Origin of the sequence: Pseudomonas sp. P4795 (assembly GCF_048822895.1) — a bacterium.
GTDB lineage: Bacteria > Pseudomonadota > Gammaproteobacteria > Pseudomonadales > Pseudomonadaceae > Aquipseudomonas.
The window spans coordinates 622,708-676,623 of record NZ_JBMFBT010000004.1; the positions used below are offsets into that span (position 1 = coordinate 622,708).

Sequence of the window (53,916 nt, forward strand, 5' to 3'; positions counted from 1 at the left end):
TGCCGTCAATCAGCCATTCCTTTTCCGCTAGCGCCTTGAGCAGGCGTCCTTGATCGGTACCGTGCCAGCGTGCCATCAGCTGAATTGAGTTTAGCTTAGGATTTTTCTGTAACGCCTCGATCAGCGCCACCAGCAACTGCGCGTAGGTGTTGGCCTCGTTCGCAAAGTGATTGGCGCTGTCCACCCTGGCCGCCATGTGTGGGTGGTGAATCAGAGTGCGAATCGCCGTGAACATTGGGGCTTCAACGCCGATCTTGGTGCGAGGAGGATGTTGCTGGTCGCCCCCGCGCTTACCGTTTTTGTCCCAGGGCTTCTTGTCCCATTTCTTGCCGCCGGCGCCGGGTTTCTTTGGCGTCCATTCCTGCTGCGGCGCGTACATGTCTTGCGCCTGCGGCTGATGGTAGTCGCTGTAATCCGGCATTGCGTCGTAATCGATGCCCGGATCGTAAGCGGGCGGCGCATGCTGTGGCGCGCTCTGGGCCAGCTGACTGACGGTTTCACTGCTCAATCCAGTGATCTCGGTCAGGCGCTGGCGCATCAGAATACGCAGGTTGGCGCCGGGCACCTTGTCGATCAGCGGTGCTGCCAGCGTCGCCATGTGCGCCTTGCCTTCGAGCGAGCGCGGGTCGGCTTCTTCGGTCAATTGCTGGAAGAAATAATCTGCCAGCGGCTGCGCATGCTGGTTGATCCGCGCACGGAATGCGTCGGTGCCCTCGGAGCGCACCAGTGTGTCCGGATCTTCGCCTTCGGGCAGAAACAGAAAGCGCGCACGGCGCCCGTCCTGCAGGCTCGGCAGTGTTGCCTCCAGCGCGCGCCAGGCGGCGTTGCGGCCCGCTTGGTCGCCGTCGAAGCAAAACAATACGTTCGGCACTACGCGGAACAGGCGTTTCAGGTGTTCTTCGCTGGTAGCGGTACCCAGTGTTGCGACGGCATTGCGCAAACCTTGCTGCGCGAGGGCGATAACGTCCATATAACCTTCGACGACAATGATTTCGTCGAGGTTGCGATTGTTTTTGCGTGCTTCATAGAGGCCATAGAGTTCCTGGCCTTTATGGAATACCGGAGTTTCCGGCGAGTTCAGGTACTTCGGCTTGTCGTCGCCGAGGACGCGTCCACCGAAGGCAATGATCCGGCCCCGGGAATCGCGGATCGGGAACATCACGCGATCGCGAAAGCGGTCATAGCGTTTGCCGGTTTCGGCGTTTTCGATCAGCAGGCCGGCGTCGATCATGGCTTTCTGCTGCAAGGTGTCGCTGCTCAGGTGCTTGAACAGATTGTCCCAGCCCGGCGGAGCGAAACCGAGACCGAAATCCCGCGCGATCTCGCCGGTCAGGCCGCGACCTTTCAAATAATCCACAGCAGCTTTGCGTGACGGATGGCTCTTGAGCGCCTGTCGGTAAAAATCAGCGGCCGCGGTCAGTAACGGGTACAGCGGCGAATCAGTCGGCTGTCGCGGTTTGTGCGCGCGACCACTTTCTTCGCGCGGAATCTCCATGCCGGCAGCTTTCGCCAGATCTTCGATTGCCTGAGGGAAATCCAGGTTGTCGTGATCCATGAGAAAGCCGAGGGCGTTGCCGCCCGCGCCGCAGCCGAAGCAGTAATAGAACTGCTTGTCGGGGCTGACGCTGAACGATGGAGTTTTCTCTTTGTGAAACGGGCAGCAGGCGGTGTAGTTCTTGCCGGCTTTTTTCAGCTGCACACGCGAGCTGACCACGTCGACGATGTCGGTGCGGTTCAGAAGGTCGTCAATGAAGCTCTGGGGAATTAGCCCGGCCATGGCGTTCTCGTCGTCTGCGCTGCAATAAGTCCGATGCGAAAGGCGAGCGGACACGGTAGCTTGCGTGAAGCGCGCAAAAGCTGCGGCTCGACCGGTGTCGGTTGCGTAATCGCTGTCGGGAAGTGTATCTGCCGAAAATCCACTGACGTTAATGCCGATCAGTTTTCGACTGTTTGAAAGTATTGCGCTGAATCCGCTGTTGGCCAGTGTGTGGCCCCGGATAGCTCATAAAGCGGGCACGCAAAAAGGTGCCTTGGGCTGATCGTCGTAAGAGGAATCAGTGGGTGTGCTCGTCAGTAGCCTTGAAAGACTCGTCAGAAAAGACGTGCACCGCTGGCAAAAAAGCCAGGTCTGACGTGGTGAAGCAGATTTGTCTCGGTCGCGTGTGCGGCGTCGACGATGAAGCATCAAGCGATATCCGCAAATGCCAATAGCCCGGCTGAGGGCCGGGCTTGGCAGAAGCTTGCTACGATCGTCTGTGTATTAGTACAGACGAACGGCGCGGCGCTGTTCGCGCTGAACTTTCTTGGCGTGACGCTTAACAGCGGCTGCTGCTTTACGCTTACGCTCAGAAGTTGGCTTCTCGTAAAATTCGCGGCTACGAACTTCAGCCAGTACACCGGCTTTTTCGCAGGAGCGCTTGAAACGACGCAGAGCTACGTCGAAGGGTTCGTTCTCTTTAACTTTGACGGCTGGCATCCAGAGCTACCTTCTTTCATTACCGGGATCAACGTTCTCGTCGCAAAAAATTCGCGGCTGAGGTCGTCGGTTTTTAAGGGTTGCGGATGTTAACCCCTCATTGGCCGGAATGCAAAGCCTCTGATCGAAAACCGCTGGTCGGGGCACCACTCGAGGACTATTATGCGCGCCTTCGAAGTCAGCCTAAACAAGGCGCAAACCCATGCTAGTACTGGGATTAGAAACCTCCTGCGACGAAACCGGTGTCGCTTTATACGATAGTGAGCGCGGTCTGCTGGCCGATGCACTATTCAGCCAGATCGACCTGCATCGCGCCTATGGTGGCGTGGTGCCGGAGCTGGCCTCGCGAGATCACGTCAAGCGCATGTTGCCCTTGATCCGGCAGGTGCTGGCCGAGGCCGACTGCGTGCCGACCGAGATCGACGCCATCGCCTACACCGCGGGTCCTGGCCTGGTTGGCGCGCTGCTGGTGGGTGCTTCCTGCGCTCAAGCGCTGGCGTTTGCCTGGGGCATTCCAGCGCTCGGCGTGCATCACATGGAAGGCCATTTGCTCGCGCCCATGCTCGAGCCAAAACCGCCGGAATTTCCGTTCGTCGCTTTGTTGGTCTCCGGCGGTCATACACAGCTGGTGCAGGTCGATGGCATCGGCCAATACACCTTGCTTGGCGAGACGCTGGATGACGCGGCGGGCGAAGCATTCGACAAGACCGCGAAGATGATGGGCCTCAATTATCCGGGCGGGCCGGAAATCGCCAAGCTGGCGGAGCAGGGCGTTGCAGGACGATTTACCTTCCCGCGTCCGATGTGCGACCGCCCGGGTCTGGAATTCAGCTTCAGTGGCCTGAAAACCTCTGCGCTCAATACCTGGCAGCAATGCGTCAGCGCCGGGGACGACGGCGAGCAAGCCCGTTGCGACATCGCTCTGGCGTTCCAGCAGGCCGTGGTGGAGACTTTGACCATCAAGTGCAAGCGTGCCCTCAAGCAGGCTGGCATGAAGCGTCTGGTGATCGCTGGCGGCGTCAGCGCCAACAAGGCACTGCGGGTTTCGCTGGAAAAAATGCTCGGCGGCATGCACGGCGAGGTGTTTTACGCCCGTCCGGAGTTCTGCACCGACAATGGCGCGATGATCGCGTTTGCCGGTTGCCAGCGCTTGCAGGCCGGTCAGCAGGAGAGTCTGGCGATCAGCGTGCAGGCGCGCTGGCCGATGGAGCAGTTATCGCCGTTGTGATCGGCGGGTTTTTAAAAATGCCGTTCGCGCCCGGCAAACAGGTCGCGTAGATTGCCGCGGTGGCGCCAGACGATCAGCAGCGTGAGCGCGCTCATCGGCAACAGCGCCGCAGGCTCCTGCCACGCAAATAGCGGCAGGGTCAGTGGCGTAGCGATGAGTGCTGCCAGCGAGCTGGTGCGGGTCAGGTAAAACGTCAGCAGCCAGACGCACACGGCGAGCAGCGCGGCGGGTGGATACAGGCCCAGCAGCATGCCGGCCGCCGTGGCGACGCCTTTGCCACCGCGAAAGCGGAAGTACAACGGGAACAGGTGACCGATCACGGCGCACACGCCGATCCACGCCTGATCCTGCAGCGACAGGCCGATTGCCGAAGCGAGCAGCACCGGCAGCAGGCCTTTGCACAGATCACCGAGCAGGGTCAGGATGGCGAGTTTGCGGCCGACCAGGCGCAGCATGTTGGTAGCGCCGGCATTGCCCGAGCCACTCATTCGCGGATCCGGGTTTCCGGTCAGGCGGCTGAGCAAAATGGCGAAGGACAGCGAGCCGAGCAGGTAGGCGAGAATCGCCAGTAACCAAAACATGCTAACTATTCCGGGCGAGGACGCCCTGATTCTAACGGCGCATCGCGCCCTTGTCGTGCAACGGAGAAAAAGGCTTGGACAGAGTGTTTATCGAGGGCCTGGAAGTCGACACCGTGATCGGTGCCTACGACTGGGAACGCGGCATCCGACAGTGCCTGCGTCTTGATCTGAGCTTCGCCTGGGATAATCGCCCGGCCGCAGCCGGTGACGACCTGACCCTGGCGCTCGACTACGCCAGTGTATCCGCACGGATTCAGGCCTTTGCCGAGCAGGCGCAGTTTCAACTGGTCGAGACGTTCGCCGAGCGCCTGGTTGAAGCGCTGATGAGCGAATTCAAGATCACTTGGGTGCGGCTCAAGCTGACCAAGCCTGGTGCAGTACCTGCCGCCAAGGGTGGTGTGGGCGTGGAGATCGAGCGCGGATGTCGCTGACTCAGGTCTATCTCGGGCTCGGTAGCAATATCGAGCGCGAAACTCATTTGCGGGCAGGTCTTGATGCATTGGCGACGTTTCTGGTGGATATCCGCTGTTCGGCGGTATTCGAGAGTCAGCCAGTGGGGATCAAGAGCGGTCCGTTCTTCAACTTCGTGGTGTCGGCGTTTACCGACCTGCCGTTGATGGAACTGGATCGCCGCTTGAAATTCATTGAGGCGGATAACGGGCGTTATGCGCCGGATCGCAAGGGTTTGCCGCTGGATATCGATGTACTGCTGTATGGCGATCTGGCGGGCAACTTCGACGGATTGCTCCTGCCGCGTGCAGAAATTCTGAAGAACGCCTTTGTGCTGTGGCCGTTGTCGCTGATTGCGCCGGATCGAGTACACCCGGGCGTGGGAAAAAGCTTCGCAACGTTGTGGGCCGAAGCGCAGATCGATCAGGTGCTGGCGCCGGTAGCGTTCGAGTGGCGCGGCGAGCAATTGACCCCGGCAAACATTTAAAACAACAGCTCGCAGCCTGCGAGCTTTTGATCTTGCCTCATGCGCGCTCTTTGTAAGCCTTCAAAGCCTTGAGCCGTTCACGCTTGAGCGCTTCGCCCAACTCCGGGCCTTTAAAACCCTTCTCCAGCAACGGCTGCACCGCCACGCCACGTGCAGCATTCGCCGCGCCACGCAGATAATCCGCCTGTGGATAACTGCGCTGCTCCAGCCCTTTACGCCCCCGAGCATCCATCTCGCAAGCAACGATAAACTCCTCGAAGCGCTGCGGTCGGCGATAAACGTCAAAACTCTGCAATAACTCCAGCAAAGTCGAAGCTTTCAGCTCCAGGGCGCGATGGCCATGGGTGTGATACTGACCGACCAGTAGTGCCAATTCCTGACAGTCTTTCGGCGCCTTGAAGCGCTCATTGACTGCTTTGATCAGCTTCAGGCCTGTGTGCTCATGCGCGATATGCCGTGGCCAGTGTTCTTCCGGCGTCAGACCTTTACCGAGGTCGTGCAGTAAGCAGGCCCAGCGCACTGTCAGCGGTTGTTTATGCAGCGCCGATTGCTCGAGCACGCTCAACGTGTGAATCCCGCTATCGATTTCCGGATGATGGAGTTCCGGTTGCGGTACGCCGAACAACGCGTCGACCTCTGGCATCAGCACTTTCAGCGCGCCGCAGTCGCGCAACACCTGAATGAATACCTGCGGCTGATCTTCCATCAATGCTCGGGAAATTTCCTTCCAGCTACGCTCAGCGGTCAGCGCCTCAAGCTCACCGGATTCGCTCAGCTCGCGCATCAGCTCAAGCGTCTCGGGCGCGACGGTAAATCCCAGTCCTGCATAACGAGCGGCGAAGCGCGCAACACGCAACACTCGCAGGGGATCTTCGGCGAACGCCGGAGAAACGTGACGCAATACCCGATCATCCAGATCGCGTCGGCCATGATAGGGGTCGGTCAGATTCTGCTGATCATCCTCGGCCATGGCGTTGATGGTCAGGTCGCGGCGGATCAGGTCTTCTTCGAGGGTGACTTCGGGGCTGGCGTGAAAAGTGAACCCGCCATAACCGCGACCGCTTTTGCGCTCGGTGCGGGCGAGGGCATATTCCTCGCCGGTTTTCGGATGAAGGAACACCGGAAAATCCGCTCCCACCGGACGAAAGCCTTTAGCGAGCATCTCGTCCGCCGTGGCGCCGACCACAACCCAGTCGATATCGGTGACCGGTTTGCCCAGCAGGCGATCGCGGACCGCGCCGCCGACTTTATAAATCTGCATGAAAAACCTCCGTAAGCCCGACAGGATAACCCTTGCATCGGATTTGCGGAGGCCGGAACCGGATCAAAGATGAATCACGGCCAGGTCGAGTCGACCGTAATCGCCTTCGCCGTGTTCACTGCGCGGTGGAACGTGGTGGGTTTTCATGATCTGGTCGCCTTGCAGGGTTTCCAGATGAATATCGAAGCCCCACAACCGGTGCAGGTGTTTGAGTACTTCCTCGGTGGATTCGCCCAGCGGCTTGCGGTCATGTTGCTGGTGGCGCAGGGTCAGCGAACGATCACCGCGGCGGTCGATGCTGTAGATCTGCACGTTGGGTTCGCGATTGCCGAGGTTGTATTGCGCTGCCAGGGTTTCACGAATGATCCGGTAACCGGGCTCGTCATGAATCGCTGGGACCAACAGGTCATCCTTCTGGTCGTCATCGAGAATGCTGAACAGCTTCAGGTCACGGATCACCTTGGGTGACAGGTACTGCAGGATGAAACTCTCATCCTTGAAGCTGCTCATGGCGAACTTGATGCTCGACAACCAGTCGGAACCGGCCAGATCCGGGAACCAGTGGCGATCCTCATCGGTAGGTTCTTCGCACATGCGCCGAATGTCGCGGTACATGGCAAAACCCAGTGCGTACGGGTTGATGCCGTTGTAGTACGGGCTGTCGAAGCCAGGCTGAAACACCACGCTGGTGTGCGAGGTGAGGAACTCCATCATGAAGCCGTCGGTGACCAGGCCTTCGTCGTACAGGTCGTTCATCAACGTGTAATGCCAGAACGTTGCCCAGCCTTCGTTCATCACCTGAGTCTGGCGTTGCGGGTAGAAATACTGAGCGATCTTGCGCACGATGCGCACGATCTCGCGCTGCCACGGCTCAAGTAGCGGCGCATGCTTCTCGATGAAATACAGGATGTTTTCCTGTGGCTCGGCCGGGAAGCGGGCGTTGTCCTTGTCGCTGTATTTGTCCGCGCCTTTGGGGATCGTGCGCCACAGGTCGTTGATCTGTTTCTGCAGGTGTTCTTCGCGATCTTTTTGCCGGCGCCGTTCTTCTTCGGCGGAAATCGGATACGGACGTTTGTAGCGGTCGACCCCGTAGTTCATCAAGGCATGGCAGGAGTCGAGCAAGTCCTCCACCGCATCGATGCCGTGGCGTTCCTCGCACTGCATGATGTACTGCTTGGCGAACACCAGGTAATCGATGATCGAACTGGCGTCAGTCCAAGTGCGAAACAGGTAGTTGCCCTTGAAGAAGCTGTTATGGCCATAGCACGCGTGAGCCACCACCAGTGCCTGCATGCAAATGGTGTTCTCTTCCATCAGATAGGCGATGCACGGGTCCGAGTTGATCACAATCTCGTAGGCCAGCCCCATCTGTCCGCGACTGTAGGATTTTTCGGTGCTGAGGAAGTGCTTGCCGTAGGACCAATGGTGATAGCCGAGCGGCATGCCGACTGACGCGTAGGCGTCCATCATCTGTTCGGCGGTAATCACTTCAATCTGGTTGGGATAAGTATCCAGCGCGTAGCCAGCCGCGATACGCGCGATTTCGCGGTCGTAGGCCTGGATCAGCTCGAACGTCCATTCAGAGCCGGTGGAAATCGGTTGGCGCTTCTGCTCTTTGGCGGTTTTGGCGGTCATGTCACTAACCTGCGCTGGAAGAGTTCACGGAAGACCGGATAGATATCCCCGGCCGAGACCAGTTGCTGCTGGGCAAAAGTGTCAGAAAAGGCTTCGGCTATGCGCTCGTATTCGTACCACAAGGCCTGATGTTCGCGCGGGGTGATCTCTACATAAGTGTAGTACTGCACAAACGGCATGATCTGGTTGATCAGGATGTCGCGGCAGATCGGCGAATCGTCATTCCAGTTGTCGCCATCGGAAGCCTGGGCGGCGTAGATGTTCCACTCGTTGCTCGAATAGCGTTCAGCCATGATCTCTTGCATCAGTTTCAGAGCGCTGGAAACAATGGTGCCGCCGGTTTCCCGCGAGTAGAAAAACTCCTCCTCGTCGACTTCCCGGGCGCTGGTGTGGTGGCGAATGAACACAACGTCGATCTTGTCGTAGTTCCGCTTGAGAAACAGGTAAAGCAGGATGAAGAAGCGCTTGGCGATGTCCTTGGTCGCCTGAGTCATCGAACCGGAAACGTCCATGAGGCAGAACATTACCGCTTTGGAGCTGGGGTTCGGCTGCTTGATCAGCAGGTTGTATTTCAGGTCGAACGTATCGAGGAACGGCACCCGATGGATGCGCGCGCTGAGCTTCTCGATTTCCGTTTCCAGCTCTTGAATGTCGCCGAAATTGTCCGGTTCTTCGCGTTTCAGCCGAGCCAGTTCTTCTTTCGCTTCACGCAATTTTTTGCGGCTGCTGCCGGACAATGCAATGCGTCGCGCATGCGCCGAGCGCAACGTGCGGATGATATTGATCCGGGATGGGTTGCCCTCGTTGCTGATGCCGGCGCGTACGGTCTTGAAGGTGTCTGTGCCGGTGAGATTGCGTTTCACCAGATTCGGTAGTTCGAGGTCTTCGAACATGAATTCGAGGAATTCTTCCTGGGTGATCTGGAAGACGAACTCGTCCATGCCTTCGCCGGAATTGCCGGCCTTGCCCGGACCGCGCCCACCACCGCCTCCCGGTGGACGGGCGATGTGTTCCCCGGCGGTAAATTCCTTGTTGCCCGGATGAACGACTGTCTGTTTGCCTCCGCGCCCGTGATGAAGCACCGGTTCGTCGATGTCGCGACCGGGAATGCTGATCTGTTCGCCGTGCTCCATGTCGGTAATGGAGCGGCGGCTGACCGCCTCTTCGACAGCCTTCTTGATGTGGTCACGATAGCGTCGCAAAAAGCGCTGACGGTTCACCGTGCTCTTGTTCTTGCCATTCAGACGTCGGTCGATCACATAGCTCATGGGTGGCCCTCCGGGCAGCTTCAAGTTGTGAGCCGCAAGCTGCAAGTAGAAGCCGTTACCCGTAAACCGGGGTTCGCGCGCGTTCTTCTTGCCGCTTGCAGCCGGTAGCTTGCTGCTGCCTCACTGCGACTTCCGGACCCGTAGGTACCACTCGGAAAGAAGCCGTACCTGTTTGTCGGTGTAGCCACGTTCGACCATTCGTGTGACGAAGTCGTTGTGCTTTTGCTGATCCTCTTTGCTGGCCTTGGCATTGAAGCTGATGACCGGCAGCAGATCCTCGGTGTTCGAGAACATTTTCTTCTCGATGACCACTCGCAGTTTTTCGTAGCTGAGCCAGGTCGGGTTTTTGCCGTTGTTGTTGGCCCGGGCGCGCAACACGAAGTTGACGATCTCGTTGCGGAAATCCTTCGGATTGCTAATGCCGGCCGGTTTTTCGATCTTCTCCAGTTCCTCGTTGAGCGCGACGCGGTTGAGAATCTCGCCGGTTTCCGGATCGCGGTATTCCTGATCCTGAATCCAGAAGTCTGCGTACAGCACGTAGCGGTCGAAGATGTTCTGGCCGTATTCGCTGTAGGACTCGAGGTAAGCGGTCTGGATCTCCTTGCCGATGAATTCGATATAGCGCGGAGCCAGGTATTCCTTGAGGAATCGCAGATAGCGCTCGCGAGTCTCAGCCTGGAACTGCTCTTGCTCGATTTGCTGCTCCAGCACATACAGCAGGTGCACCGGGTTGGCGGCGATTTCATGCGGATCGAAGTTGAACACCTTGGACAGAATCTTGAAGGCGAAGCGCGTTGACAGGCCATTCATGCCTTCGTCAACACCCGCTGAGTCGCGGTATTCCTGAATCGACTTGGCCTTCGGATCGGTGTCTTTGAGGTTTTCGCCGTCGTACACGCGCATCTTCGAGTAGATGTTGGAGTTTTCCGGCTCTTTCAGGCGCGAAAGCACGGTGAACTGCGCGAGCATTTTCAGGGTGTCAGGCGCGCAATGCGCTTTGGCCAGCGAGCTGTTGAACAGCAACTTGTCGTAGATTTTTACCTCGTCGCTTACACGCAGGCAGTACGGCACTTTGACGATGTAAATCCGGTCGATGAACGCTTCGTTGTTCTTGTTGTTGCGGAAGGTGTGCCACTCCGATTCGTTGGAGTGGGCCAGCAGGATCCCGGTGAACGGAATCGCGCCCAGACCTTCTGTACTGTTGTAGTTGCCTTCCTGAGTCGCAGTCAGCAGTGGGTGCAGCACCTTGATCGGTGCCTTGAACATTTCGACGAATTCCATCAGGCCCTGGTTGGCCCGGCACAGCGCGCCCGAATAGCTGTAAGCGTCGGCGTCGTTCTGTGGATATTCTTCGAGTTTGCGGATATCGACCTTGCCCACCAGCGCCGAGATGTCCTGGTTGTTTTCGTCACCCGGTTCGGTCTTGGCGACGGCGATCTGATTGAGGATCGACGGGTACAGCTTGACCACGCGGAACTGGCTGATGTCGCCGCCGAATTCGGCCAGGCGTTTGGTCGCCCATGGCGACATGATGGTGTTCAGGTAGCGTTTCGGAATGCCGAAGTCTTCCTCGAGGATCGCGCCATCTTCAGTGGCGTTGAACAGACCCAGAGGCGATTCGAAGACCGGCGAACCCTTGATCGCGTAGAACGGCACTTTCTCGATCAGCTGTTTGAGCTTCTCGGCCAGCGACGACTTACCGCCACCGACGGGACCGAGCAGATAGAGGATCTGTTTCTTTTCTTCCAGGCCCTGAGCAGCATGGCGGAAATACGACACGATCTGGTCGATGCATTCTTCCATCCCGTGGAAGTCTTCAAAGGCCGGATAGCGACGGATCACTTTGTTGGAAAAGATTCGCGACAGCCTCGAGTTGGTCGAGGTGTCGAGGAGCTCCGGTTCACCGATGGCCAGCAACAGACGCTCGGCGGCAGAAACGTAGGCGCTCCGGTCTTTTTTGCACAGCTCCAGGTACTCCTGCAGCGAGAGTTCTTCCTGGCGTGTGGACTCGAAGCGTTGTTGGAAGTGGCTAAAGATACTCATGACGTCACCTCGCTCGATACGTGGAGCCGACGCCGGATCACTCAGTCGATGCTGGCAACAGTCGTTTTTGACGACAGTTGTTTACCCCCCAGAACTCTTTCGAAGCAGACAACCCCGAAAGCTACTCCCGATGACCCGCGCGCCGGTGTACCGGCTCTCCCCTGATTTGGATGGCCTGGGCTTAAGGATAGTTGGGAATTCGGGAGGTAAAGGCGAGATACGTAATTAGTTGTGGCAGACCGTTCGTCTGCCACCGCCAAGCCCGCAGGAGCCGGGGCTTGGGCGTCACAAAAAAATTATTCTGGGGTGCCTTGCGCGGTTTCCGCAGGATAAGTCGTACGCCACAACTCGAAACCGCCATCCATGCTGTAGACGTCGGAGAAGCCTTGGCTGATCAGGTAAGCCGCGGCGCCCTGGCTGGAATTGCCGTGGTAGCAGACGACCACGGTCGGTGCGTCGAGGTCGGCAGCCTGGATGAAGGCGTGCAGGGAATGATTGTCCAGATGCTTCGAGCCGCTGATGTGCAGCGCAGCAAAAGTAGCGGGATCGCGGACGTCGACCACCACGGCGCCTTGCTCGCGCAGAGTCTGGGCCTGTTCCGGGGGGATACGTTTGAATTCGCTCATGGCGGGTTCCTGTGGCTCGGCTGAAAACGCAGTCTAGCGCGGGGCGCTGGCTGGCGAAGATTCGGTGATAAGTGGCGCGACTGCGGGCAGCAGGCCGCCGTGTTCGTCGCATTTGCACGACAGGCGTTCACCGCTGTCGACGTTCATCAGGGTCAGACTGCCGCCCCACACACATCCGGTGTCGAGGGCGCAGATGCCCGGCTCATGCACATTGCCTTCCAGCGCCGCCCAATGACCAAAGATAATCCGCAGGCCACGGGTCTTGCGTTCCTTGTGCTGGAACCACGGCTTGTAGCCGGGCGGGGCGCTGTCGAGGCCTTCCTTGCTTTTGAGGTCGAGCTTGCCCTCGGCGGTACAGAAGCGCATGCGCGTGAAATAGTTGGTGATCACCCGCAGGCGGGTCACACCTTTCAGATCGTTATCCCATTTCGCCGGTTCGTTGCCGTACATGCCATCGAGAAACGCCGGGAACAGGTTGTCGTCGCGCAATGCCGCTTCAACTTCGCCGGCGCACTTCAAGGCCCGGCGCAATGACCATTGCGGCGGAATGCCCGCATGCGTCATCGCCACTTCGCGGCGTTCGTCGTAGTGCATGAGCTTTTGCTGGCGCAGCCACTCCATCAATTCGGCGCAGTCAGGGGCTTCGACGATCTCGCGCAGGGTGTCGCTTTTTTTCATGCGCTCGATGTTCCTCGCGGCCGCGAGCAGGTGCAGATCATGGTTGCCCAGCACGCAGACCAGCGACTCGCGCATGCCATACAGAAAGCGCAGGGTCTCCAGCGATTGCGGGCCACGGTTGACCAGATCACCCACCAGCCACAGGCGATCGTGAGCCGGGTCGAAGGCGACTTGCTTGAGCAGGCACTTGAGTGGCTCAAGACAGCCTTGCAGGTCGCCGACGGCATAAGTCGTCATCAGTGCAGGGATCCGGGAACGGCGAGGCGGAAGGGTTTGATGACCGCGTCGAAGTGTTTGCCATCAGTCGCGACCATTTCGTAGGTGCCCTGCATGGTGCCGACCTTGGTGGTCATCACTGTGCCACTGCTGTAGGTGTGGCTCTGACCGGCGTCGATCAACGGCTGCTGACCGACGACGCCAGCACCACGAACCTCCTCGACATGCCCGTCGCCATCAGTGATCACCCAGTGCCGGGAAATCAGCCGGGCAGGCTGCTCGCCATTGTTGTGCACGGTGATGGTGTAGGCGAAGGCAAAGCGGTCTTGCTCGGGTTGTGATTGGTCTGCCAGATAGTGCGTAACGACACTGACGTCGACCTGATAACGAGGATCGGACATGCAAAAAGGCCTTAGAAGCGGAGCGCGGAGGCGTAGCTGATCGGGATTCAGTCTAGGCAAGTATCGGGCAGTAAACCAGACTGGCTGGCTGCCCGATAGCGATCATTGCCTGTCAGTCGGCTGCAGGCTGTGGCGCTGGCTGCTCGGCGAGCTTGTCGGCCAAGCGCACGAATGCGGCGAGATCGAGCTGCTCGGGACGCAGGCTGCCATCGACGCCGGCGGCTTCGATCTCGTCGTTGCTCATCAATTGCTTGAGCGTATTGCGCAGGGTTTTGCGGCGCTGGTTGAAGGCTTCGCGCACGACGCGCTCCAGCAGTTTGTGATCCTTGGCCGGGTGCGGCAGCACAGCGTGTGGCACCAGACGCACGATGGCCGAGTCGACCTTCGGCGGCGGATTGAACGCGCCCGGGCCGACGTTGAACAGATGCTCAACGCGGCAGTGGTACTGAACCATGATCGACAGGCGACCCCAGTCACCGCCACCTGGGCCGGCAGCCAGACGCTCAACCACTTCTTTTTGCAGCATGAAGTGCATGTCGCGGATGATCCCTGCGTTGTTCAGCAGGTGAAAGATCAGCGGCGTGGAGATGTTGTACGGCAGGTTGCCAACCACGCGCAGGCTGTTCGGCGCGGCGTTGAGGCTATTGAAGTCGAACTTCAGCGCATCACCCTGATGCAGATTGAAGTTGCTCATGCCGGCGAACTGCTGGTTGAGGATCGGGATCAGGTCCTTGTCCAGCTCCACCACATCAAGTTGCCCGCCACTCTTGAGCAGCCCTTGGGTCAGCGCGCCCTGGCCCGGACCGATTTCCAGCAGGCGATCTTCGGGTTTGGCGTGGATGGAGCGCAGGATGCGGTCGATAACGCCGGCATCGTGCAGGAAGTTCTGGCCAAAGCGTTTACGCGCCTTGTGTTGGTAATGCTCAGTCATACATGGGTCTCGGCCATCTGGTAGGCGGTTTCCAGGGCGACTTGCAGGCTGCCGGTGTCGATCTTGCCGCTGCCGGCCAGATCCAGGGCGGTGCCGTGGTCGACCGAGGTGCGGATGATCGGCAAGCCGAGGGTCACGTTGACCGCCGCGCCGAAGCCTTTGTACTTCAGCACGGGCAGGCCCTGGTCGTGGTACATCGCCAGCACCGCGTCGCAGTGCTCCAGATATTTTGGGGTAAACAGAGTGTCGGCAGGCAGCGGGCCACGAAGGTCCATGCCCTCGCCGCGCAGGCGCTCTAATGTAGGTTCGATGATGTCGATTTCTTCATGGCCCAGATGTCCGCCTTCACCGGCGTGCGGGTTGAGCCCGCAGACCAGGATGCGCGGTTGGGCGATGCCGAATTTTTGTTGCAGGTCGCTGTGAAGAATCCGCGTGACCCGCTCCAGCCGCTCAGACGTGATCGCATCGGCAATCTCGCGCAAGGGCAGGTGGGTGGTGACCAGTGCCACGCGCAAACCGCGGGTGGCGAGCATCATCACCACTTGTGCGGTGTGCGTCAGATCAGCCAGAAATTCCGTGTGCCCGGAAAATGCGATGCCCGATTCGTTGATCACGCCCTTGTGTACCGGAGCGGTGATCATCCCGGCGAAGTCGCCGTTCAGACAGCCATTGCCGGCGCGGGTCAGAGTTTCGAGCACGAATGCGGCGTTGGCTTTGTCCAGCTGCCCGGCAATCACCGGGGCACTGAGCGGAGTGTCCCAGACATACAGGCTGTTGGCCGGCGCCGGCGCGTCCGGCCAGTGACCGGGCGACACCGCTAGCAGATTGACAGTCAGCCCCAGCTGCGCGGCCCGCTCAAGGAGCAGGTCGCGGCTGGTGATGGCAATCAGGGGATGTGGCTGGGCTTGCGAGGCGAGCAGCAGGCACAGGTCTGGACCTATGCCGGCCGGTTCGCCGGGTGTCAGCGCGAAACGCTTGGGTTTCACTGCGCTGCCTGGTCTGCACCAGGGAGTTTGATCTCTACGTACGCTTCGTCACGGATCTGACGCAGCCAGGTTTGCAGCTCTTCGTCGTATTTGCGGTTACGCAGGACGGTCATTGCTTGCTGCTCACGGGCCTGTTCGGTGCCGTCAGTGGCGCGACGGCCAAGGACTTCCAGAACGTGCCAGCCATATTGAGTCTGGAACGGCCTGGACAACTGACCTTGTGGGGTCTTGGCCATCACTTCGCGGAATTCCGGTACCAGGGCATTCGGGTCGATCCAGTTCAGGTCGCCGCCGTTGAGGGCGGAACCCGGATCTTCCGAGTAGCTCTTGGCCAGGGTGGCGAAGTCTTCGCCTGCTTCGATACGTGAGTACAGCGACTCGACCAAAGCCTTGGTTTTCGCTTCATCGCGGATCGGGCTTGGTTTGACCAGGATGTGCCGTACATGCACTTCGTCACGTACCTGAGCCTCGCCACCACGTTTGCCCAGCAGCTTGAGGATGATGAAGCCGCCCGGAGTACGTGCCGGCTGCGTCACTTCGCCAACGGACATGGTGCTCAGTTCGCGATCAAACGGAGGTGGCAGTTGAGCAGCTTTACGCCAGCCCATGTCGCCGCCTTCCAGTGCGTTGTCGCTGGCGGAGTTGGCAACGGCCAGTTGGCTGAAGTCAGCGCCTTGCTTGAGTTTTTGGTAGACGTCCATGGCTTTGCGTGCAGCGCTCTGGATCGCATCAGAGTTGGCACTTTCCGGCGTCGGAATCAGGATGTTGGCCAGGTGCAGTTCTTCGGACAATTGCGCTTTGCCCAGATCGGAGGCGAGGAAGTTTTTCACTTCCTGCTCCGAGACCTGAATGCGTTCGGCAACACGGCGCTGACGCACACGGCTGATGACCATTTCGCGGCGGATCTGCTCACGGGCGTCGTCATAAGACAGACCGTCGCGAGCCAGAGCGGCGCGGAATTGATCCACGGACATATTGTTGCGCTGGGCAATGGTGCCGACAGCCTGGTTCAGTTCTTCATCAGTGATGCGAATGCCGGAACGTTCGCCGATCTGCAGTTGCAGGTTTTCGACGATCAGGCGCTCGAGCACCTGCTGATCCAGCACGCCCTGAGGCGGCGCGCCACCGCCACGCTTGGCGATGGTTTGCTGCACTTCGTGGACGCGTTGATCCAGCTGGCTCTGCATGACCACGTCGTTGTCGACGATGGCCACCACTTTATCGAGGGACTGTACCGCGGCGTTGGCCGCGGTACCCAGGAACAGCGCGCCCAGCATCAGCGGGCGCAGACAATCAGAAAGCTTGGTCTTCACGTTGACGATAACCTTGGATGCCTTTGTCGAGGAAGCTCTCTACCTTGGCGCCAGTGAGGCCGCCGAGTCCCTTCAGAACAATTTGGAGGAAGATGCCGTGGTCGCCTTTTTCGTTTTCCGGGGCGTTCTGACTGTTCTCGTCATAGCTGACCCAGTAACGGTTGATCAGGCGCAGTTTCCAGCAGCAGTTGTCGTATTCGAAACCACCGAAGGCTTCCAGCGTGCGGTTACGGTTGTAGTCATACTGCCAGCGGCTGATGGCGTTCCATTGCGGCACGATCGGCCAGATGACCGAGAAGTCGTGCTGCTGGATTTTGTAGTAATCCTTCACGTACCCCGGTTGACCCGGAGTGCCGTAGTCACCACCACCGACGGTCCATTTACCCGTGTTCTGGTCATAGCGGACCTGGTCGTTGCGATAGCGATAACCAACGTTGACCACCTTGTTCGGGTTGTCTTCCGGCTGGTAATGGAACATGGCGCTGCCGGAGCGTGGGCTGCGGCTGTCCGGATCCCAGTTGTAATCGGCAGTGGTGCGCCAATCGCGGTTCCAGCGGTATTCGTATTCCAGTGCGTACGGCGAGACGTTGGATTTGGCGTCATCGCGATCGCTGAACGCGATACCTGGCAACTGAACCTTGCGATCCTTGAAGTACAAGGCCTGACCGACGCTGATGCGTTGGCGTTCGAAACCATCGTCTTCGATCCAGCGATTGGTTACACCTAGCGACAGCTTGTTCTCGTCGCCGACACGGTCGGCACCGGAGAAGCGGTTGTCGCGGAACAGCGATGCATAGTTGAAAGTGTATTCGCTGGTATCGAACACCGGGATATCCGCCTGATCTTTCTCGGGTACATAGAGATAGAACAGACGCGGTTCCAGGGTTTGACGGTAGTCTTTGCCGAACCATTGGGTGTTGCGGTCGAAATACAGGCCGCTGTCGATACTGGCGATTGGTACGCCACGATTCTGGTTACTGTCGAATCGGCCGTTGAGATCTTGTTGCGCTGCGGTTTGTGCAGCGATCTGCGACTTGCCGGTGCCGTCCAGATCCAGCTGATACTGGGTGTACTGGTACTTGAGCGATGGTTTGATGAACCCGTAAGTCCAGTTCATCGGCAGGCTGACGCCTGGTTTCAAGTTCAGTCGATCACCGTTGGCACGGGCCAGGCCTTGAACGTTGTTATCCAGGCGGCTCTCGACAGTGCCATCTTCGTTGACGAAATTGCCGTCATTCAGATCGCGATCAAACCGCACCAGCTCGGTCTCGTAATCGAATTGCAGGCCTTCTGGATGGTACGGCAACCGACCATTGAAAGTGATCTGCGGCAGACGATCATACGGCGTGATGTTGGACACGGTAGCCAACTGGTACGCCTGGGCGTTCAGACGGGCGGTGTAGCTGTCGCCACGATAGGTCACCGAGCCCTGCTGATTCACGAAGTCGTCGCTTTTCACACCAATCTGATCAGTCTGCAGATCCTGGAAGTAATACGGATCACTGATCTTGGTGTAATCAACCTGCGTCAGGACGCGGGAGTCGAGACCACCCTTGTGCTGCCAGTTGTACATGTAGCGGGTTTTTTCGTAATCGGTCTGCTTGCTGCGATCGGTGTTGTCGTCGTTCAGATACGCGGCGCCAAACTGACCTTCGCTCGACTGGGTCAGATAACGGAACTCACCTTCCACCAGCATACCGCGCTTGCTCATGTAGCGCGGGTACAACGTGGCGTCATAGTTCGGCGCCAGGTTGAAGTAATACGGAGTAACCAGCGTGAAGCCGGTATCGCTGCCGGTGCCAATAGTCGGCGGCAGGAAGCCGGACTGGCGACGGTCATCGATCGGGAAATAGATGTACGGCGTGTACAGGATCGGAATGTCCTTGACCCGCAGCGTCACGTTGGTCGCGGTACCGAAACCGGTGGCCGGGTTCAAGGTGATGTTGTTGCCCTTGAGCTGCCAGGCGTTGCTGTTCGGTTCGCACGTGGTGTACGTGCCGTCCTTCAAGCGGATGATCGCGTTTTCGGCACGCTTGGCGTACAGCGCGTTACCGCGAATGCGCGATTTGTGCATCACGTATTCCGCGTTGTCGACCTTGGCTTCACCGGTATCGAGTTGCACCTGAGCGGCGTCGCCAACGATCAGCGCGCCGTTGTCGCGGATGCGCACGTTGCCGGCCAGTTCGCCACGGTTTTCGGCTTGATACAGGTTGGCCTCGTCGGCCTCGACCTGCATGCTGCCCTGACGCATGACCACGTCACCGGCAAGGCTGGCGACCTGGGAATCCTGCTGATAACGCGACGCCTTGGCACCGATGAAGGTCGGGGCGTCACTTTTATTCGTCTTGTCATTCATGCCAGGACGAATCGGTTCGATATAGGAACCAGAGCAGTAAGGACCGGTCTCGGCCAATTGGGCGGCGGTGAGCTTCTCGCGCGGAACCCAGTCGAGGTGACTGTAGTCTTCGCTACGGGACTTCAGGCCGCGGCCCTTGGACTCGGTAACCAGTGCGGTTTTCGGACCGCTGTCCTGGCTGGTGCCTTCCTCGGACTTGGCTTCGCCAGCGGCACTGACGGCGCTGCCGTCATGTACCGGACGCGGAGGCAAAGCAGCCGCCGGCGTCTTGGGCGCACAGTCCCAAGCACCCGTAGCCGAAACGGAACAGTCATACTGCTCGGCGGCGACAACGAAGGAACTGGCCAGAGGTTGCATAGCCAGCAGACTGCCGGTTACCAACAACGGAAATTTTTTACGAAACGCGGGGGATTTCAATGCCATCTTATTAGTCCGGGCTTCCTGCGTGCCATCTGCCCGCGGTGTGGGCCGCACGCCTCTCGATGGTCTGAAAAAGATGCTGGATAATAAAGCATGACCCGCTTGACGGCTAGCGCCGTCGGAGACCCTTGCAATGCCTGACCAAGATGTACGCTTGCAACACCTGAAAGTTTGGCTCGATGAGCAACTGGCAAGCCTTTTTGCCGCGCAAGGCTGGGGCGCCGTACCCCCGGCCACGTTGACCGCGGCCAGCAGCGACGCGAGTTTTCGCCGTTACTTCCGCTGGGAAGGCGCGGGTCGCAGTTTTGTCGTGATGGACGCACCGCCACCCCAGGAAAACTGCAAACCGTTCGTGGATATCGCGTTTTTGCTGGCGAAATCCGGAATAAATGTTCCAAAAATTTACGCGGAAGACCTCGAACGCGGATTTCTTTTGCTCAATGACCTCGGCAACCAGACCTATCTGGATGTGATCAATGGCGAAAATGCCGACGATCTGTTCGACGACGCACTGCAAGCATTGCTGGCTTTCCAGCAGTTGCCAATGGTCGCGCCACTGCCGAGCTATGACGTGGCATTGCTGCGCCGCGAGCTGGAATTGTTCCCTGAGTGGTATGTGAAGCGTGAATTGGGTATCGAGTTCGATGCGGCTCAGCAGCAACTGTGGCAGCAGGTCAGCGATCTGCTGATCGACAGCGCTCTGGCTCAGCCGAAAGTCCTGGTGCACCGCGACTATATGCCACGCAACCTGATGCTCAGCGAACCGAATCCCGGCGTACTGGATTTCCAGGATGCGGTCTACGGCCCGGTGACCTACGACGTGACCTGCCTGTTCAAGGATGCCTTTCTCAGTTGGCCTGAAGAACGTGTGCGCGGCTGGCTGGAAATTTATTGGCAGCAAGCAGCAGCGTTGAACATTCCGGTGCAGCCGGACTTCGAAGACTTCCTGCGCGCCAGCGATCTGATGGGTGTGCAGCGTCATCTGAAAGTCATCGGCATTTTCGCGCGCATCTGCCACCGCGATGGCAAGCCGCGTTATCTGGCGGATGTGCCGCGTTTCTTTGCCTATATAGAAGCGGTGATCGCGCGGCGTCCTGAGCTGGCGGATCTGCAAGCGCTGTTGAGCAGCCTGCGCGGCGGAGTGACTGCATGAAAGCGATGATACTGGCGGCAGGCAAAGGCGAGCGCATGCGCCCGCTGACCCTGACCACCCCCAAACCGCTGGTGCGCGCTGGCGGGGTTCCCCTGATCGAATATCACCTGCGCGCCCTCGCGGCGGCGGGCTTCAACGAAATCGTGATCAACCACGCCTGGCTCGGTCAGCAGATCGAGGATTACCTGGGCGACGGCTCGCAGTTCGGCGTCAGCATCCAGTACTCGCCGGAAGGCGAACCTCTGGAAACCGGCGGCGGGATTTTCCGCGCCTTGCCGCTGCTCGGTAATGACGCGTTTCTGGTGGTCAACGGTGATATCTGGACCGATTACGACTTCAGCGTCTTGCATCAGCCGAGCAACGGCCTGGCGCATCTGGTGCTGGCGGACAACCCGGCGCATCACCCGACAGGCGATTTCATGCTGGTCGATGGTGAGGTGCAGGATGCTCAGCCCGGTGCTGCGACCCTGACCTACAGCGGCATCGCAGTCCTGCATCCGCAGTTGTTCGATGGCTGCACGGACGGCGCATTCAAACTCGCGCCGTTATTGCGTAAAGCCATGGGCGAAGGGCAGGTGACAGGCGAGCGTCTGAAAGGCCACTGGGTTGATGTCGGCACTCACGAGCGTCTGGCCGAAGCCGAAACCTTGATAGAAGCGAGTCGCTGATATGTTGTGGCCAGGGACTCTGATTGGAGCCGGAGCGGGTTTTGCGATTGCAAGCATTCCGGGGGCCATGCTTGGGGCTTTGTTGGGGCAAGCGCTGGATCGGCGCCTGCAACTGCAGAGCTGGGGGCATTTGCGGGAAAAACTCGGCGGCAAGCCGATGCTGCGCAACGACGAACTGCTGTTCGTGTTGCTCGGGCGGCTGGCCAAACGCGACGGACGCGTCACGGACGGGCATATTCAGCAGGCGCGACAGGAGATGCGCGCGTTGGAGATGAGCGAGCCGGCACAGCGCCGGGCGATTGCTGCGTTCAATCGCGGCAAGTCCGGCAGTGACAATTTGCGCGGTTATCTGCGGCGCTTGAGTGGTCAGCCGCACGCCGCCGAAGGTGTGTTGCGGGCCTGCTTGCGCATGGTCTGGGCCGATGGCCGGGCCGGTGCCAGTGAGCGTGAGTTGTTGGCGCAGTGGGGCAAATGGCTGGGCTGGAGCACTCATCAGATCCAGGCCTTGGCCGCTGATTACGAACCGAACAAGCGTCCGGTGGTGAGTGCTGCGCTGAGCTATCAGGAGGCGATGAGTCTGCTCGGGGTTTCAGCAAGCAGCGAGCCGGCGCAGATCAAGCGCGCTTATCGGCGCCTGCTCAGTCGGCATCATCCGGACAAAATTGCCGGGACGGGGGCGAGTCAGGCGCAGGTGCGTGACGCGACCGACAAGACCCGTGAGTTACATAGCGCGTATACGTTGATTCGAGAGCGCAGAGACTTTCGCTAACGGCTGAAGATCAAGAGATCGCAGCGTTCGGCAGCTCCTACAGGGTTCACATCAAACCCGTGTAGGAGCTGCCGAAGGCTGCGATCTTTTGCTTTTGCTGCAATCAGTCCGGGGTTTGCGGATTCAGGAACCCGCGCACGCGACGAAACAACTGTTCCTGCTCAGCCTTGTTGTCCGGCAACGCCTTGAGCGCCACCTGACTGAATGCCGGAGTCTTCAGACGCTTGCTCGCCTGCATCCGCTCCAGCGCGGCGTTGCGATCCAGCGGCTTGTCCATGTAGAAGAGGTCGGCGGTCGGCAGTTTCAGGGTCGGCGTCAGTTCCACCAGTTCCGGCTTGGCCTTCGGCGGAACCTGCGCTGCAACCATCAGAAATTTTGCCACTTGCGATGTCTGCCGCTCACTCAGATAACGCGCCGCCCAATAGGCGCCGGTGCCGTGACCGAGTACGACGATGCTGCGGGCACTTTGCGATTCAGCGTAGGCAATCGCAGCGTCGATGCGCGCGAAAATTCGTTCGGCGTCAGCCTTGGACTGCTCTTCAGCGGTTTCGGCAACCACCTTGTCAGCGACATCGGCTTCACCGCCCGCGGCTTGCTCGATCGGCTGGGCGGTGGTCGAGTCCTTGCTGCCGGGGTCGGCGGGTTTCGGCGCGACCGGGGTTTCAACTACGCGCGGTGCGATGGCTTCGCTTTGCTGATCGGGCAGGGTGATACTCAGGCTGCTCCACTTGGCATCCGGCAGTTTTTGCCGCAGCGGACCGATGGCTTGCGGCCAGTCAGCGGTTTCGCCTGCGCCTGGGATGATGATCACCGCGCCCTCGGGTTCGGCGACATTGGCCGGCTTCCACAGGGCGAGGAAGGTGTCGCTGCCTGCCTGCAACTGCTGCTGTTCCTGGGCTGGAACCGTGCGTTCGAGTGCAGCGGCTTCTTCCTGACTACGCTCAAGCAGTGGCGAGCGTTCGACCGGTTTTTCTGCAGCGGATTTCTCCGTTGCAGCGGCGGGCGCCGGATCGGCGGCTTCGACGGAAAACGCACTAGGCAGGATCAGCGACAGGCACAATGCTGGCATTGCCAGGCGGGAGACAGGGGGCATCGGTTATTCCAGGCCAGAAAGTATCCCGGCAGCCTAATGGGTTGGTCAGAATTTGTCAGTGTATGAGACTTCAATGATGCGTTTTTGCTGCCTGTGGGTTATCGGCTGTTTGTGCATTCCCTTGATGGGCTGGGCGGCGCCTGCGCCACCGAAGCACAGCGCGCAGTTGTCGGCGAGCCAGCAAGAGTGGTTGGCGCAGCACAGCGAGTTGCGCGTCGGGCTGGTGTTGCAGATGCCCTATGCGCAATACGACCGGCGCTTGCAGCGTCTGTCCGGGGCTAATGTCGAGTTGATGAAGTGGCTGGCCCAGGCGCTGAACATCGAGCTGAGCTGGCGCAATTTTCCAGACCTGGCGCAATTGGAAGCCGCGGTGCGTGACGGCGAGGTCGACATCGCTCCGGGTCTGACTCAGACGCCGGGTGCGCTGCGCCTGTGGCAATTCTCCGACCCGTACATGCGCGTGCCGCAACTGGTGGTCAGCGACCAGAAGGCCAGCGGCGCGGTGGAGCTGGAAAAACTCGACAGTCAGACTCGCGTCGCGGTGCGCATGCCGAGCGTCACCGCCGATTATCTGCGTGGCAATTATCCGCATCTGAATCTGCAAGGCGTGCCGCTGGAGCGCCAGGCCTTACAACTGTTGTTGAGTCAGCAAGCGTCGTACGCGGTGGTCGATGAGGCGCAGCTTGGACGACTGTCGGCGGAACCGGAGTTCGCCGGGTTGGTGGTGGTCGGTGACATTGGCCTGCCGCAATTGCTGCGGGTTGCCACCCGACGTGACTGGCCGCAACTGGCGGGGATCGTCGAAAGCGGCTTGCGCGCGATCCCGGCCAAGGATCTGGAACGCTTGCACACACAATGGTTGCAGCCTAAATATCCGCGTCTTACCGAGTCGCCGGGCTTCTGGCAGAACCTCAGCCTGTTGTTCGCTGTGCTGTTGCTCAGTTGCGCCGCAATTGTGTGGTGGCAAAGGCGTCAGCAACACAGCCTTGAGCTACGCCTGCTCGCGGCGCGCGAGGACATTGCTCAGCGTGCGGCAAGCGAGGAAGCGCTTCGTCTGACGCAGTTTTCTATCGATCAAAGTACCGTGGGTATTCTCTGGGTCAATTGGGACAGCCACGTGCGCTACGCCAACCGCGCGGCCGAAAACATGCTCGGTTATCCGCAGGGCGCGCTGATCGAGCGGCCGCTGATTGACTTCGAACCCGGCCTGCACATGGATCGCTGGCTCAACCTGTGGAAACGCGCCCGCGCCAGCGAAGAAGGGCCGCTAAGCTTTGAAACCAACTGCGTGTGCGCCGATGGCAGCGTGTTGCCGGCCGATGTGTCGCTGAGCTTCCTGCGTTTTCGCGACAGCGAATATCTGGTGGTTTACCTGACTGACGTCACCGAGCGCCGTCGCGCGTTGGCCGCGTTGCAGGAAAGCGAAGCACGTTTGCAGGGCATTGCCGCCAATGTGCCGGGTCTGGTATTCCGACTGGAGCGGGCGCCGGTCACGGGGCAGATCGACTTCGCCTACATCAGCGAGGGCAGCGAAAGTCTGGTGGGCTATGCGCCGGCAACCATTGCCCATCGCGACATGGGCCTGCGCAGTCTGGTGCACCCGGATGACAAGGCCAGTTATCACCGGACTCAGGATCAGGCGCTGGACACTGACAGCGACTGGACTTGGCAGGGGCGGATTGTCACCCGTCACGGCGAGCAGCGCTGGGCCGAAATCAAAGCGATCACGCGGCAGTTGGAGGATGGCGCCTACGTTTGGGACGGCATTGTCTGGGACATCAGCGAGAGCAAACGCATCGAACTGGAACTGGCCGCATCGCGCGAGCAACTGCGCGAACTGTCGGCGCACCTTGAAAGCGTGCGCGAAGAAGAAAAGGCGCGGATTGCCCGTGAAGTGCACGATGAGCTGGGGCAGATGCTCACGGTGTTGAAACTGGAGACATCGATGTGCGAACTGGCCTACGCGCAACTTGATCCCGGTCTGAACGAACGGCTGAACAGCATGAAGCGCCTGATCGCCCAGTTGTTTCAACTGGTGCGCGATGTGGCAACGGCGTTGCGTCCACCGATTCTCGATGCCGGCATTGCGTCGGCGATTGAATGGCAGGCGCGGCGTTTTGAAGCGCGTACGCAGATTCCGTGTCTGGTGCAGGTGCCGGACAACCTGCCGCCGCTCAGCGACGCCAAGGCCATCGGGCTGTTCCGGATCTTGCAGGAGGCGCTGACCAACGTCATGCGCCACGCTCAGGCGCATACTGTGGAACTGACGCTGGCGCTGGAAGGCGACGAATTGTGTCTGACGGTCAGCGATGATGGCGTAGGATTTGTCGCCGCTGGCGGTCGGCCGACTTCCTTCGGGGTGGTCGGAATGCGCGAACGCGTGTTGATCATGGGCGGGCAGTTGGCGCTGGACAGTCAGCCGGGTGAAGGCACGACCCTGAGTGTGCGAGTGCCGCTGGATGAGGAGAAGTAAGTGATCCGTGTACTGGTAGCCGAAGACCACACCATCGTCCGTGAAGGCATCAAGCAATTGATCGGCCTGGCCAAAGATCTGCTGGTGGTGGGGGAGGCGAGCAATGGCGAACAACTGCTCGAGACTCTGCGCCATGTGCCGTGCGAAGTCGTGTTGCTGGACATCTCGATGCCCGGTGTAAACGGCCTCGAGGCGATCCCGCGAATTCGTGCGCTGAACAATCCACCGGCAATTCTGGTGCTGTCGATGCACGACGAAGCGCAAATGGCCGCGCGAGCGTTGAAGGTCGGCGCCGCCGGGTATGCGACCAAGGACAGTGATCCGGCGCTGCTGCTGACGGCGATCCGCAAGGTCGCGGCGGGTGGGCGCTATATCGATCCGGATCTGGCCGATCGCATGGTCTTCGAAGTCGGCCTGACCGATGCGCGGCCGTTGCATTCATTGCTCTCGGAGCGCGAGTTTTCGGTGTTCGAGCGCCTCGCCCAAGGCGCCAACGTCAACGATATCGCCCAGCAACTGGCCCTGAGCAGCAAGACCATCAGCACGCACAAGGCACGGCTGATGCAAAAGCTCAACATCACTTCGCTGGCCGAACTGGTGAAGTACGCGATGGAACACAAACTTCTCTGACTGCTCGCACAATTCCCCTGTAGGAGCTGCCGCAGGCTCGGGCCGCGATCGGACGATCTTTTGATCTTTAGCAGCAAGATCAAAAGATCGCAGCCTCGTTGCACTCGACAGCTCCTACAGCTTTGGGTGGGCATATCCATTAGCGACAGCGGCTTTTGCCTGTGCTGGCGGCTTGTAGCTTCAAGCTTGCCGCTGACTTGCCCAAACGCGCCATCCTTGTAGGGCAATCCCTACCCGCAACCTTCCATCCCGCTGAGGCGATTCTCTCCTGCACCCCGATTTGCGTGACTGCCGCCAGCCACTAGGCTTGATACACAAGCAGTCATCAACAACAAAGGTGTGGGTATGAGCCAGGTCGATTCAAACGCAGGGGCCAGTGACGTGCTGGTCAGCTTTCGTGGAGTGCAGAAGAGCTACGACGGCGAGAACCTGATCGTCAAAGACCTCAACCTGGATATTCGCAAGGGCGAATTCCTCACCCTGCTCGGGCCGTCCGGTTCGGGCAAGACCACCAGCCTGATGATGCTCGCCGGTTTCGAAACGCCGACCGCCGGGGAAATTCTGCTGGCGGGGCGTTCGATCAACAACGTGCCGCCGCACAAGCGCGACATCGGCATGGTGTTCCAGAACTACGCGCTGTTCCCGCACATGACCGTTGCCGAAAACCTCGCTTTCCCGCTGACCGTGCGCGGCCTGAACAAAAGCGACGTCAGCGATCGGGTGAAGAAAGTCCTGAGCATGGTGCAGCTCGACGCCTTCGCCCAGCGCTATCCGGCGCAACTCTCCGGCGGTCAGCAACAGCGTGTGGCACTGGCCCGCGCCTTGGTGTTCGAACCGCAACTGGTGCTGATGGACGAACCGCTCGGCGCCCTCGACAAGCAACTGCGTGAACACATGCAGATGGAAATCAAACACCTGCACCAGCGCCTCGGCGTGACCGTGGTCTACGTAACCCACGATCAAGGCGAAGCGCTGACCATGTCTGACCGCGTCGCGGTGTTCCATCAGGGCGAGATCCAGCAGATCGCACCGCCGCGCACCCTCTACGAAGAACCGAAAAACACCTTCGTCGCCAACTTCATCGGCGAGAACAATCGACTCAACGGGCGTCTGGTCAGTCAGAGCGGTGAGCGCTGCGTGGTCGAGCTGGGCCGTGGGGAAAAGGTCGAGGCATTGGCGGTCAACGTCGGCCAGACCGGCGAACCGGTGACCCTGTCGATCCGTCCGGAGCGCGTCAGCCTCAACGGTTCGAGCGATCAATGCGTCAACCGCTTCTCCGGGCGAGTGGCCGAATTCATCTATCTGGGCGACCACGTCCGGGTTCGCCTGGAAGTCTGCGGCAAGACCGACTTCTTCGTGAAACAACCGATTGCCGAGCTCGATCCAGCGCTCGCCGTCGGCGACGTGGTACCGCTTGGCTGGCAGGTCGAACACGTTCGCGCGCTCGATCCACTTCTAGAGGCGCATTAATCGCCCCGGCAACACCAACACCAACCCTGCACGTGGAGAGAACAATAAATGTTGAGATCCCTGAAGTTCACAGCCCTGATCCTGGGCCTGATGGGTGCGGCCAGCGCAATGGCCGCCGGCCCGGATCTGACCGTGGTGTCGTTTGGCGGGGCGAATAAGGCGGCGCAAGTCAAAGCCTTCTACGCACCGTGGGAAGCGGCGGGCAACGGCAAGATCGTCGCTGGCGAGTACAACGGCGAGATGGCCAAGGTCAAAGCCATGGTCGATACCAAAAGTGTGTCGTGGGACCTGGTGGAAGTTGAATCGCCGGAACTGTCCCGTGGTTGCGATGAAGACATGTTCGAGCAGCTCGACCCTGCGCTGTTCGGCAAGACCGAAGATTACGTCAAGGGCGCAATCCAGCCGTGTGGCGTGGGCTTCTTCGTGTGGTCGACCGTGCTCGCCTACAACGCCGACAAGCTGAAAACCGCGCCAACCAGCTGGGCAGACTTCTGGGACACCAAGAAATTTCCGGGCAAGCGTGGCCTGCGCAAAGGCGCCAAATACACTCTCGAATTCGCCTTGATGGCCGATGGTGTTGCGCCGAAAGATGTCTACAAGGAATTGGCGAGCAAGGGTGGTCAGGATCGCGCGTTCAAGAAACTTGATGAGCTGAAACCGAGCATTCAATGGTGGGAAGCCGGCGCGCAACCGCCGCAGTACCTGGCTTCCGGTGACGTGGTGATGAGCTCCGCCTACAACGGCCGCATCGCTGCAGTGCAGAAAGAATCCAACCTGAAAGTGGTGTGGAACGGCGGCATCTACGACTTCGACGCATGGGCCATCCCGAAAGGTCTGGACGCCAAGCGTGCGGAAGCTGCGAAGAAATTCATCGCGTTCTCGGTACAGCCGCAGCAGCAGAAGACCTACTCGGAAAACATCGCCTACGGCCCGGCCAACACCCAAGCCGTGCCGCTGCTGGCCAAGGATGTCCTGAAAGACATGCCGACCACTCCGGAAAACATCGCCAACCAGGTGCAGATCGACGTCAGCTTCTGGGCTGACAACGGCGAGCAACTGGAGCAGCGCTTTAACTCCTGGGCTGCGAAATAACCAAAACTCCAACTTCTGGACTGAACTGTTGTGGCGAGGGAGCTTGCTCCCGCTGGGTTGCGAAGCAGCCCCAAAATACTTGTGAGTGCTGCGCACTCAAGCGGGAGCAAGCTCCCTCGCCACACAAGCCAATTCCCACAGGTTGTATGAATTAGAAAGATCGATTTGCGGAGTACGTCATGGCCATCGCCGTTCCCCTGAACGCGGGCAACAGCCCCACTTTGAAGCAGCGGCTCAAGCGCGCCGAGCGGGTCAACCGCTGGAAAGCCCAGGCACTGATCGCGCCGCTGGTGCTGTTTCTGTTGCTGGTGTTCCTGGTGCCGATTGTGGCGCTGCTCTACAAAAGTGTTGGCAACCCGGAAGTGGTCGGCGGCATGCCGCGCACCGTGGCGGCCATCGCCAGTTGGGACGGCCGCGGCCTGCCCGCTGAGCCAGTGTACAAAGCCGCCAGCGAAGACCTCGCCGAAGCCCGCAAAAACCAGACCCTGGGCGATCTGTCCAAGCGCTTGAACATGGAGTTGGCCGGCTATCGCAGCCTGCTGACCAAAACCGCCCGCGCGCTGCCATTCGCCAGCGAACCGGCCTCTTATAAAGAAGCACTGGAAGCCCTTGATGAACGCTGGGGCGACCCGGCCTATTGGCAAGCGGTGCGCCGTAACACTAGTAACATCACGCCGTATTACTTGTTGGCATCGGTTGATCACCGCATCGACGACCTCGGCGAAATCGCCCCGGCCACTCCGGATCAGGCGATCTACCTCGACATCTTCGCCCGCACGTTCTGGATGGGCCTGGTCATCACCGTGATCTGCCTGGTCCTCGCCTATCCGCTGGCCTACCTGCTGGCGAACCTGCCGTCGCGCCAGAGCAACCTGCTGATGATTCTGGTGTTGCTGCCGTTCTGGACCTCGATCCTGGTGCGCGTCGCGGCGTGGATCGTGCTGCTGCAATCGGGCGGATTGATCAACAGCGGGCTGATGGCCATGGGCATCATCGATAAGCCGCTGGAGCTGGTGTTCAACCGCACCGGAGTCTACATCTCGATGGTGCACATCCTGCTGCCGTTCATGATCCTGCCGATCTACAGCGTGATGAAAGGCATCTCGCCAACCTATATGCGTGCCGCGATTTCCCTTGGCTGCCACCCGTTCGCCAGTTTCTGGCGGGTGTATTTCCCGCAGACCTATGCCGGTATCGGCGCCGGGTGCCTGCTGGTGTTCATCCTCGCCATCGGCTACTACATCACCCCGGCGCTGCTCGGCAGCCCGAACGATCAAATGGTCAGCTACTTCGTCGCCTTCTACACCAACACCAGCATCAACTGGGGCATGGCCACCGCACTTGGCGGGTTGTTGCTGCTGGCGACCGTGGTGCTTTATCTGATCTACAGCTGGCTGGTGGGCGCCAGTCGCCTGCGCCTGAGCTAAGGGGAATTTGAAATGCTGAGTCCTTACATGTCGCCCATCGAACGGGTGTGGTTCTACAGCCTGCGGATTCTCTGCGGCCTGATCCTGTTGTTCCTGATCCTGCCGGTGCTGGTGATCATTCCGCTGTCGTTCAACTCAGGCAGTTTTCTGGTGTACCCGCTGCAAGGTTTTTCGTTGCAGTGGTATCACGACTTCTTCGCCTCGGCGGAATGGATGCGTGCGCTGAAGAACAGCATCATCGTCGCCCCTGCCGCGACCGTGTTGGCGATGATCTTCGGCACGCTGGCGGCGATTGGCCTGACCCGTGGAGATTTTCCTGGCAAGGCGCTGGTGATGGCGCTGGTGATTTCGCCGATGGTGGTGCCGGTGGTGATCATTGGTGTGGCGAGTTATCTGTTCTTCGCACCGTTGGGCTTGGGCAACAGCTTCTTCTCGCTGATCGTGGTGCACGCGGTGCTGGGCGTGCCGTTTGTGATCATCACTGTGTCGGCGACCTTGCAGGGCTTCAACCATAATCTGGTGCGAGCGGCGGCCAGTCTCGGTGCTTCGCCGCTGACCGCGTTTCGTCGGGTGACCTTGCCATTGATTGCGCCGGGGGTTATTTCCGGTGCGCTGTTTGCCTTTGCGACTTCGTTTGATGAGGTCGTGGTGACGTTGTTTCTGGCAGGGCCGGAGCAGGCGACTTTGCCGCGGCAGATGTTTAGCGGGATTCGCGAGAACCTCAGTCCGACCATCGCCGCTGCGGCAACCCTGCTTATCGCATTTTCGGTAATTCTGTTGCTGACGCTGGAATGGTTGCGTGGCCGCAGCGAAAAACTGCGCACCGCTCAGGTTTAAGGGCCAGATCAAGAGCTTACCCCCTCACCCCAACCCTCCCGAAACGTCGGACCGCCCCCAAGGGGGCGAGGGGGGAAGGGAGCAGATCTTCATGGTTCTCAAAGCCTGAGTTCGGCTCGGTAATTCAGGTCGATGTACCTCGAGAGTACACCTCGGTCAGTCCCCTCTCCCTCCGGGAGAGGGCTAGGGTGAGGGGTTCTTGATCTTGCTCTTCACCCCACCATTCACAGTCTGAATACCAGACAACCCCAAATCCCAAGCTAATCTTGTGCCCAGCTCCCACATCTATAAGAGGCTGCGCACCATGAGTCTTTCCTCGTTCAAAATCGCCCACAAGCTGATCACCGGCGCCGCCGCCATCGAGCTGCTCGCCGCCGAACTCACGCGACTCGACATCGACAACCCGCTGATCGTTACCGACGCCGCGCTGGTCAAATCCGGCACGGTCGAGCTGGCACTGGCGCATCTCGGCGGGCGTAGTTACGAAATCTTCGACCGCGTGCTGCCAGACCCGGAAATCGCCATCGTCGAGGACTGCATGCGCGTTTACCGCGAAGGCGGGCATGACGGTTTGATCGGGCTGGGCGGCGGTAGCGCCATCGACATCGCCAAAAGCGTCGCTGCGTATGCCGGTTATCACGGCGCGCTGGAAGATTTATTCGGCGTTGATCAGGTGCCGCGCAAAGGCCCGCCGCTGATCGCCATTCCGACCACCGCCGGTACCGGTTCGGAAGTCACCAACGTGGCGATTCTCTCGGACAAGCTCGCGCAATTGAAGAAGGGCATCGTCAGCGATTATCTGCTGCCGGACGTGGCGCTGGTCAGTCCGCAAATGACCCTGACCTGCCCACGCAGCGTGACTGCTGCCAGTGGTGTCGATGCGCTGGTGCACGCGATCGAATCCTACCTGTCATTGAATGCCTCGCCGATCACCGATGCGCTGGCGATCGGCGCGATCAAGTTGATCGCCAAATCCTTGCCCAAGGCCTACGCCAATCCGTCCAACCTGCAAGCCCGCGAAGACATGGCCACCGCCAGCCTGATGGCCGGCATGGCGTTCGGTAATGCCGGGGTTGGCGCGGTGCATGCGCTGGCCTATCCGCTCGGTGGGCGTTTCAACATTGCCCACGGCGTGAGCAATGCGCTGCTGCTGCCGTACGTCATGACCTGGAACAAGATGGCCAGCGTCGAACGCATGCAGGATATCGCCGAAGCCATGGGAGTGAAGACCGCTCATCTGAGTCTCAACGAGGCGGCGGACAGTGCGGTGCGGGCCATGACCGATCTGTGTGCGGCGGTGGAAATCCCCCAAGGCCTGCGTAGTTTCGGCGTGCCGGAAGATGCCATCCCGGCCATGGCCGTGGAGGCCGCGGGCATCGAGCGTCTGATGCGCAATAACCCGCGCAAGCTCAGCGCTGCGGATATCGAGAAGATTTACCGCGCCGCCTACTGATCATCGCAGTCACGGTGCGCGCGCGGAAACTTGAGGTATACAATGCGCGCCATCGTGATTTAGCTCAGAAAAGGTGCGTCATGCAGCCCTTCGTAATTGCTCCTTCGATTCTCTCCGCCGACTTCGCCCGCCTCGGCGAAGAAGTGGACAACGTTCTGGCCGCCGGTGCCGACTTCGTCCACTTCGATGTCATGGACAACCACTACGTGCCCAACCTGACCATCGGCCCGATGGTTTGCGCGGCACTGCGCAAGTACGGCGTTACCGCGCCAATCGATGCACACCTGATGGTCAGCCCGGTGGATCGCATCGTTGGCGATTTCATCGAAGCCGGCGCGACCTATATCACCTTCCACCCGGAAGCCACGCAACACGTCGACCGTTCGCTGCAGTTGATCCGTGAGGGCGGCTGCAAATCCGGCCTGGTGTTCAACCCGGCAACCTCGCTGGACGTGCTCAAGTACGTGATCGACAAGGTCGACATGGTCTTGCTGATGAGCGTCAACCCGGGCTTCGGCGGGCAGAAATTCATTCCCGGCACCCTCGACAAACTGCGTGAAGCGCGCGCAATCATTGATGCGTCGGGGCGTGACATTCGTCTGGAAATCGACGGCGGGGTCAACGTCAACAACATCCGTGAAATCGCTGCTGCCGGCGCAGACACCTTTGTGGCCGGCTCGGCGATTTTCAACGCGCCGAACTATCAGGAAGTCATCGACAAGATGCGTGCCGAACTGGCGCTGGCGCGTCCATGAGCGGTTTTGAGCAGCTGTTCCCGGGCAAACTGCCACGGTTGGTGATGTTCGATCTGGATGGCACGCTGATCGATTCGGTCCCCGACCTGGCGGTGGCGGTGGACCACATGCTGCTCAGCCTCGGGCGTAAACCGGCCGGTCTCGAATCGGTGCGCGAGTGGGTCGGCAACGGCGCGCCAGTGCTGGTGCGCCGCGCGCTGGCCGGTGGCATCGAGCATTCCTCGGTGGATGACGTCGAAGCCGAGCACGCACTGGAAGTGTTCATGGAAGCTTACGGCGCCAGCCATGAGCTGACCGTGGTCTATCCCGGCGTGCGCGACACCCTGAAATGGCTGCACAAGCAAGGCGTGGCCATGGCGCTGATCACCAACAAGCCGGAGCGTTTCGTCGCGCCGCTGCTGGATCAGATGAAGATCGGCCGCTACTTCAAGTGGATCATCGGCGGCGACACCCTGCCGCAGAAAAAACCTGATCCGGCTGCGCTGTTCTTCGTGATGAAAATGGCCAACATCCCGGCCTCGCAATCGCTGTTCGTCGGCGACTCGCGCAGCGATGTACTGGCGGCGAAAGCGGCGGGGGTCAAGTGTGTCGCGTTGAGTTATGGCTACAACCACGGCCGGCCGATTGCCGAGGAATCGCCGACGCTGGTGATCGATGATCTGCGCAGACTAATTCCCGGTTGCCTGGATACGGCCGCTGGGATAACGTTGCCCGACGCTGTTCAACCCCCTGCTGGAAACGCCATCGTGGTGGTCACTCGCAAACTCTGGATGAAAGTCATCAAGGCCCTGGCCCGCTGGCGTTGGCGCGCCTGACTGGTTCCTGGCCGGCCTGCCGGCACGTTTGCACACCTGACTGATTGCACCTCACACCACGAGGCACACCATGATCCGCGAAGAATTCCTGCGTTTGGCCGCTGCCGGCTATAACCGTATCCCGTTGGCCTGCGAAACTCTGGCCGACTTCGACACGCCGCTGTCGATCTACCTGAAACTGGCCGACCAGCCCAACTCCTACCTGCTCGAATCGGTGCAGGGCGGCGAGAAATGGGGCCGCTATTCGATCATCGGTCTGCCGTGCCGCACCGTGCTGCGGGTTCACGACCATCACGTCAGCATCACCGTCGATGGCGTCGAGACTGAAAGCCACGATGTCGAGGACCCGTTGGCTTTCGTCGAAGACTTCAAAGCGCGCTACAACGTGCCGACCATCGCCGGTCTGCCGCGTTTCAACGGTGGGCTGGTGGGTTACTTCGGCTACGACTGCGTGCGCTACGTCGAGAAACGCCTCGGCAAATGCCCGAACCCGGATCCGCTGGGCGTGCCGGACATTCTGCTGATGGTCTCCGACGCGGTAGTTGTTTTCGACAACCTCGCCGGCAAGATGCACGCGATCGTGCTGGCCGACCCGGCGCAGGGCGATGCCTACGAGCAAGGTCAGGCGCGGTTGCAGGAATTGCTGGAGCAACTGCGCCAGCCGATCACCCCGCGCCGCGGTCTGGATTTCAGCAAGCAGCAAGCGGCCGATCCGATCTTCCGCTCCAGCTTCACCCAGAGTGACTACGAAAAAGCCGTCGACACCATCAAGGAATACATCCTCGCCGGTGACTGCATGCAGGTCGTGCCGTCGCAGCGCATGTCGATCGACTTCAAGGCTGCACCGATCGATCTGTACCGCGCGCTGCGTTGCTTCAACCCGACGCCTTATATGTACTTCTTCAACTTCGGCGACTTCCACGTCGTCGGCAGTTCGCCGGAAGTGCTTGTGCGGGTTGAAGACAACCTGATCACCGTGCGGCCGATTGCCGGTACGCGTCCGCGTGGCGCGACCGAAGAAGCCGATCTGGCGCTGGAAGAAGACTTGCTCTCGGATGACAAAGAGATCGCCGAGCATTTGATGCTGATCGATCTGGGGCGCAACGACACGGGTCGCGTCTCGGAAATCGGTTCGGTGAAGCTCACCGAGAAAATGGTCATCGAGCGTTATTCCAACGTGATGCACATCGTGTCCAACGTCACCGGCCAGTTGAAAGCCGGGCTGACGGCGATGGATGCACTGCGGGCGATTCTGCCGGCGGGCACCTTGTCCGGCGCGCCGAAGATCCGCGCGATGGAAATCATCGACGAGCTGGAACCGGTCAAACGTGGCGTGTATGGCGGCGCGGTCGGTTACTTCGCGTGGAACGGCAATATGGACACCGCGATTGCGATTCGTACCGCTGTGATCAAAAACGGCGAACTGCATGTGCAGGCCGGTGGCGGCATCGTTGCCGACTCGGTGCCGGCGCTGGAATGGGAAGAAACCCTGAACAAGCGCCGCGCGATGTTCCGTGCCGTGGCACTGGCTGAACAGACTCCGGACTGATTGATCGGCATAAAAAAACGCGGCGCCCGCAAGGACGCTGCGTTTTTTATTGCCTGCTGTTTTTAGAAGTCCAGCGCTACGCCAAGGTTGATCCCTTGCTGGGTAAAGTCATCATCCTTGCGGATGTTGTAGCTGGCGCGTAATGCCAGGTCTTTGGTGAGGTTGTGGCTCACGCCCAGGTTCAAGCGATTGAGGTTGGTCTGCGGGGTGTAGCCGTCCAGGGTGTAGTGATTGTTCGGCAGGCTGTTGAGACTCATCGTCACATCCTGAGTGTCGTCGTTGTACTCGCGCTCATGCGCGAGCTCGCCGAACACCTGGGTTTGCGCGGTAATCTGGTACTTGCCCTGAATACCAACACCGAGACGCCGGGAGATGCGCGACTGGTCATCGAAGGTCAGCGCGGTGGAGTCAGCGCCGTTTTCGGAGTAGCCATCGACTTCAACCTTGGCGAAATCTGCGCTGACAAATGGCGACAGGTGCCATGGGCTGCTTGCCTCTGGCGCGATGTCGTAACCGACGCGACCGCTGAAGGCCAGCACGTAGCCGTCGGTGTCACCTTTCTCGCCACGTTCGTTGACGCCGAGCTGGAATTTACGTTTCAGGCTGTCGTAGTCCAGATGCCCAGCCGTCACAGCCGCATCACCCCACCAGCGATTCTGCTGATACTGAGCGAAAGCGGTGCCCATGTAGGTGTTGAGCTTGTAGTCCGAATCGTTATCGCCTGCTTCTAGTTTCTGGTTGTAGAAACCTGCGGCCAGACCAACGCGCCACGCGTCATTCAGGCGATAGCTGCCACCGACGTTGAGGTTGTAGCCATTGCCGTCGGCGCTGGCGCCGCTGTCCTGGGTGTCGAAGTCCTGACGCTGGCCGCCACCGGCGACAATAGCCCGCCATTGACCCACGCCTTGCCAGTTCTGCCAGTCGGCCAGCCACTGGTTACGCAGCTCATCCTGATGCGAACGCAGCGTTCCTTGGGCCATTTGTGGCAGCAGGGTGGCTTCCCATGGTGCGGACAACAGCGAATAGGTGTAGTCGGCAATCAGACGCTGGCCGGCTTCGGTCGGGTGCACCGCATCGTTGTAGATCAACTTGGTCGGATCCGGCGTAGCACTGTTAATGCCGTACCGCGCATTTTCGGTGCAACCGCTGCCGCTGAAGCAAGTGGCGCTGAGGTTCTGGTCTGTGGCCAGGCCGAACTGTCCCGGGTTGGCGAATGACTCTTTGAGCAGCACCGGAATGTTCAGTGGAATGATGTTGGCGTTGATGCCCTGCAACTGGCTGACCAGTTCAGTGTTGAACTGCGCGCTGAGCTGCGAAGTGAATGCTTGTAGCGGCGAGCCGTTGAAGGCCGGGGTGAAGCCGATGTCCGGCAGCAGCCAGACCACGATGTAACGGGCGCCGGCCTGCTGCAGGGTTTGCGCACTGCTGGCGAGACGATCAGCTGCGGCACCGGCCTGCGCAAGATTTGTCACGCGGCCCTGAAGGAAATCATTGCCACCGCCGGACAGGTAATACAGCGCATTCGGATCCGCGCGAAAGCCGCTCGACGGCAGATAACCAGCGCGGGTGCGTTCGCCAGTGGCGGATTGCGTGGTGATCGAATCGAGAATCTGGTCGGTGCGATAACCGCCGACCGCCCAGTTGTTGCCGTCGGGCAAGCCTTCGCCAGCGCGTACTGCCGATGAAGAGGACGCTGTCTGGTCCGGTGAGAACCCGAGTTTGCCGCCGAGAATCTGCGTGGCGTTCAGCGAGCGCAATTCCCCGCTGCCATCCAGATACACCGGGCCGGTGCGGTTGGTGTAGCGCTGAGTAGCGCCCGCGGGGCCTCCGCTGTCGGCGAAGGTGCCGGCGTCGTTCAGGCTGTCGCCGAAGACGATGAAATTCGAGTAAGGATTAGGTGCGGCATTCGCCTGGGCGCAGGCCATTGCGAGCAGGCATCCGGCGAGCGGTACAAACAACGTCTGTTTGATCATGAGCAAGTCCGTTTATTTATTGTTGTAGTGAACGAAACGACAGTACCAAAAACTTCCGGCGTTTTGCCATCGGTCGCGAGCCTTCAAATTGATTTATCCCACGCCGGCCGCGCCTTATTGCACGCTCCGCCCAGCTAAGTTACTGTGCCGAGACGTATGAATGAGACCTTCCCCGTGTTGATCGTCAGCAAACTTCCGGATCAAGTCATCAAGGCACACGCCCGTTGGCGTTGGCGCGCCTGAATCTTTCTGCCGGCCCGGCCGGATCTGTATCGCTTTGCCTTCCTTGCTCGTTTGAAATGCCGCTTTGCCGCCGCTTCTCGCGTCCGACATCGTGCAGCGCCCTGCGGGCAAGTCATCTGAAGGCTGTCTTCAAGTCAGAATTCAAGAGGTTCGAAACGCCATGTTGCTGATGATCGACAACTACGACTCCTTTACTTACAACGTTGTGCAATACCTCGGCGAGCTGGGTGCCGAAGTCAAAGTCGTGCGCAACGACGAACTGACCATCGCCGAAATCGAAGCGCTCAACCCTGAGCGTATCGTGGTGTCCCCCGGTCCGTGCACACCGACCGAAGCCGGCATCTCCATCGAAGCCATCAAGCACTTCGCCGGCAAATTGCCAATCCTCGGCGTGTGTCTCGGCCACCAGTCCATCGGCCAGGCCTTTGGCGGTGACGTGATCCGCGCCCGCCAGGTGATGCACGGTAAGACTAGCCCGGTATTCCACGAGGACAAGGGCGTGTTCGCTGGTCTGAACAACCCGCTGACCGTCACGCGTTACCACTCGCTGATCGTCAAGCACGAAACCTTGCCTGATTGCCTGGAACTGACCGCGTGGACGCAACACGCTGACGGCGCGGTCGACGAAATCATGGGCCTGCGTCACAAGACCCTGAACATTGAGGGCGTACAGTTCCACCCTGAATCGATCCTCACCGAACAGGGCCATGAACTGTTTGCCAACTTCCTCAAACAAACCGGCGGCGCGCGCTAAGGACTTCCCATGAATATCAAGACAGCCCTGAGCCGTATCGTCGATCACCTTGACCTCAGCACCGATGAAATGCGCGACGTGATGCGCGAAATCATGACCGGCCAATGCACTGACGCGCAGATCGGCGCGTTCATGATGGCCATGCGCATGAAGAGCGAAAGCATCGACGAAATCGTCGGCGCCGTTTCGGCCATGCGCGAGCTGGCGGATACCGTTGAGCTGAAGACCCTCGACGGCGTGGTCGATGTGGTCGGCACCGGTGGTGACGGGGCGAACATTTTCAACGTGTCCACTGCGTCTTCCTTTGTGGTCGCAGCGGCTGGTTGCACCGTTGCCAAGCACGGTAACCGTGCGGTATCCGGCAAGAGCGGCAGTGCCGACTTGCTCGAAGCGGCCGGCATCTACCTCAACCTGACGCCGGTTCAAGTCGCCCGTTGCATCGACAACGTCGGCATCGGTTTCATGTTTGCCCAGACCCATCACAAAGCCATGAAGTACGCCGCCGGCCCGCGCCGCGATCTCGGCCTGCGCACCTTGTTCAACATGCTCGGCCCGCTTACGAATCCGGCCGGTGTCAAACACCAGGTAGTCGGCGTATTCACCCCTGCGCTGTGCCGACCATTGGCTGAAGTCTTGCAGCGTCTGGGCAGCAAACACGTGCTGGTGGTGCATTCGAAGGACGGGCTGGACGAGTTCAGCCTCGCCGCGCCGACCTTCGTTGCTGAGCTGAAGAATGATCAGATCACTGAGTATTGGGTCGAGCCGGAAGATCTCGGCATGAAGAGCCAGAGCTTGCACGGCCTGTCGGTCGATGGCCCGGAGGCTTCGCTGGCGCTGATCCGCGATGCACTGGGCAAGCGCAAAACCGAGAACGGCCAGAAAGCCGCCGAAATGATTGTGCTCAACGCCGGTGCAGCGCTGTACGCCGCCGACGTCGCCAGCAGTTTGAAACAAGGTGTCGAGCTTGCGCACGACGCTTTGCACACCGGCCTCGCTCGGGAAAAACTCGAGGAGTTGGGTGCCTTTACCGCGGTATTCAGAGTGGAGAATGAGGGATGAGTGTACCGACGGTTCTGGAAAACATTCTGGCGCGCAAAGTTCAGGAAGTCGCCGAGCGTAGCGCTCGTGTCAGCCTGAGCGAGCTGGAAAGTCTGGCCAAGGCGGCCGATGCACCCCGTGGATTTGCCCAGGCATTGCTGGCGCAGGCCAAGAAGAAACAACCGGCCGTGATCGCCGAAATCAAGAAGGCTTCACCGAGCAAAGGCGTGATCCGCGAGGATTTCGTGCCAGCCGACATCGCTAATAGCTACGAGAAGGGCGGGGCGACTTGCCTGTCGGTGCTGACCGATATCGACTATTTCCAGGGCGCGGACGCTTACCTGCAACAGGCGCGCGCGGCGTGCAAATTGCCGGTGATCCGCAAGGACTTCATGATCGATCCCTACCAGATCATCGAAGCCCGTGCCTTGGGCGCCGATTGCGTGCTGTTGATCGTCTCCGCACTGGACGACGTGAAAATGGCCGAACTGGCAGCCGTGGCCAAAGGTGTTGGTCTGGATGTTCTGGTGGAAGTGCACGACGGCGATGAGCTGGAGCGCGCGCTGAAAACTCTCGACACGCCGCTGGTCGGGGTTAACAACCGTAACCTGCACACCTTCGAAGTCAGCCTGGAAACCACTCTTGATCTGCTGCCGCGCATTCCGCGTGATCGTCTGGTGATTACCGAGAGCGGGATTCTTAACCGGGCCGATGTCGAGCTGATGGAAATCAGCGACGTGTATGCGTTCCTGGTCGGCGAAGCGTTCATGCGCGCCGAGAGTCCTGGTCTTGAATTACAGCGCCTGTTCTTCCCGGAGCGTGGTACTGCGGTAATCGGGTCGACCCTCGACTGATTCGATCCAGAGCGAGTCGACTCATTCGCGAGCAAGCTCGCTCCCACATTGGAATGCATTTCCCCTGTGGGAGCGAGCTTGCTCGCGAAAAGGCCCTCACAATCTCTAAAGATTCCAGATCTGCCGGAGCCCTCCATGTCGCTGCCAACCTCCCTGACTATCGAAGCCGGCCTGCAAGCCGAACAGGATCTGCTGGCCTCGGTCTGTGCCGGCGACGCCGAATTCGGCCTGCTGTTCTGGCAACCCAGCGACCGCGCGCTGGTCATGCCTCGTCGCTTGAACCGTCTACCTGAATTCGATCACGCCTGCGCAGTCTCGGCCGCCGCTGGCTGGCCGGTACTGTTGCGCGAAACCGGCGGCGAGCCGGTGCCACAATCCGCAGCCACCATCAACATTGCTCTGGTTTACGCACCACCACGCAGCGAAGGCGATCTGAATCGCATCGAAACCGGTTACCGGCGTCTGTGCGACCCGATCTGTGAGTTGCTGGATGAGTTGGGCGGCACAGCGTCGGTGGGCGAAATCGACGGCGCATTTTGCGATGGCCGGTTCAACGTCAACCTCGACGGACGCAAAATGGTCGGCACCGCGCAGCGCTGGCGTCAGAGCCAGGGCGGTCAGCGTCCGGTGGGGTTGGTGCACGGTGCGATGCTGATTGATGACGAGCGCGAATCGATGATTGCGGCGGTCAATCGCTTCAATCAGGCGTGCGATCTTGAGCAGCGGGTGCGGGCAGAAAGCCACATCGCGCTGCACGAGAAATTCTCGGCGCCAGATGCACTGGCGCGGCTCGATGAATTGTTCCGTTTGATGCTGGCGCAGATGTACGCCAGCTAGATAGCGCGCTTAACGCGTACCGAAGACCACCATGGTCTTGCCTTTGACGTCTACCAGGTTGCGTTCTTCAAGATCCTTGAGCACGCGACCGACCATCTCCCGCGAACAGCCGACAATCCGCCCAATTTCCTGACGAGTCACCTTGATCTGCATGCCGTCCGGGTGGGTCATTGCATCTGGCTGTTTGCACAATTCCAGCAGGCAGCGGGCAACCCGCCCGGTCACGTCGAAGAACGCCAGATCGCCGACCTTGCGCGTGGTGTTGCGCAGGCGTTGTGCGATTTGTCCGCTGAGGACGTAAAGAATGTCCGGGTCCTGCTGCGACAATTCGCGGAATTTCACGTAGCTGATTTCCGCGACTTCGCATTCGACCTTGGCCCGCACCCAGGCACTGCGTTGCTGTTCCTGCCCTGCCTGTTCAAACAGGCCTAGCTCGCCGAAGAAATCCCCGGCATTGAGGTAGGCGATGATCATCTCGCGGCCGTCGTCATCCTCGATCAGGATCGTCACCGAACCCTTGATGATGAAGTACAGCGTATCGGAGCGATCACCCGCGCAGATGATGTTGCTCTTGGCCGCATGACGGCGGCGCTGGCAGTGCATCAACAGCTTGTCGAGGTTCTTGATTTTGGGTGTGGGGGTAATACCAACCATGGTTGTATCCCGAAAAGACTGCACGGTAATGTTTGATTTTTTATGGGGCGCTGAAACGGACGTTACCCGGCTGGCAGGCGCCAGCGAATTGGCGCCAGCTTACCAGACACTTCCTTGAAGATTCGAGAAATTACCTACGTTATAGACGCATCCGTCCGACGTGCACGCCGCGCTGTCGGAGCAAAACCCTGTGCTAAGCTGGCGACCCTTTTTTATACAGTGGAGTCTTGGCGATGAAGGCACGCATCCAATGGGCTGGCGAAGCCATGTTCCTCGGCGAATCCGGCAGCGGTCATGTGGTGGTCATGGACGGTCCGCCGGACGCCGGTGGTCGTAATCTGGGTGTCCGCCCGATGGAAATGCTCCTGCTCGGTGTTGGCGGTTGCAGCAACTTCGACGTGGTGAGCATTCTGAAGAAGTCGCGTCAGGCGGTTGAAAGCTGCGAAGCCTTCCTCGAAGCCGAGCGCGCGACTGAAGATCCGAAAGTCTTCACCAAGATCCACATGCACTTCGTGGTCAAGGGTCGTGGCCTGAAAGAAGCCCAGGTCAAACGCGCCATCGAGCTGTCGGCAGAGAAATATTGCTCGGCCTCGATCATGCTCGGCGCGGCTGGCGTGGCGATCACCCACGACTACGAAATCATCGAACTCGGTTGAACCGACATTCAACTATCATAAAAGCAGTGCAGACTCTGGCGATCCCCCGCTGACGTCTGCATAATGCGCCACTTTTTTCAGGGCAGTGATCGGTCAGTCGACGGATCATCCGCCTGAACAGATAACCAAAATCGCCATCGCGAAGAGGTGTTAACCGTCCTACGCAGGTGCGTTGTTCGCATTTGACGGGCATGCTTGATCACGCGGCCATGCCGCATACATAGAGAGTTTTTAACGGTGAAAAGCAAACTCAAGCTCCACGGGTTCAATAACCTGACAAAGACCTTGAGCTTCAACATCTATGACATCTGCTACGCGGAAACCCCGCAAGACCAGCAGGCTTACGTCGAGTACATCAATCAAGAGTACAACGCCGAACGCCTGACGCAGATTCTCACAGAAGTTGTCGAGATCATTGGTGCCAACATTCTGAACATTGCGAGTCAGAACTATGAGCCTCAGGGTGCCAGCGTCACGATTCTGATCTCGGAAGAGCCGGTGACCCCGACCGAAAGCCAGATCGAAGAGTCCCCAGGCCCACTGCCAGAAATCATCCTGGCCCACCTCGACAAGAGCCATATCACGGTGCATACCTACCCGGAAATCCATCCGGATGCAGGCATTGCGACTTTCCGTGTGGACATCGATGTGTCGACGTGTGGTGTCATTTCACCGCTTAAAGCACTCAACTTCCTGATTCACCAGTTCGATTCGGACATCGTGACCGTGGATTATCGTGTGCGCGGCTTCACACGTGACGTTGAAGGCAAAAAGCACTTCATCGACCACGAGATCAATTCGATCCAGAACTACCTTTCCGAAGACACGCGCGGCGCGTACCAGATGACCGACGTGAACGTGTACCAGGAGAACCTGTTCCACACCAAAATGTTGTTGAAGAACTTCGAACTGGATAACTACCTGTTCGGCGACGCCACCAACAACCTGTCCTCTGAGCAACGCGCCCAGGTGACGGAGCGTGTGAAACACGAAATGCTCGAGATTTTCTACGCTCGCAACATGCCGAGCTAAGAAATCGAGGCACAAAAAAGGCGACTGTCTCAGGACCGTCGCCTTTTTTATTGCTTGTGGGAGCTGGCCTGCCAGCGATGAGTGCCCGTCTGGCACTACCGCTGTCAGATTCTGTAGGTACTCTTGGTCATCACCTTGGCCAGAATACTCATACCGAACTTCACCGGCGCCGGGAAACGGAAACCACCAGCCTCCAGCGCGCTCTCGGCGTGATGCTCTTCATCAATGCGCATCTGCTGCAGAATCGCCCGGGACTTTTCGTCCTCCGCTGGCAATTGCTCCAGATGTTCGTTCAAGTGTTTGCACACCTGATGCTCGGTCGCCGCGACGAAACCGAGGCTGACCTTGTCGCTGATCAAACCGGCGACAGCGCCGATGCCGAACGACATGCCGTAAAACAGTGGGTTGAGCACGCTGGTGTGGCTGCCCAACTGATGAATGCGTTGTTCGCACCACACCAGATGATCAATTTCTTCTTCCGCCGCATGCTCCATGGCCGCGCGCACTTGCGGGAGCTTGGCGGTCAACGCCTGGCCTTGATACAGCGCCTGGGCACAGACTTCACCGGTATGGTTGATGCGCATCAGACCGGCGACATGGCGAGTGTCTTCGTCGCTCATCTGCACGTCCGGCTGCACGATAGCCGGGGACGGACGGTACGGCTGACCGCTGAATGGCAGCAGGGTGCGCATCGCGGCATCGGCTTGCAGCAGAAGTCGGTCAATCGGCGAGTAGTGACGTTGGGTAGTCATGCTGACCTCCGGGAAGAATCTCGACGGCCAGTTTAACCGAATCGGCCGGGGAAGGTTTGCGCTGGGTCATATGGGAGCGGGGCGCTCCCACAGATATCGCTGCGGATCAGCCCGGTGGCCAGTTCATCTGGCGCTGACCGAGGACGTGCATATGAATGTGGTAGACAGTTTGCCCACCCTGTTCGTTGCAGTTCATCACCACGCGGAAGCCTTCTTCGCAACCGAGCTCCAGCGCCAGGCGTTGGGCAGTGAACAGGATGTGCCCGGCCAGTGCCTTATCGTCCTCGGTGAGGTCGTTGAGGGTGCGCACCGGTTTCTTCGGGATCACCAGAAAATGCACTGGCGCCTGTGGCGCGATGTCGTGGAACGCCAGAACCTGGTCGTCCTCGTAGATGATCCTGGCCGGGATCTCCCGGTTGATGATCTTGGTGAACAGAGTATCCACTGCTGTTTTCTCCGTTGTATGGGCTGGCATGAGTGTACTCAGGGCGGATGAAGCCGCCCAGTGTTTTACCGTAGGACTATTCAGCGCGGGCAGTAAGCCTTGTTGAGCATGCCGACGATGGTGCGATTGAGCCAGCGCGATCCCAGTCGCGGCAAAAACGCGAACCAGCGGTTGCGTCGTCCCGGAATGATGATCGCGCGGTTTTTCTCCAGCGCACGCACGGTGTACAGCGCGACCTCCTCGGGGCTCATCAACAGTTTGCTGTCTTTGAGTTTGTCGCTGTTCAGTTGTGCGGTGCGGAAGAATGCGGTGCGGGTCGGGCCGGGGCAGAGTACCGAGACCTTCACGGCGCTTTGTTTGAGTTCAACCCGCAACGCCTCGGAAAAATGCAGGACATACGCTTTGCTGGCGTAGTAAGTGCTCATCCACGGACCGGGGTTGAAAGCCGCTACAGAAGCCACATTGAGAATCTGCCCGCCACCTTGCAGCGCCATGCTGTTGCCGATCGCATGGCACAGCCGGGTCAGGGCGAGGATATTCACCTCGATCAAGTCCTGCTCGGTCATCCAGTCCTGTGCCAGGAACGGGCCGCAAGTGCCAATGCCTGCGCAGTTCACCAGCAGATCGATCTGCCGGTCACCTTCTTCCAGTTCCAGCAGGAAACCGGACAGGCGCAACGGTTCGCCGAGGTCGCAGGCGCGGAACAGCACCTCAACTCCAAAACGTTGGGTCAGCTCAATTGCAATACTTTCCAGCTGATCACGCTGGCGGGCCACCAGAATCAGGCTGCGGCCACGGCGGGCCAGGGCTTCGGCCATGGCCAGGCCTATGCCGCTGGAGGCACCGGTGATCAGAGCGTAACGGGTCATGCAAATCTCCATCGCAACAGCTCCGCGCCGTCGACGCGGGTGTCACGACGGGGAGCGCTGTTCATTCTTTCGCAGAGTCTACAGGGGGCTGGGCCTCTTCGGCTGCTTCAGCTGCATCGTCGGTGGCATTCGCTTCCGGTTCGACCTCGACCTCGATTTCATCAGTGTTCACTGAGCCGCTGTCATAGCTGCTTTCCAGATTGCTTTCGTATTCCTGTTGAATAGCCGAGAAGCCACCGAGTATTCCACCGGCCAATACCAGCGTGAACAGCACCACCCACAATGAACACAGCACTTTGACCGCGGTGCTGTTGGGCGGTGGGGGTGGGCCGTAGCGGTTGGCGCCGGTGGTGCCCGGCGCAACCATCATCACCAGCGGGAAGAAGCTGCCCACAAACGGCACCAGGTTCAGCAGCCAGAGCCATCCAGACCAGCCGATATCGTGTAGACGCTGCACACTGATCATAATGTTGACGATGAAGAAGGCGAGGAACAGAAAGAACGCCAGGATGCCGCCAATGATCAGGCCGGTCGTCGATTCGTCACTGACCATACCCAGAGCAATCAGCGCAAATACGGCGATGATGGGCAGGGTCACCAGGCACTGCACCATCGCCCAGGCGAGGAAGCGCAGACGGCCGATGCGGCCCTCGACACCGAATGGCTTGAGCGTCGCAAATGCCGGGTAGCTTTCACCGACGTTGGCTCGAGGCGGCGCGTACGGCGAGGCAGGCTCCGCTATGGCGGGCGCGTGCTCATGGACATCGGCGAGATTCAGTTCGATGGTAGTTTCTGGTTCGATCCGGGCGTCGATCCCGGTCTTGCTCAACGCTTGCAGATACGCTTGGGCGTCGGCGTGAGTCAGGTCGCGCTTGAGGGCGACAGTGCTGCCATTGAACAGGCGCTCGATGGCGGCGACCTCGCTTTTGAACAGGTCAGCCAGATTGAGTTTGGCTGTGGTGAGGTCGACACCGGGCTGTAGCGCACCGTCGAAAACGATCTTGTAGCGTGGTTCGCTCATGGCCGAGGCATCCTTGTCGCGAAAACAATTGAATTGGAGAGTGTTACAAGGCGTGAGTGTAAGGTCAGCACGTTGAAAACTGGCCGGATTTTTTCTCAGCGCGGCCAGCGAGTCGGAAATTGCGCTGCGTGTTCCAGTGCTTTTCGATACTCGGCGTCGAGGCGTGCGATCAGTTGCTCTACACTCGGCAGATCGTTGATGTCGCCGACACCCTGGCCCGCCGACCACACGGTCTTCCAGGCTTTGGCTTCATCGCTGATCGGTTTCAGCTTGTCACCGAAATTCACTTCACCTTTGCCTTGTAGCTTGGCCGTGTCGAAACCGGCGGCTTCCAGACTCTGGCGCATGAAACTGGCGGGTACTCCAGACACGGCAGGAGTATGGATGATGTCCGCTGCTTTGGCTGTCAGCAGCATCTGCTTATAGGCGTCAGGCGCATGACTTTCGGTGGTACCGATAAATCGCGTGCCGAAGTAGGCCAAATCCGCGCCGAGCAGCTGCGCGGCGAGAATCTCGTGGCCGTGGTTCAAACATCCTGCAAGCAGGAGCGTCTTGTCGAAGAACTGACGGATCTCGGCAATCAGCGAGAACGGACTCCATGTGCCTGCGTGCCCACCCGCGCCAGCCGCGACGGCGATCAGACCATCGACGCCAGCCTCGGCGGCTTTCTCCGCATGGCGGCGGGTGGTCACGTCGTGAAACACCAGACCTCCATAGCTATGCACCGCGTCCACCAACTCCTTCACCGCGCCGAGGCTGGTGATGACGATTGGCACTTTGTGTTCGACGCAGATCGCCAGATCCGCCTGCAAGCGCGGGTTGCTGTTGTGCACGATCAAGTTCACCGCATACGGCGCCGGGTTTTCCAGAGTCGCGAGGCCCGCTTCGATCTCCTCCAGCCAGGCTTTGAAGCCGCTGCTTTCGCGCTGGTTCAACGCAGGAAAGCTGCCGACCACGCCATTCCGACAGCAGGCCAGCACCAGCTCAGGGTTGGAAATCAGGAACATCGGCGCAGCCACTAAAGGCAGGCGCAGACGTTGTTCGAGCAAAGTGGGCAGCGACATCGGAAGTACCCCGGAAAGTTGAACCTGTTGAAGTTAGAACGGCTTGACCACGACCAGAATTACGATAGCCAGCAATAACAGAACCGGCACTTCATTGAACCAGCGATAAAAGACATGGCTGCGGGTGTTCTCGCCACGGGCAAAACGTTTCACCTGCGCGCCGCACATGTGGTGATAGCCGATCAGCAGGACCACTAGAGTCAGCTTGGCGTGAATCCAGCCACCCGAGCTGAAGATGCTCGGGTTGAGGTAGATCAGCCAGCCACCGAAGATCAGCGTGGCGATCATCGCCGGACCCATGATGCCGCGATACAACTTGCGCTCCATGACGCTGAAGCGTTCTTTGCTGACCGTATCTTCACTTTGTGCGTGATAGACGAACAGTCGCGGCAGGTAGAACAGCGCGGCAAACCAGCAGACGATGCTGACGATATGAAAGGCTTTGATCCATAAATAGAGCATTTTCAGTTATTCCCAGGTTCACGGTAGGCCGGATAGTAGAGGCTTGAGCGGCCGCGCGTCACCTTGACGGTTGTCGCAGGGGCGCGCGGCCCCTATTATCGACGGCTTTCCAGTGGGTTCGTTGAGGGCAGGTTTATGGTCAAGGTCGGTATCGTCGGCGGCACGGGTTACACCGGTGTCGAACTGCTGCGTCTGTTGGCACAGCATCCGCAGGCAGAAGTGGTCGTGATCACTTCCCGATCCGAGGCCGGTCTGGCCGTGGCTGATCTGTACCCGAACCTGCGCGGTCACTATGACGGCCTGGCATTCAGCGTGCCTGACATCAAAACTCTGGGTGCTTGCGACGTGGTGTTCTTCGCCACTCCGCATGGCGTTGCCCATGCACTGGCGGGCGAGCTGCTGGCGGCGGGCACCAAGGTTATCGATCTGTCTGCGGACTTCCGCTTGCAGGACGCTGAAGAATGGGCCAAGTGGTACGGTCAGCCGCATGGCGCGCCTGAACTGCTGGACGAGGCCGTGTATGGCCTGCCGGAAGTCAATCGTGAGCAAATCAAGAAAGCACGTTTGATCGCGGTGCCGGGTTGCTATCCGACGGCGACACAGTTGGGTTTCCTGCCACTGCTCGAAGCAGGTCTGGCTGACACTTCGCGCCTGATCGCCGACTGCAAATCAGGCGTCAGCGGCGCCGGTCGTGGTGCGGCAGTAGGTTCGCTGTACTCCGAGACGTCGGAAAGCATGAAGGCGTATGCGGTCAAAGGTCACCGTCACTTGCCGGAAATTCGCCAAGGCCTGCGTCGCGCGGCTGGCAAGGATGTCGGTCTGACTTTCGTCCCGCACCTGACGCCAATGATCCGTGGCATTCACTCCACGCTCTACGCGACCGTGGTTGATCGCTCGGTGGATCTGCAAGCGTTGTTTGAAAAGCGTTATGCCAACGAACCGTTCGTCGATGTGATGCCGGCCGGTAGCCATCCGGAAACCCGTAGCGTGCGCGGTGCCAATGTCTGCCGCATCGCCGTACATCGTCCACAGGATGGCGACTTGGTGGTGGTGCTGTCGGTAATCGACAATCTGGTCAAAGGCGCGTCGGGTCAGGCGGTGCAGAACCTCAACATCATGTTCGGGCTGGATGAGCGCCTGGGTCTGTCCCACGCTGGAATGCTGCCGTAACACTGTCTTGCGCGTAGCGAAAAGGCCCGGTGAACGGGCCTTTTTGCATTCTCGGTTGGCAAAACGCTTGATTGATATACCGTAACAATAGTTGACCGATTTTCTAGGAGAAGCGGATAATGCGCGTCATCACGCATTATGGCGGCGTAACGCCGGGAGATAGTCAGCATGAGCGTCGAATCCTTCACCCCCACGGCTTTGCAATTCACCCACGGTGCCGCGCACAAGGTGAAGAGCCTGGTCGATGAAGAGGGGAATGATCGCTTGAAGCTGCGCGTATTCGTTACGGGCGGCGGTTGTTCAGGGTTTCAATACGGTTTCACCTTTGATGAAGATGTGGCTGAGGACGACACCATCGTCGAACGCGAAGGCGTCAGTCTGGTGGTTGATCCGATGAGCTTTCAGTACCTGGCCGGTGCCGAGGTGGACTACCAGGAAGGTCTGGAAGGTTCGCGCTTCGTAATCAAGAACCCGAATGCCACTACGACCTGCGGCTGTGGCTCCTCGTTCTCGATCTGATCGCACTTCACGCTACACAGCAAAACGCCGCAGAGCCTCACGGTTCTGCGGCGTTTTGCTGTGTGCGTTTTACTTAGTTCGGGTAGATGGCACCAAGCACGCGCAGCCCTTTGGCGCCGGTGACGCTCGGCCGATTCGCTGCGATGCCTTCCAGGCAGCAGTGCGCCAACCAGGCGAAAGCCATGGCTTCAACCCAATCCGGATCGACACCGTGGGTGGCGGTGCTGGCGACTTTCGCGTTGGGTAGCAAGTCGGCCAGCCGCTTCATCAATGTAGCGTTATGGGCGCCGCCACCGCAGACCAGTAATTCTGTCGTATTCGATTGAGCGCTTTGCAGCGACTCGATAATGGTCAGTGCCGTCAGTTCCAGCAGTGTGGCTTGCACGTTTTCCGGGGGGAAACTCGGCAAGCGTGACAGGTGCTGTTCCAGCCACGGCAGGTTGAACACTTCGCGGCCGGTGCTTTTCGGGCCTTTGGTGGCGAAGAACGGATCATTCAGTAAGGCTTTGAGCAGGGTTGGCTCGACCGAGCCACTGGCCGCCCATTGGCCGTTGCGGTCATAGTTCTCGCGGCGTTGCTGACGGATCCAGGCATCCATCAGAACATTTCCTGGCCCGCAGTCGAAACCGGCTACAGGCTTGGTCGACTCGATCAGGCTGAGATTGCTGAAACCGCCGACATTCAACACCGCACGATTACCCGTACGCTCTTCGAACAACGCTTCGTGGAAGGCTGGCACCAGCGGCGCGCCCTGGCCGCCAGCGGCTACATCACGGCTGCGGAAGTCGCTGACCACTGTGATGCCGGTCAGCTCGGTGAGTAGGGCAGGGTTGCCGATCTGTACAGTGAAGCCGCGAGCCGGTTCGTGGCGAATGGTCTGGCCATGGCTGCCTATTGCGCGGACATCTTCAGCCTTGAGGTTCTGCTGTTCGAGTAGGCTGTGAATGCCCTGCGCCGCCAGCGTCACCCAGTTGTGCTGGGCAATTGCGGAGCGGGCAATCTCGTCAGGGCCGCTGGCGCACAAGCCAAGCAGCTCGGCGCGCAGGGAATCAGGCATGGGAATGTAGTGCGTGGCGATCAATTTGATCGCCGGGGTTTGCTCGATCAGAGCGATGTCCAGACCGTCGAGGCTGGTTCCGGACATCACACCTATATAGAGAGCCATGACTCAGCGCTTTCTCGAGGCGACCATGGTGGCCTTCTCTTGATCCATGCGCGCCATCAACGGCTGGCTCTGCGCGAGGAAGCGCGCGCGTTCGGCCTTGGCGATTGGGTCGGCCATTGGCAGCTTCTGACCCAGCGGATCAACGTGAACGCCGTTGACCTGGAACTCGTAGTGCAAGTGCGGGCCGGTGGAGAGGCCGGTGGTGCCGATATAGCCGATCACCTGACCCTGCTTGACCGAACCGCCGGTTTTCACGCCTTTGGCAAAGCCTTGCATATGCCCGTACAGCGTGCGGTAGGTGTTGCCGTGCTGAATGATCACGGTATTGCCGTAACCGCCGCGGCGGCCTGCCAACAGCACTTTGCCATCTCCGGCGGCCTTGATTGGCGTACCGCGTGGTGCTGCGTAATCCACGCCTTTGTGGGCGCGGATCTTGTTCAGGATCGGGTGCTTGCGGCCCATGGAGAATTTTGAGCTGATGCGCGCGAAGTCGACCGGAGTACGGATGAACGCCTTGCGCATGCTGTTGCCGTCAGCAGTGTAGTAACTGCTGTTGCCTTGTTTGTTGGTATAACGCACGGCAGTGTAAGTCTTGCCGCGGTTGGTGAAGCGCGCGGACAGGATCGGGCCGGTGCCGACGGCTTTGCCATTGACGACTTTCTGCTCATAGATGACGTCGAATTCGTCACCTTGCCGGATGTCCTGAGCGAAGTCGACGTCGTAACCGAATACGCTCGCCATATCCATGGTCATGCTGTGGGACAGACCGGCGCGGGCGGCGGATTGCGACAGCGAGCTATTGATCACGCCGTGGACGTAAGCGGTGCGGACGGTTGGTTTGGCAGTGATACGGTTGAATACATAACCCTTGTCGTTCTTGGTGAGGGTGATGGATTCAGTGTCGCTCAGCTTGCTGTGCAGATTGATCAATTGGCCTTGCGGGTTCAGTTCGAATTCAAGCTTCTGGCCGCGCTTGAGCTGGCTGAATTGCTTGGCCTGCTTGTCGCTGGCGAGGATTTCATGCACTGCGGCGGAGGGTAGACCGACTTTCTCGAACAGGGTTGAAAGCGTGTCGCCTTTGGCAACCATTACTTCCCTGTGGTTAGGCGCTTTCTTTTCTTCTGCAACCGGTACTGGCGCAGGCTCTGCTTCGGCTTTCAGGGTGTCTTCGGCACTGTTTTCGATCTGCGCGAAGGGCGAGGCTACCGGCTCGGTTGTGGCTTGAACCGCGTCAGCAGCGTCTTGATCTTGTGTCAGTTGTTCAGCAGGACTTTCCAGTTCCAGACTCAGGGTCGTCTTTTTGGCTTCAACATCACTGGAAGGAAATACCAGGAGCGCCAGGCTGAGAAGGGCGGCGATCCCACTTGCGGCGAGCAGGTGGGTCTTCGGGTAAAGCGGTGGCGCTTTAGACGGTTCAGTGGTCATAAGTGATTTTTGACTTTGATAAAGATGAATTGGAAAAGATGAATGACATGATGAAGATGAAATAACTGTATAAAATATAACCAAATCATCTCTGAGGCAAGTCTACAGACAGTCTGTCTGTGGATTGGTGTCCGTGCGCCGGGCAAAACTTGTAATTGGTGCGCGTTCTTGTATGGTTGGTTCCCTTTGAATCTGAGCCTTGCGGGTCTGTTATGAAGTCGGTTGAAGAGCAGCTAGCGCTGATAAAACGTGGTGCGGAAGAACTGTTGGTCGAGTCCGAGCTGATCGAAAAGCTCAAGCGTGGCCAGCCACTGCGAATCAAGGCTGGCTTCGATCCGACTGCGCCGGATCTCCATCTCGGTCACACCGTGCTTATTAATAAGCTGCGCCAGTTCCAGGAGCTGGGGCATCAGGTGATCTTCCTTATAGGTGACTTCACCGGGATGATCGGTGATCCGAGCGGCAAGAGTGCGACGCGCCCTCCGCTGACGCGCGAGCAGGTTCTGGAAAACGCCGAGACTTACAAGACTCAAGTGTTCAAGATTCTTGATCCGGCGAAGACCGAAGTGGCATTCAATTCCACCTGGATGGATCAGATGGGGCCTGCGGACTTCATTCGACTGACTTCGCAGTACACAGTTGCTCGTATGCTCGAGCGCGATGACTTCGATAAGCGCTACACCACCAATCAGCCAATCGCCATTCATGAGTTCCTCTATCCGCTGGTTCAGGGCTATGACTCGGTCGCTCTGCGCGCGGATGTCGAGCTGGGTGGTACCGATCAGAAGTTCAACTTGCTGATGGGGCGTGAATTGCAGCGCGGTTATGGTCAGGAGGCTCAGTGCATTCTCACTATGCCGCTGCTTGAAGGTCTGGATGGCGTGAAGAAGATGTCCAAGTCCTTGGGCAACTACGTCGGCATCCAGGAGGCGCCGGGTGTTATGTACAGCAAGCTGGTATCGATTCCGGACGCGCTCATGTGGCGCTACTTCGAACTGCTTAGCTTCCGTTCGATGGATGAGATCAATGCGTTCCGTGCGGATGTAGAGGCGGGTGCCAATCCGCGCGACATCAAAATCAAGCTGGCCGAAGAGATCGTTGCGCGCTTCCATGGCGAAGAGGCTGCGGCGAATGCTCACCGTGCAGCGGGTAACCGCATGAAGGATGGCGAGCTGCCGGATGATCTGCCTGAGATCGAGCTGACTGCTTCCGAGGATATGCCGATTGCGGCTGTTCTCAATAAGGCAGGCTTGGTGAAGAACTCGGCAGTGGCGCGTGATCTGCTGGCTTCCGGTGGTGTTCGTATAGATGGTGAGGTCGTTGATCGCTCCTTTATATACGTACTGGGTGCGACCCACGTTTGCCAGGCTGGCAAGAAGGCTTTTGCGCGGATTACGCTGAAATCTGAATAAAGCGGGAATTAGGGGTTGACGGCGAATTTTA

50 protein-coding genes (1 of these 50 only partly in view) are annotated in these 53,916 nt (G+C 59.3%); 25 read left to right on the forward strand and 25 right to left on the reverse strand.

Annotation, left to right across the window (positions count from 1 at the left end; translation table 11 throughout):
- Together dnaG and rpsU are read right to left on the reverse strand one after the other, a co-directional pair.
- On the reverse strand, positions 1-1,777 hold the 5' portion of the coding sequence (dnaG, locus tag ACOI8A_RS14920; protein WP_420647217.1) for a DNA primase. It extends 197 nt beyond the left edge of the window; the window shows 1,777 of its 1,974 coding nt (coding positions 1-1,777); its start codon is at positions 1,775-1,777; its stop codon lies beyond the left edge, outside the window.
- Between the two features lie 483 nt (positions 1,778-2,260).
- Positions 2,261-2,476, reverse strand: a complete 216-nt coding sequence (gene rpsU, locus ACOI8A_RS14925) for a 30S ribosomal protein S21 (RefSeq protein WP_002551877.1) — start codon at positions 2,474-2,476, stop codon at positions 2,261-2,263.
- A 202-nt stretch (positions 2,477-2,678) separates the two neighbouring features.
- On the opposite strand from rpsU, the gene tsaD reads away from it, so the two are divergent.
- Positions 2,679-3,704 carry a tRNA (adenosine(37)-N6)-threonylcarbamoyltransferase complex transferase subunit TsaD gene (tsaD, locus tag ACOI8A_RS14930; RefSeq protein ID WP_420647216.1) on the forward strand — a complete coding sequence of 342 codons (1,026 nt, stop codon included), beginning with the start codon at positions 2,679-2,681 and terminating at the stop codon, positions 3,702-3,704.
- Positions 3,705-3,715: 11 nt separating this feature from the next.
- On the opposite strand, the gene plsY is transcribed toward tsaD, so the two are convergent.
- The gene (gene plsY, locus ACOI8A_RS14935; protein WP_420647215.1) at positions 3,716-4,285 is read right to left on the reverse strand and encodes a glycerol-3-phosphate 1-O-acyltransferase PlsY; all 570 of its coding nucleotides are present in this window, start codon (positions 4,283-4,285) and stop codon (positions 3,716-3,718) included.
- A 74-nt stretch (positions 4,286-4,359) separates the two neighbouring features.
- Between plsY and folB the strand changes: the two genes are divergently transcribed.
- Positions 4,360-4,716 (forward strand): dihydroneopterin aldolase, encoded by a 357-nt coding sequence (gene folB / locus ACOI8A_RS14940; RefSeq protein WP_420647214.1) that lies wholly within the window; start codon positions 4,360-4,362, stop codon positions 4,714-4,716.
- Positions 4,707-5,222 (forward strand): 2-amino-4-hydroxy-6-hydroxymethyldihydropteridine diphosphokinase, encoded by a 516-nt coding sequence (folK, locus tag ACOI8A_RS14945; protein ID WP_420647213.1) that lies wholly within the window; start codon positions 4,707-4,709, stop codon positions 5,220-5,222. The genes folB and folK overlap by 10 nt, the downstream gene beginning before the upstream one ends.
- Before the next feature lie 37 nt (positions 5,223-5,259).
- On the opposite strand, the gene ACOI8A_RS14950 is transcribed toward folK, so the two are convergent.
- The 11 genes from ACOI8A_RS14950 to ACOI8A_RS15000 all read right to left on the reverse strand — a co-directional run bounded on the left by ACOI8A_RS14950 (position 5,260) and on the right by ACOI8A_RS15000 (position 19,359).
- A complete protein-coding gene (locus ACOI8A_RS14950; protein WP_420647212.1) occupies positions 5,260-6,483 on the reverse strand; it encodes a multifunctional CCA addition/repair protein in 1,224 nt (407 codons plus the stop codon).
- Between the two features lie 63 nt (positions 6,484-6,546).
- Entirely contained in the window at positions 6,547-8,118 is a 1,572-nt protein-coding gene (locus ACOI8A_RS14955; RefSeq protein ID WP_420647211.1) for a SpoVR family protein, read from the reverse strand.
- Complete coding sequence (locus tag ACOI8A_RS14960) at positions 8,115-9,386, reverse strand: YeaH/YhbH family protein (protein ID WP_420647210.1); 1,272 nt, start codon at positions 9,384-9,386, stop codon at positions 8,115-8,117. The genes ACOI8A_RS14955 and ACOI8A_RS14960 overlap by 4 nt, the downstream gene beginning before the upstream one ends.
- 120 nt (positions 9,387-9,506) lie before the next feature.
- Positions 9,507-11,429 carry a PrkA family serine protein kinase gene (locus ACOI8A_RS14965; protein WP_420647209.1) on the reverse strand — a complete coding sequence of 641 codons (1,923 nt, stop codon included), beginning with the start codon at positions 11,427-11,429 and terminating at the stop codon, positions 9,507-9,509.
- 296 nt (positions 11,430-11,725) lie between these two features.
- Positions 11,726-12,055 carry a thiosulfate sulfurtransferase GlpE gene (gene glpE / locus ACOI8A_RS14970; protein ID WP_420647208.1) on the reverse strand — a complete coding sequence of 110 codons (330 nt, stop codon included), beginning with the start codon at positions 12,053-12,055 and terminating at the stop codon, positions 11,726-11,728.
- A gap of 33 nt (positions 12,056-12,088) precedes the next feature.
- Positions 12,089-12,970 carry a symmetrical bis(5'-nucleosyl)-tetraphosphatase gene (locus tag ACOI8A_RS14975; RefSeq protein ID WP_420647207.1) on the reverse strand — a complete coding sequence of 294 codons (882 nt, stop codon included), beginning with the start codon at positions 12,968-12,970 and terminating at the stop codon, positions 12,089-12,091.
- Positions 12,970-13,350 (reverse strand): Co2+/Mg2+ efflux protein ApaG, encoded by a 381-nt coding sequence (apaG, locus tag ACOI8A_RS14980; protein ID WP_420647206.1) that lies wholly within the window; start codon positions 13,348-13,350, stop codon positions 12,970-12,972. Before apaG ends, ACOI8A_RS14975 begins: the two co-directional genes overlap by 1 nt.
- A 112-nt stretch (positions 13,351-13,462) precedes the next feature.
- Positions 13,463-14,281, reverse strand: a complete 819-nt coding sequence (gene rsmA, locus ACOI8A_RS14985) for a 16S rRNA (adenine(1518)-N(6)/adenine(1519)-N(6))-dimethyltransferase RsmA (RefSeq protein WP_420647205.1) — start codon at positions 14,279-14,281, stop codon at positions 13,463-13,465.
- Positions 14,278-15,267 (reverse strand): 4-hydroxythreonine-4-phosphate dehydrogenase PdxA, encoded by a 990-nt coding sequence (pdxA, locus tag ACOI8A_RS14990; protein ID WP_420647204.1) that lies wholly within the window; start codon positions 15,265-15,267, stop codon positions 14,278-14,280. The genes rsmA and pdxA overlap by 4 nt, the downstream gene beginning before the upstream one ends.
- Entirely contained in the window at positions 15,264-16,580 is a 1,317-nt protein-coding gene (gene surA, locus ACOI8A_RS14995) for a peptidylprolyl isomerase SurA (protein ID WP_420647203.1), read from the reverse strand. Before surA ends, pdxA begins: the two co-directional genes overlap by 4 nt.
- Positions 16,561-19,359, reverse strand: coding sequence for an LPS-assembly protein LptD (locus ACOI8A_RS15000; RefSeq protein WP_420647202.1), 2,799 nt, complete (start codon positions 19,357-19,359; stop codon positions 16,561-16,563). Before ACOI8A_RS15000 ends, surA begins: the two co-directional genes overlap by 20 nt.
- Positions 19,360-19,489: 130 nt before the next feature.
- Here ACOI8A_RS15000 and ACOI8A_RS15005 point away from each other — a divergent pair, with 130 nt between their 5' ends.
- From ACOI8A_RS15005 to ACOI8A_RS15015, 3 genes are read left to right on the forward strand one after another with little or no spacing between them, the layout of a single operon-like run.
- Positions 19,490-20,509: an aminoglycoside phosphotransferase family protein gene (locus ACOI8A_RS15005; protein ID WP_420647201.1), complete on the forward strand. Its 1,020-nt coding sequence runs from the start codon at positions 19,490-19,492 to the stop codon at positions 20,507-20,509.
- Positions 20,506-21,177 carry an N-acetylmuramate alpha-1-phosphate uridylyltransferase MurU gene (murU, locus tag ACOI8A_RS15010; RefSeq protein WP_420647200.1) on the forward strand — a complete coding sequence of 224 codons (672 nt, stop codon included), beginning with the start codon at positions 20,506-20,508 and terminating at the stop codon, positions 21,175-21,177. Before ACOI8A_RS15005 ends, murU begins: the two co-directional genes overlap by 4 nt.
- A 1-nt stretch (position 21,178) precedes the next feature.
- Complete coding sequence (locus ACOI8A_RS15015; protein ID WP_420647199.1) at positions 21,179-21,946, forward strand: TerB family tellurite resistance protein; 768 nt, start codon at positions 21,179-21,181, stop codon at positions 21,944-21,946.
- 103 nt (positions 21,947-22,049) lie between these two features.
- On the opposite strand, the gene ACOI8A_RS15020 is transcribed toward ACOI8A_RS15015, so the two are convergent.
- Positions 22,050-23,039 (reverse strand): alpha/beta hydrolase family protein, encoded by a 990-nt coding sequence (locus ACOI8A_RS15020; protein ID WP_420647198.1) that lies wholly within the window; start codon positions 23,037-23,039, stop codon positions 22,050-22,052.
- Between the two features lie 73 nt (positions 23,040-23,112).
- Here ACOI8A_RS15020 and ACOI8A_RS15025 point away from each other — a divergent pair, with 73 nt between their 5' ends.
- From ACOI8A_RS15025 to trpE, 10 genes are all read left to right on the forward strand, one after another.
- Positions 23,113-25,512, forward strand: a complete 2,400-nt coding sequence (locus ACOI8A_RS15025; RefSeq protein ID WP_420647197.1) for a PAS domain-containing sensor histidine kinase — start codon at positions 23,113-23,115, stop codon at positions 25,510-25,512.
- Positions 25,513-26,142 (forward strand): response regulator, encoded by a 630-nt coding sequence (locus tag ACOI8A_RS15030; RefSeq protein WP_223487535.1) that lies wholly within the window; start codon positions 25,513-25,515, stop codon positions 26,140-26,142.
- A 345-nt stretch (positions 26,143-26,487) separates the two neighbouring features.
- Positions 26,488-27,612 carry an ABC transporter ATP-binding protein gene (locus ACOI8A_RS15035; protein WP_420647196.1) on the forward strand — a complete coding sequence of 375 codons (1,125 nt, stop codon included), beginning with the start codon at positions 26,488-26,490 and terminating at the stop codon, positions 27,610-27,612.
- A gap of 48 nt (positions 27,613-27,660) precedes the next feature.
- Positions 27,661-28,704 (forward strand): ABC transporter substrate-binding protein, encoded by a 1,044-nt coding sequence (locus tag ACOI8A_RS15040; RefSeq protein WP_420647195.1) that lies wholly within the window; start codon positions 27,661-27,663, stop codon positions 28,702-28,704.
- A 179-nt stretch (positions 28,705-28,883) separates the two neighbouring features.
- On the forward strand, positions 28,884-30,131 hold the full coding sequence (locus ACOI8A_RS15045) for an ABC transporter permease (protein ID WP_420647194.1): 1,248 nt from the start codon (positions 28,884-28,886) through the stop codon (positions 30,129-30,131).
- Between the two features lie 12 nt (positions 30,132-30,143).
- Positions 30,144-30,968 (forward strand): ABC transporter permease, encoded by an 825-nt coding sequence (locus tag ACOI8A_RS15050; RefSeq protein ID WP_008084123.1) that lies wholly within the window; start codon positions 30,144-30,146, stop codon positions 30,966-30,968.
- 304 nt (positions 30,969-31,272) lie between these two features.
- Positions 31,273-32,421 (forward strand): iron-containing alcohol dehydrogenase, encoded by a 1,149-nt coding sequence (locus tag ACOI8A_RS15055; RefSeq protein ID WP_420647193.1) that lies wholly within the window; start codon positions 31,273-31,275, stop codon positions 32,419-32,421.
- Between the two features lie 80 nt (positions 32,422-32,501).
- Positions 32,502-33,176, forward strand: coding sequence for a ribulose-phosphate 3-epimerase (gene rpe / locus ACOI8A_RS15060; RefSeq protein WP_420647192.1), 675 nt, complete (start codon positions 32,502-32,504; stop codon positions 33,174-33,176).
- Positions 33,173-33,991 carry a phosphoglycolate phosphatase gene (locus tag ACOI8A_RS15065; protein WP_420647191.1) on the forward strand — a complete coding sequence of 273 codons (819 nt, stop codon included), beginning with the start codon at positions 33,173-33,175 and terminating at the stop codon, positions 33,989-33,991. Before rpe ends, ACOI8A_RS15065 begins: the two co-directional genes overlap by 4 nt.
- 70 nt (positions 33,992-34,061) lie before the next feature.
- Positions 34,062-35,540 carry an anthranilate synthase component I gene (gene trpE / locus ACOI8A_RS15070; protein ID WP_420647190.1) on the forward strand — a complete coding sequence of 493 codons (1,479 nt, stop codon included), beginning with the start codon at positions 34,062-34,064 and terminating at the stop codon, positions 35,538-35,540.
- 62 nt (positions 35,541-35,602) lie between these two features.
- Here trpE and estP read toward each other — a convergent pair whose 3' ends face one another.
- Positions 35,603-37,513 carry an esterase EstP gene (estP, locus tag ACOI8A_RS15075; RefSeq protein WP_420647189.1) on the reverse strand — a complete coding sequence of 637 codons (1,911 nt, stop codon included), beginning with the start codon at positions 37,511-37,513 and terminating at the stop codon, positions 35,603-35,605.
- A gap of 403 nt (positions 37,514-37,916) precedes the next feature.
- Between estP and ACOI8A_RS15080 the strand changes: the two genes are divergently transcribed.
- The 4 genes from ACOI8A_RS15080 (at position 37,917) to ACOI8A_RS15095 (ending at position 41,239) form a co-directional block, all read left to right on the forward strand.
- Positions 37,917-38,510, forward strand: a complete 594-nt coding sequence (locus ACOI8A_RS15080; protein WP_420647188.1) for an aminodeoxychorismate/anthranilate synthase component II — start codon at positions 37,917-37,919, stop codon at positions 38,508-38,510.
- A gap of 9 nt (positions 38,511-38,519) precedes the next feature.
- A complete protein-coding gene (trpD, locus tag ACOI8A_RS15085) occupies positions 38,520-39,569 on the forward strand; it encodes an anthranilate phosphoribosyltransferase (RefSeq protein ID WP_420647187.1) in 1,050 nt (349 codons plus the stop codon).
- Positions 39,566-40,402, forward strand: coding sequence for an indole-3-glycerol phosphate synthase TrpC (trpC, locus tag ACOI8A_RS15090; RefSeq protein WP_420647186.1), 837 nt, complete (start codon positions 39,566-39,568; stop codon positions 40,400-40,402). Before trpD ends, trpC begins: the two co-directional genes overlap by 4 nt.
- Before the next feature lie 135 nt (positions 40,403-40,537).
- Entirely contained in the window at positions 40,538-41,239 is a 702-nt protein-coding gene (locus ACOI8A_RS15095) for a lipoate--protein ligase family protein (protein ID WP_420647185.1), read from the forward strand.
- Between the two features lie 9 nt (positions 41,240-41,248).
- On the opposite strand, the gene crp is transcribed toward ACOI8A_RS15095, so the two are convergent.
- A complete protein-coding gene (gene crp / locus ACOI8A_RS15100; protein WP_420647184.1) occupies positions 41,249-41,893 on the reverse strand; it encodes a cAMP-activated global transcriptional regulator CRP in 645 nt (214 codons plus the stop codon).
- A gap of 233 nt (positions 41,894-42,126) precedes the next feature.
- Between crp and ACOI8A_RS15105 the strand changes: the two genes are divergently transcribed.
- A complete protein-coding gene (locus ACOI8A_RS15105; RefSeq protein WP_007941657.1) occupies positions 42,127-42,549 on the forward strand; it encodes an OsmC family protein in 423 nt (140 codons plus the stop codon).
- A 237-nt stretch (positions 42,550-42,786) separates the two neighbouring features.
- Entirely contained in the window at positions 42,787-43,581 is a 795-nt protein-coding gene (gene speD / locus ACOI8A_RS15110; protein WP_420647183.1) for an adenosylmethionine decarboxylase, read from the forward strand.
- 104 nt (positions 43,582-43,685) lie between these two features.
- Here speD and coq7 read toward each other — a convergent pair whose 3' ends face one another.
- The 6 genes from coq7 to hemJ form a co-directional block, all read right to left on the reverse strand.
- Positions 43,686-44,333, reverse strand: a complete 648-nt coding sequence (gene coq7, locus ACOI8A_RS15115; RefSeq protein ID WP_420647182.1) for a 2-polyprenyl-3-methyl-6-methoxy-1,4-benzoquinone monooxygenase — start codon at positions 44,331-44,333, stop codon at positions 43,686-43,688.
- Between the two features lie 106 nt (positions 44,334-44,439).
- Entirely contained in the window at positions 44,440-44,778 is a 339-nt protein-coding gene (locus ACOI8A_RS15120; RefSeq protein ID WP_420647181.1) for a histidine triad nucleotide-binding protein, read from the reverse strand.
- Positions 44,779-44,858: 80 nt separating this feature from the next.
- Positions 44,859-45,647, reverse strand: coding sequence for an SDR family NAD(P)-dependent oxidoreductase (locus ACOI8A_RS15125; protein WP_420647180.1), 789 nt, complete (start codon positions 45,645-45,647; stop codon positions 44,859-44,861).
- A 61-nt stretch (positions 45,648-45,708) separates the two neighbouring features.
- On the reverse strand, positions 45,709-46,668 hold the full coding sequence (locus tag ACOI8A_RS15130) for a DUF805 domain-containing protein (protein ID WP_420647179.1): 960 nt from the start codon (positions 46,666-46,668) through the stop codon (positions 45,709-45,711).
- Positions 46,669-46,763: 95 nt separating this feature from the next.
- Entirely contained in the window at positions 46,764-47,732 is a 969-nt protein-coding gene (locus tag ACOI8A_RS15135) for an NAD(P)H-dependent flavin oxidoreductase (RefSeq protein ID WP_420647178.1), read from the reverse strand.
- A gap of 33 nt (positions 47,733-47,765) precedes the next feature.
- A complete protein-coding gene (gene hemJ / locus ACOI8A_RS15140) occupies positions 47,766-48,194 on the reverse strand; it encodes a protoporphyrinogen oxidase HemJ (RefSeq protein ID WP_420647177.1) in 429 nt (142 codons plus the stop codon).
- Positions 48,195-48,329: 135 nt separating this feature from the next.
- Between hemJ and argC the strand changes: the two genes are divergently transcribed.
- Together argC and erpA are read left to right on the forward strand one after the other, a co-directional pair.
- The gene (argC, locus tag ACOI8A_RS15145; protein ID WP_420647176.1) at positions 48,330-49,364 is read left to right on the forward strand and encodes an N-acetyl-gamma-glutamyl-phosphate reductase; all 1,035 of its coding nucleotides are present in this window, start codon (positions 48,330-48,332) and stop codon (positions 49,362-49,364) included.
- Between the two features lie 168 nt (positions 49,365-49,532).
- Entirely contained in the window at positions 49,533-49,883 is a 351-nt protein-coding gene (gene erpA / locus ACOI8A_RS15150) for an iron-sulfur cluster insertion protein ErpA (RefSeq protein WP_008077999.1), read from the forward strand.
- Positions 49,884-49,956: 73 nt separating this feature from the next.
- On the opposite strand, the gene ACOI8A_RS15155 is transcribed toward erpA, so the two are convergent.
- Positions 49,957-51,048 (reverse strand): anhydro-N-acetylmuramic acid kinase, encoded by a 1,092-nt coding sequence (locus tag ACOI8A_RS15155; RefSeq protein WP_420647175.1) that lies wholly within the window; start codon positions 51,046-51,048, stop codon positions 49,957-49,959.
- A 3-nt stretch (positions 51,049-51,051) separates the two neighbouring features.
- Complete coding sequence (locus tag ACOI8A_RS15160) at positions 51,052-52,473, reverse strand: peptidoglycan DD-metalloendopeptidase family protein (protein WP_420647174.1); 1,422 nt, start codon at positions 52,471-52,473, stop codon at positions 51,052-51,054.
- A 212-nt stretch (positions 52,474-52,685) separates the two neighbouring features.
- Here ACOI8A_RS15160 and tyrS point away from each other — a divergent pair, with 212 nt between their 5' ends.
- Positions 52,686-53,885 carry a tyrosine--tRNA ligase gene (tyrS, locus tag ACOI8A_RS15165; protein WP_420647173.1) on the forward strand — a complete coding sequence of 400 codons (1,200 nt, stop codon included), beginning with the start codon at positions 52,686-52,688 and terminating at the stop codon, positions 53,883-53,885.
- Positions 53,886-53,916: the final 31 nt, after the last annotated feature.

Excerpts from the sequence above, each read along its gene's own strand:
- rpsU (WP_002551877.1), bottom strand. The coding sequence starts at position 2,476 with ATGCCAGCCGTCAAAGTTAAAGAGAACGAACCCTTCGACGTAGCTCTG.
- tsaD (WP_420647216.1), top strand. The coding sequence starts at position 2,679 with ATGCTAGTACTGGGATTAGAAACCTCCTGCGACGAAACCGGTGTCGCT.
- plsY (WP_420647215.1), bottom strand. The coding sequence starts at position 4,285 with ATGTTTTGGTTACTGGCGATTCTCGCCTACCTGCTCGGCTCGCTGTCC.
- folK (WP_420647213.1), top strand. The coding sequence starts at position 4,707 with ATGTCGCTGACTCAGGTCTATCTCGGGCTCGGTAGCAATATCGAGCGC.
- ACOI8A_RS14950 (WP_420647212.1), bottom strand. The coding sequence starts at position 6,483 with ATGCAGATTTATAAAGTCGGCGGCGCGGTCCGCGATCGCCTGCTGGGC.
- ACOI8A_RS14955 (WP_420647211.1), bottom strand. The coding sequence starts at position 8,118 with ATGACCGCCAAAACCGCCAAAGAGCAGAAGCGCCAACCGATTTCCACC.
- ACOI8A_RS14960 (WP_420647210.1), bottom strand. The coding sequence starts at position 9,386 with ATGAGCTATGTGATCGACCGACGTCTGAATGGCAAGAACAAGAGCACG.
- ACOI8A_RS14965 (WP_420647209.1), bottom strand. The coding sequence starts at position 11,429 with ATGAGTATCTTTAGCCACTTCCAACAACGCTTCGAGTCCACACGCCAG.
- glpE (WP_420647208.1), bottom strand. The coding sequence starts at position 12,055 with ATGAGCGAATTCAAACGTATCCCCCCGGAACAGGCCCAGACTCTGCGC.
- ACOI8A_RS14975 (WP_420647207.1), bottom strand. The coding sequence starts at position 12,970 with ATGACGACTTATGCCGTCGGCGACCTGCAAGGCTGTCTTGAGCCACTC.
- apaG (WP_420647206.1), bottom strand. The coding sequence starts at position 13,350 with ATGTCCGATCCTCGTTATCAGGTCGACGTCAGTGTCGTTACGCACTAT.
- rsmA (WP_420647205.1), bottom strand. The coding sequence starts at position 14,281 with ATGACTGAGCATTACCAACACAAGGCGCGTAAACGCTTTGGCCAGAAC.
- ACOI8A_RS15000 (WP_420647202.1), bottom strand. The coding sequence starts at position 19,359 with ATGGCATTGAAATCCCCCGCGTTTCGTAAAAAATTTCCGTTGTTGGTA.
- ACOI8A_RS15005 (WP_420647201.1), top strand. The coding sequence starts at position 19,490 with ATGCCTGACCAAGATGTACGCTTGCAACACCTGAAAGTTTGGCTCGAT.
- murU (WP_420647200.1), top strand. The coding sequence starts at position 20,506 with ATGAAAGCGATGATACTGGCGGCAGGCAAAGGCGAGCGCATGCGCCCG.
- ACOI8A_RS15015 (WP_420647199.1), top strand. The coding sequence starts at position 21,179 with ATGTTGTGGCCAGGGACTCTGATTGGAGCCGGAGCGGGTTTTGCGATT.
- ACOI8A_RS15020 (WP_420647198.1), bottom strand. The coding sequence starts at position 23,039 with ATGCCCCCTGTCTCCCGCCTGGCAATGCCAGCATTGTGCCTGTCGCTG.
- ACOI8A_RS15025 (WP_420647197.1), top strand. The coding sequence starts at position 23,113 with ATGATGCGTTTTTGCTGCCTGTGGGTTATCGGCTGTTTGTGCATTCCC.
- ACOI8A_RS15035 (WP_420647196.1), top strand. The coding sequence starts at position 26,488 with ATGAGCCAGGTCGATTCAAACGCAGGGGCCAGTGACGTGCTGGTCAGC.
- ACOI8A_RS15040 (WP_420647195.1), top strand. The coding sequence starts at position 27,661 with ATGTTGAGATCCCTGAAGTTCACAGCCCTGATCCTGGGCCTGATGGGT.
- ACOI8A_RS15045 (WP_420647194.1), top strand. The coding sequence starts at position 28,884 with ATGGCCATCGCCGTTCCCCTGAACGCGGGCAACAGCCCCACTTTGAAG.
- ACOI8A_RS15050 (WP_008084123.1), top strand. The coding sequence starts at position 30,144 with ATGCTGAGTCCTTACATGTCGCCCATCGAACGGGTGTGGTTCTACAGC.
- ACOI8A_RS15055 (WP_420647193.1), top strand. The coding sequence starts at position 31,273 with ATGAGTCTTTCCTCGTTCAAAATCGCCCACAAGCTGATCACCGGCGCC.
- rpe (WP_420647192.1), top strand. The coding sequence starts at position 32,502 with ATGCAGCCCTTCGTAATTGCTCCTTCGATTCTCTCCGCCGACTTCGCC.
- ACOI8A_RS15065 (WP_420647191.1), top strand. The coding sequence starts at position 33,173 with ATGAGCGGTTTTGAGCAGCTGTTCCCGGGCAAACTGCCACGGTTGGTG.
- trpE (WP_420647190.1), top strand. The coding sequence starts at position 34,062 with ATGATCCGCGAAGAATTCCTGCGTTTGGCCGCTGCCGGCTATAACCGT.
- estP (WP_420647189.1), bottom strand. The coding sequence starts at position 37,513 with ATGATCAAACAGACGTTGTTTGTACCGCTCGCCGGATGCCTGCTCGCA.
- ACOI8A_RS15080 (WP_420647188.1), top strand. The coding sequence starts at position 37,917 with ATGTTGCTGATGATCGACAACTACGACTCCTTTACTTACAACGTTGTG.
- trpD (WP_420647187.1), top strand. The coding sequence starts at position 38,520 with ATGAATATCAAGACAGCCCTGAGCCGTATCGTCGATCACCTTGACCTC.
- trpC (WP_420647186.1), top strand. The coding sequence starts at position 39,566 with ATGAGTGTACCGACGGTTCTGGAAAACATTCTGGCGCGCAAAGTTCAG.
- ACOI8A_RS15095 (WP_420647185.1), top strand. The coding sequence starts at position 40,538 with ATGTCGCTGCCAACCTCCCTGACTATCGAAGCCGGCCTGCAAGCCGAA.
- crp (WP_420647184.1), bottom strand. The coding sequence starts at position 41,893 with ATGGTTGGTATTACCCCCACACCCAAAATCAAGAACCTCGACAAGCTG.
- ACOI8A_RS15105 (WP_007941657.1), top strand. The coding sequence starts at position 42,127 with ATGAAGGCACGCATCCAATGGGCTGGCGAAGCCATGTTCCTCGGCGAA.
- coq7 (WP_420647182.1), bottom strand. The coding sequence starts at position 44,333 with ATGACTACCCAACGTCACTACTCGCCGATTGACCGACTTCTGCTGCAA.
- ACOI8A_RS15125 (WP_420647180.1), bottom strand. The coding sequence starts at position 45,647 with ATGACCCGTTACGCTCTGATCACCGGTGCCTCCAGCGGCATAGGCCTG.
- ACOI8A_RS15130 (WP_420647179.1), bottom strand. The coding sequence starts at position 46,668 with ATGAGCGAACCACGCTACAAGATCGTTTTCGACGGTGCGCTACAGCCC.
- ACOI8A_RS15135 (WP_420647178.1), bottom strand. The coding sequence starts at position 47,732 with ATGTCGCTGCCCACTTTGCTCGAACAACGTCTGCGCCTGCCTTTAGTG.
- hemJ (WP_420647177.1), bottom strand. The coding sequence starts at position 48,194 with ATGCTCTATTTATGGATCAAAGCCTTTCATATCGTCAGCATCGTCTGC.
- argC (WP_420647176.1), top strand. The coding sequence starts at position 48,330 with ATGGTCAAGGTCGGTATCGTCGGCGGCACGGGTTACACCGGTGTCGAA.
- erpA (WP_008077999.1), top strand. The coding sequence starts at position 49,533 with ATGAGCGTCGAATCCTTCACCCCCACGGCTTTGCAATTCACCCACGGT.
- ACOI8A_RS15155 (WP_420647175.1), bottom strand. The coding sequence starts at position 51,048 with ATGGCTCTCTATATAGGTGTGATGTCCGGAACCAGCCTCGACGGTCTG.
- ACOI8A_RS15160 (WP_420647174.1), bottom strand. The coding sequence starts at position 52,473 with ATGACCACTGAACCGTCTAAAGCGCCACCGCTTTACCCGAAGACCCAC.
- tyrS (WP_420647173.1), top strand. The coding sequence starts at position 52,686 with ATGAAGTCGGTTGAAGAGCAGCTAGCGCTGATAAAACGTGGTGCGGAA.